56 protein-coding genes, 1 tRNA gene, 1 pseudogene and 1 riboswitch (1 of these 59 cut by a window edge) are annotated in these 55,556 nt (G+C 70.6%); of the genes and pseudogenes, 24 read left to right on the top strand and 34 right to left on the bottom strand.

Translation table 11 applies throughout. From position 1 onward, the window contains the following. Window positions 1-91, top strand: the 3' portion of a protein-coding gene (locus tag AB0I04_RS10745) for a rhomboid family intramembrane serine protease (protein WP_360881957.1). The gene continues 797 nt to the left of window position 1, outside the view; 91 of the gene's 888 nt are visible here — the last part of the coding sequence; its start codon lies beyond the left edge, outside the window; the stop codon is at window positions 89-91. Window positions 92-258: 167 nt separating this feature from the next. On the opposite strand, the gene AB0I04_RS10740 is transcribed toward AB0I04_RS10745, so the two are convergent. Then, window positions 259-516, bottom strand: coding sequence for a cell division protein CrgA (locus AB0I04_RS10740; RefSeq protein WP_360881955.1), 258 nt, complete (start codon window positions 514-516; stop codon window positions 259-261). Between the two features lie 80 nt (window positions 517-596). On the opposite strand from AB0I04_RS10740, the gene AB0I04_RS10735 reads away from it, so the two are divergent. From AB0I04_RS10735 to AB0I04_RS10725, 3 genes are read left to right on the top strand one after another with little or no spacing between them, the layout of a single operon-like run. Next, window positions 597-1,418 carry a DUF881 domain-containing protein gene (locus AB0I04_RS10735; protein WP_360881953.1) on the top strand — a complete coding sequence of 274 codons (822 nt, stop codon included), beginning with the start codon at window positions 597-599 and terminating at the stop codon, window positions 1,416-1,418. Continuing rightward, window positions 1,399-2,052, top strand: coding sequence for a class E sortase (locus tag AB0I04_RS10730; protein WP_360881951.1), 654 nt, complete (start codon window positions 1,399-1,401; stop codon window positions 2,050-2,052). Before AB0I04_RS10735 ends, AB0I04_RS10730 begins: the two co-directional genes overlap by 20 nt. A 1-nt stretch (window position 2,053) precedes the next feature. Continuing rightward, on the top strand, window positions 2,054-2,260 hold the full coding sequence (locus tag AB0I04_RS10725) for a hypothetical protein (protein ID WP_360881949.1): 207 nt from the start codon (window positions 2,054-2,056) through the stop codon (window positions 2,258-2,260). A 297-nt stretch (window positions 2,261-2,557) separates the two neighbouring features. Here AB0I04_RS10725 and pknB read toward each other — a convergent pair whose 3' ends face one another. Genes pknB through AB0I04_RS10690 form a run of 7 tightly spaced genes read right to left on the bottom strand, consistent with a single transcriptional unit; the run spans window position 2,558 to window position 11,588 of the window. Then, a complete protein-coding gene (gene pknB / locus AB0I04_RS10720) occupies window positions 2,558-4,342 on the bottom strand; it encodes a Stk1 family PASTA domain-containing Ser/Thr kinase (protein ID WP_360881947.1) in 1,785 nt (594 codons plus the stop codon). Window positions 4,343-4,384: 42 nt separating this feature from the next. Beyond that, entirely contained in the window at window positions 4,385-5,857 is a 1,473-nt protein-coding gene (locus AB0I04_RS10715; RefSeq protein WP_360881945.1) for a serine/threonine-protein kinase, read from the bottom strand. 2 nt (window positions 5,858-5,859) lie between these two features. Further along, window positions 5,860-7,302, bottom strand: a complete 1,443-nt coding sequence (locus tag AB0I04_RS10710; RefSeq protein ID WP_360881943.1) for a penicillin-binding protein 2 — start codon at window positions 7,300-7,302, stop codon at window positions 5,860-5,862. Beyond that, window positions 7,299-8,795 (bottom strand): FtsW/RodA/SpoVE family cell cycle protein, encoded by a 1,497-nt coding sequence (locus AB0I04_RS10705; protein ID WP_360881941.1) that lies wholly within the window; start codon window positions 8,793-8,795, stop codon window positions 7,299-7,301. Before AB0I04_RS10705 ends, AB0I04_RS10710 begins: the two co-directional genes overlap by 4 nt. Continuing rightward, complete coding sequence (locus AB0I04_RS10700) at window positions 8,795-10,354, bottom strand: PP2C family serine/threonine-protein phosphatase (RefSeq protein WP_360881939.1); 1,560 nt, start codon at window positions 10,352-10,354, stop codon at window positions 8,795-8,797. Before AB0I04_RS10700 ends, AB0I04_RS10705 begins: the two co-directional genes overlap by 1 nt. Then, window positions 10,351-10,836 (bottom strand): FHA domain-containing protein, encoded by a 486-nt coding sequence (locus AB0I04_RS10695; protein WP_360881937.1) that lies wholly within the window; start codon window positions 10,834-10,836, stop codon window positions 10,351-10,353. The genes AB0I04_RS10700 and AB0I04_RS10695 overlap by 4 nt, the downstream gene beginning before the upstream one ends. Before the next feature lie 11 nt (window positions 10,837-10,847). Beyond that, window positions 10,848-11,588, bottom strand: a complete 741-nt coding sequence (locus AB0I04_RS10690; protein ID WP_360882403.1) for a DUF3662 and FHA domain-containing protein — start codon at window positions 11,586-11,588, stop codon at window positions 10,848-10,850. Window positions 11,589-11,694: 106 nt separating this feature from the next. Between AB0I04_RS10690 and AB0I04_RS10685 the strand changes: the two genes are divergently transcribed. Then, window positions 11,695-11,777 (top strand) — tRNA-Leu (locus AB0I04_RS10685). Between the two features lie 379 nt (window positions 11,778-12,156). Further along, window positions 12,157-12,363, top strand: coding sequence for a hypothetical protein (locus AB0I04_RS10680; protein WP_360881935.1), 207 nt, complete (start codon window positions 12,157-12,159; stop codon window positions 12,361-12,363). A gap of 3 nt (window positions 12,364-12,366) precedes the next feature. On the opposite strand, the gene AB0I04_RS10675 is transcribed toward AB0I04_RS10680, so the two are convergent. The 6 genes and pseudogenes from AB0I04_RS10675 to AB0I04_RS10650 form a co-directional block, all read right to left on the bottom strand. Beyond that, complete coding sequence (locus AB0I04_RS10675; RefSeq protein ID WP_360881933.1) at window positions 12,367-13,548, bottom strand: FAD-dependent monooxygenase; 1,182 nt, start codon at window positions 13,546-13,548, stop codon at window positions 12,367-12,369. Between the two features lie 35 nt (window positions 13,549-13,583). Next, entirely contained in the window at window positions 13,584-16,454 is a 2,871-nt protein-coding gene (locus AB0I04_RS10670) for a BTAD domain-containing putative transcriptional regulator (RefSeq protein WP_360881931.1), read from the bottom strand. 70 nt (window positions 16,455-16,524) lie between these two features. After that, window positions 16,525-17,292, bottom strand: coding sequence for an SDR family oxidoreductase (locus AB0I04_RS10665; RefSeq protein WP_360881929.1), 768 nt, complete (start codon window positions 17,290-17,292; stop codon window positions 16,525-16,527). Between the two features lie 80 nt (window positions 17,293-17,372). Beyond that, the gene (locus tag AB0I04_RS10660) at window positions 17,373-18,170 is read right to left on the bottom strand and encodes an alpha/beta hydrolase (RefSeq protein ID WP_360881927.1); all 798 of its coding nucleotides are present in this window, start codon (window positions 18,168-18,170) and stop codon (window positions 17,373-17,375) included. Window positions 18,171-18,218: 48 nt separating this feature from the next. Further along, complete coding sequence (trxA, locus tag AB0I04_RS10655) at window positions 18,219-18,533, bottom strand: thioredoxin (protein WP_360881925.1); 315 nt, start codon at window positions 18,531-18,533, stop codon at window positions 18,219-18,221. 196 nt (window positions 18,534-18,729) lie between these two features. Further along, window positions 18,730-18,909 (bottom strand): annotated as a pseudogene (locus AB0I04_RS10650) (MerR family transcriptional regulator); the annotation flags it as partial. A gap of 235 nt (window positions 18,910-19,144) precedes the next feature. On the opposite strand from AB0I04_RS10650, the gene AB0I04_RS10645 reads away from it, so the two are divergent. Continuing rightward, on the top strand, window positions 19,145-19,900 hold the full coding sequence (locus tag AB0I04_RS10645; RefSeq protein WP_360882401.1) for a sulfite exporter TauE/SafE family protein: 756 nt from the start codon (window positions 19,145-19,147) through the stop codon (window positions 19,898-19,900). Between the two features lie 93 nt (window positions 19,901-19,993). Here AB0I04_RS10645 and AB0I04_RS10640 read toward each other — a convergent pair whose 3' ends face one another. From AB0I04_RS10640 to AB0I04_RS10625, 4 genes are all read right to left on the bottom strand, one after another. Continuing rightward, window positions 19,994-20,995 (bottom strand): CU044_5270 family protein, encoded by a 1,002-nt coding sequence (locus AB0I04_RS10640; protein ID WP_360881923.1) that lies wholly within the window; start codon window positions 20,993-20,995, stop codon window positions 19,994-19,996. Then, window positions 20,992-21,582 carry an RNA polymerase sigma factor gene (locus AB0I04_RS10635; RefSeq protein ID WP_360881921.1) on the bottom strand — a complete coding sequence of 197 codons (591 nt, stop codon included), beginning with the start codon at window positions 21,580-21,582 and terminating at the stop codon, window positions 20,992-20,994. Before AB0I04_RS10635 ends, AB0I04_RS10640 begins: the two co-directional genes overlap by 4 nt. 102 nt (window positions 21,583-21,684) lie before the next feature. Next, window positions 21,685-22,785 (bottom strand): alpha/beta fold hydrolase, encoded by a 1,101-nt coding sequence (locus AB0I04_RS10630; protein ID WP_360881919.1) that lies wholly within the window; start codon window positions 22,783-22,785, stop codon window positions 21,685-21,687. Between the two features lie 152 nt (window positions 22,786-22,937). Continuing rightward, window positions 22,938-23,918: a CapA family protein gene (locus AB0I04_RS10625; RefSeq protein ID WP_360881917.1), complete on the bottom strand. Its 981-nt coding sequence runs from the start codon at window positions 23,916-23,918 to the stop codon at window positions 22,938-22,940. A gap of 189 nt (window positions 23,919-24,107) precedes the next feature. Here AB0I04_RS10625 and AB0I04_RS10620 point away from each other — a divergent pair, with 189 nt between their 5' ends. After that, a complete protein-coding gene (locus AB0I04_RS10620; RefSeq protein WP_360881915.1) occupies window positions 24,108-24,968 on the top strand; it encodes a DNA-formamidopyrimidine glycosylase family protein in 861 nt (286 codons plus the stop codon). 269 nt (window positions 24,969-25,237) lie between these two features. On the opposite strand, the gene AB0I04_RS10615 is transcribed toward AB0I04_RS10620, so the two are convergent. Continuing rightward, window positions 25,238-25,729 (bottom strand): SSI family serine proteinase inhibitor, encoded by a 492-nt coding sequence (locus AB0I04_RS10615; protein WP_360881913.1) that lies wholly within the window; start codon window positions 25,727-25,729, stop codon window positions 25,238-25,240. A 42-nt stretch (window positions 25,730-25,771) separates the two neighbouring features. Between AB0I04_RS10615 and AB0I04_RS10610 the strand changes: the two genes are divergently transcribed. The 4 genes from AB0I04_RS10610 (at window position 25,772) to AB0I04_RS10595 (ending at window position 30,328) form a co-directional block, all read left to right on the top strand. Further along, entirely contained in the window at window positions 25,772-26,110 is a 339-nt protein-coding gene (locus AB0I04_RS10610) for a rhodanese-like domain-containing protein (protein ID WP_360881911.1), read from the top strand. 24 nt (window positions 26,111-26,134) lie between these two features. Next, window positions 26,135-26,251: riboswitch (TPP riboswitch) on the top strand. Further along, window positions 26,242-27,570 carry a cytosine permease gene (locus AB0I04_RS10605; RefSeq protein WP_360881909.1) on the top strand — a complete coding sequence of 443 codons (1,329 nt, stop codon included), beginning with the start codon at window positions 26,242-26,244 and terminating at the stop codon, window positions 27,568-27,570. It overlaps the preceding riboswitch by 10 nt. 253 nt (window positions 27,571-27,823) lie before the next feature. Then, entirely contained in the window at window positions 27,824-29,689 is a 1,866-nt protein-coding gene (locus AB0I04_RS10600) for a PAS domain S-box protein (RefSeq protein ID WP_360881907.1), read from the top strand. Between the two features lie 171 nt (window positions 29,690-29,860). Next, window positions 29,861-30,328 carry an ATP-binding protein gene (locus AB0I04_RS10595; protein ID WP_360881905.1) on the top strand — a complete coding sequence of 156 codons (468 nt, stop codon included), beginning with the start codon at window positions 29,861-29,863 and terminating at the stop codon, window positions 30,326-30,328. On the opposite strand, the gene AB0I04_RS10590 is transcribed toward AB0I04_RS10595, so the two are convergent. Continuing rightward, a complete protein-coding gene (locus AB0I04_RS10590) occupies window positions 30,325-30,831 on the bottom strand; it encodes a hypothetical protein (protein ID WP_360882399.1) in 507 nt (168 codons plus the stop codon). The two genes, AB0I04_RS10595 and AB0I04_RS10590, sit on opposite strands and share 4 nt — an antisense overlap. 361 nt (window positions 30,832-31,192) lie before the next feature. Between AB0I04_RS10590 and AB0I04_RS10585 the strand changes: the two genes are divergently transcribed. Then, window positions 31,193-31,621: a MarR family transcriptional regulator gene (locus tag AB0I04_RS10585; protein WP_360881903.1), complete on the top strand. Its 429-nt coding sequence runs from the start codon at window positions 31,193-31,195 to the stop codon at window positions 31,619-31,621. 65 nt (window positions 31,622-31,686) lie between these two features. On the opposite strand, the gene AB0I04_RS10580 is transcribed toward AB0I04_RS10585, so the two are convergent. From AB0I04_RS10580 to AB0I04_RS10550, 7 genes are all read right to left on the bottom strand, one after another. Next, a complete protein-coding gene (locus AB0I04_RS10580; protein WP_360881901.1) occupies window positions 31,687-32,880 on the bottom strand; it encodes an arginine deiminase in 1,194 nt (397 codons plus the stop codon). 181 nt (window positions 32,881-33,061) lie between these two features. Beyond that, window positions 33,062-34,060, bottom strand: a complete 999-nt coding sequence (locus AB0I04_RS10575) for a CU044_5270 family protein (RefSeq protein WP_360881899.1) — start codon at window positions 34,058-34,060, stop codon at window positions 33,062-33,064. Continuing rightward, window positions 34,057-34,686: an RNA polymerase sigma factor gene (locus AB0I04_RS10570; protein WP_360881897.1), complete on the bottom strand. Its 630-nt coding sequence runs from the start codon at window positions 34,684-34,686 to the stop codon at window positions 34,057-34,059. The genes AB0I04_RS10575 and AB0I04_RS10570 overlap by 4 nt, the downstream gene beginning before the upstream one ends. A 70-nt stretch (window positions 34,687-34,756) precedes the next feature. Next, a complete protein-coding gene (locus AB0I04_RS10565; RefSeq protein ID WP_360881895.1) occupies window positions 34,757-35,509 on the bottom strand; it encodes a helix-hairpin-helix domain-containing protein in 753 nt (250 codons plus the stop codon). A gap of 75 nt (window positions 35,510-35,584) precedes the next feature. After that, window positions 35,585-37,117, bottom strand: a complete 1,533-nt coding sequence (locus tag AB0I04_RS10560; protein ID WP_360881893.1) for a long-chain-fatty-acid--CoA ligase — start codon at window positions 37,115-37,117, stop codon at window positions 35,585-35,587. Between the two features lie 42 nt (window positions 37,118-37,159). Beyond that, a complete protein-coding gene (locus tag AB0I04_RS10555; protein WP_360881891.1) occupies window positions 37,160-37,330 on the bottom strand; it encodes a hypothetical protein in 171 nt (56 codons plus the stop codon). A 344-nt stretch (window positions 37,331-37,674) separates the two neighbouring features. Next, window positions 37,675-37,980 (bottom strand): hypothetical protein, encoded by a 306-nt coding sequence (locus AB0I04_RS10550; RefSeq protein WP_360881889.1) that lies wholly within the window; start codon window positions 37,978-37,980, stop codon window positions 37,675-37,677. A gap of 19 nt (window positions 37,981-37,999) precedes the next feature. Between AB0I04_RS10550 and AB0I04_RS10545 the strand changes: the two genes are divergently transcribed. After that, on the top strand, window positions 38,000-38,230 hold the full coding sequence (locus AB0I04_RS10545; RefSeq protein ID WP_360881887.1) for a hypothetical protein: 231 nt from the start codon (window positions 38,000-38,002) through the stop codon (window positions 38,228-38,230). Window positions 38,231-38,295: 65 nt separating this feature from the next. Here AB0I04_RS10545 and AB0I04_RS10540 read toward each other — a convergent pair whose 3' ends face one another. Beyond that, window positions 38,296-38,556 carry a hypothetical protein gene (locus AB0I04_RS10540; protein WP_360881885.1) on the bottom strand — a complete coding sequence of 87 codons (261 nt, stop codon included), beginning with the start codon at window positions 38,554-38,556 and terminating at the stop codon, window positions 38,296-38,298. A gap of 358 nt (window positions 38,557-38,914) precedes the next feature. On the opposite strand from AB0I04_RS10540, the gene AB0I04_RS10535 reads away from it, so the two are divergent. The 3 genes from AB0I04_RS10535 to AB0I04_RS10525 are packed head-to-tail and all read left to right on the top strand — an operon-like array spanning window position 38,915 to window position 41,686. Next, entirely contained in the window at window positions 38,915-39,250 is a 336-nt protein-coding gene (locus tag AB0I04_RS10535) for an STAS domain-containing protein (protein ID WP_360881883.1), read from the top strand. Window positions 39,251-39,270: 20 nt separating this feature from the next. Continuing rightward, on the top strand, window positions 39,271-39,999 hold the full coding sequence (locus tag AB0I04_RS10530; protein WP_360881881.1) for a glycosyltransferase: 729 nt from the start codon (window positions 39,271-39,273) through the stop codon (window positions 39,997-39,999). A gap of 16 nt (window positions 40,000-40,015) precedes the next feature. Next, complete coding sequence (locus AB0I04_RS10525) at window positions 40,016-41,686, top strand: hypothetical protein (RefSeq protein WP_360881879.1); 1,671 nt, start codon at window positions 40,016-40,018, stop codon at window positions 41,684-41,686. Here the strand turns inward: AB0I04_RS10525 and AB0I04_RS10520 are convergent. Further along, entirely contained in the window at window positions 41,571-43,763 is a 2,193-nt protein-coding gene (locus AB0I04_RS10520) for a hypothetical protein (RefSeq protein WP_360881877.1), read from the bottom strand. The genes AB0I04_RS10525 and AB0I04_RS10520 overlap by 116 nt on opposite strands. A 217-nt stretch (window positions 43,764-43,980) precedes the next feature. On the opposite strand from AB0I04_RS10520, the gene AB0I04_RS10515 reads away from it, so the two are divergent. The 3 genes from AB0I04_RS10515 to pheA all read left to right on the top strand — a co-directional run bounded on the left by AB0I04_RS10515 (window position 43,981) and on the right by pheA (window position 46,744). Next, window positions 43,981-45,231: a glycosyltransferase 87 family protein gene (locus AB0I04_RS10515; protein ID WP_360881875.1), complete on the top strand. Its 1,251-nt coding sequence runs from the start codon at window positions 43,981-43,983 to the stop codon at window positions 45,229-45,231. Beyond that, window positions 45,228-45,683 carry a DUF4446 family protein gene (locus tag AB0I04_RS10510; RefSeq protein WP_360881873.1) on the top strand — a complete coding sequence of 152 codons (456 nt, stop codon included), beginning with the start codon at window positions 45,228-45,230 and terminating at the stop codon, window positions 45,681-45,683. The genes AB0I04_RS10515 and AB0I04_RS10510 overlap by 4 nt, the downstream gene beginning before the upstream one ends. Window positions 45,684-45,769: 86 nt before the next feature. Beyond that, window positions 45,770-46,744: a prephenate dehydratase gene (pheA, locus tag AB0I04_RS10505; RefSeq protein WP_360881871.1), complete on the top strand. Its 975-nt coding sequence runs from the start codon at window positions 45,770-45,772 to the stop codon at window positions 46,742-46,744. Between the two features lie 347 nt (window positions 46,745-47,091). Here pheA and AB0I04_RS10500 read toward each other — a convergent pair whose 3' ends face one another. Beyond that, window positions 47,092-47,928, bottom strand: coding sequence for an inositol monophosphatase family protein (locus tag AB0I04_RS10500; RefSeq protein ID WP_360881869.1), 837 nt, complete (start codon window positions 47,926-47,928; stop codon window positions 47,092-47,094). Here AB0I04_RS10500 and AB0I04_RS10495 point away from each other — a divergent pair. The 3 genes from AB0I04_RS10495 to AB0I04_RS10485 are packed head-to-tail and all read left to right on the top strand — an operon-like array spanning window position 47,927 to window position 50,155. After that, window positions 47,927-48,088, top strand: a complete 162-nt coding sequence (locus tag AB0I04_RS10495; protein ID WP_360881867.1) for a hypothetical protein — start codon at window positions 47,927-47,929, stop codon at window positions 48,086-48,088. The genes AB0I04_RS10500 and AB0I04_RS10495 overlap by 2 nt on opposite strands. A 10-nt stretch (window positions 48,089-48,098) precedes the next feature. Further along, the gene (serS, locus tag AB0I04_RS10490; protein ID WP_360881865.1) at window positions 48,099-49,361 is read left to right on the top strand and encodes a serine--tRNA ligase; all 1,263 of its coding nucleotides are present in this window, start codon (window positions 48,099-48,101) and stop codon (window positions 49,359-49,361) included. After that, window positions 49,358-50,155, top strand: a complete 798-nt coding sequence (locus AB0I04_RS10485; RefSeq protein WP_360881863.1) for an HAD family hydrolase — start codon at window positions 49,358-49,360, stop codon at window positions 50,153-50,155. Before serS ends, AB0I04_RS10485 begins: the two co-directional genes overlap by 4 nt. An 89-nt stretch (window positions 50,156-50,244) precedes the next feature. Here AB0I04_RS10485 and AB0I04_RS10480 read toward each other — a convergent pair whose 3' ends face one another. The 4 genes from AB0I04_RS10480 to AB0I04_RS10465 form a co-directional block, all read right to left on the bottom strand. After that, the gene (locus AB0I04_RS10480; protein ID WP_360881861.1) at window positions 50,245-50,952 is read right to left on the bottom strand and encodes a hypothetical protein; all 708 of its coding nucleotides are present in this window, start codon (window positions 50,950-50,952) and stop codon (window positions 50,245-50,247) included. After that, a complete protein-coding gene (locus AB0I04_RS10475) occupies window positions 50,949-51,575 on the bottom strand; it encodes an RNA polymerase sigma factor (RefSeq protein ID WP_360881859.1) in 627 nt (208 codons plus the stop codon). Before AB0I04_RS10475 ends, AB0I04_RS10480 begins: the two co-directional genes overlap by 4 nt. Window positions 51,576-51,698: 123 nt before the next feature. Then, window positions 51,699-52,229 carry a bacterial proteasome activator family protein gene (locus tag AB0I04_RS10470; RefSeq protein ID WP_360881857.1) on the bottom strand — a complete coding sequence of 177 codons (531 nt, stop codon included), beginning with the start codon at window positions 52,227-52,229 and terminating at the stop codon, window positions 51,699-51,701. Window positions 52,230-52,242: 13 nt separating this feature from the next. Beyond that, window positions 52,243-53,202, bottom strand: a complete 960-nt coding sequence (locus AB0I04_RS10465; protein ID WP_360881855.1) for an NAD(P)H-quinone oxidoreductase — start codon at window positions 53,200-53,202, stop codon at window positions 52,243-52,245. Window positions 53,203-53,389: 187 nt separating this feature from the next. Between AB0I04_RS10465 and AB0I04_RS10460 the strand changes: the two genes are divergently transcribed. Continuing rightward, a complete protein-coding gene (locus AB0I04_RS10460; protein WP_360881853.1) occupies window positions 53,390-55,312 on the top strand; it encodes an AAA family ATPase in 1,923 nt (640 codons plus the stop codon). Window positions 55,313-55,556: the final 244 nt, after the last annotated feature.

Here is a 55,556-nt window from a genome sequence, read left to right as displayed (position 1 = left end):
GCAGAAGGTCGTGCAGGTCGCCGCGTCGGCGGTCGTCGCGGCGCTGCTCGTGATCCTCACCGTGGTGCAGACCGCCGCGCTCACGTCGTGAAGCCTCTCCCGCGCGGGTCAAGGGATCCGCGCGGGAGAGGACACGACGCATGGAGCGACGAGGCTCGGCACGGTCCGCCCGTGACGAGCGGAGGAGACGAGCTGGGGATCATCGCTGTGGATAACCCACAGGGCGATCCACAGCCTGTGGATAACCGTGTGGGGAAGTCAACGCCAGCGCGTCGACAGCACCACGCCGATCACGATCACGCCGAACCCGATCAGCAGGTTCCAGTTGCTCAGCGACGTGATCACCGGCACCGTCGCGCTGACACTCGCGGTGATGTAGTAGACCGCGATCCAGGCGAGGCCGAGCAGCCAGCAGCCCACCATCGTCGGCACCAGCCACCGGGGGCTGACCGAGACCTTCTGCGAGCGCTGCGGCGGGGTGTAGACGGCCTTCTTGCGGACCTTCGACTTGGGCACGGTGGGTCTCTCCTCGGGGCGGAACGCGGCCGCACGCCGGGTCCGCGCATGGGTCAATTTGTCAGTTAGCGTAGTCGCTGGTGAGCAGCGTACGACCTTATTGGGGGCGGTGGGGTGTCGCGATGCGGCCAAAACCCGGCAGCGGCGGGATGAACGGCTCCGGCCGGGCGTGGCGGTACGCCATCCCCGCGCTGACGATCTTCGCCGGCATCCTGTTCACGGCCAGCGCGAGCACCGCGCACGGAACGGACCTGCGCGGCGGCAGCCGCACGAAGATCACCGAGCTCATCGCCCAGGAACAGCGGCAGTACCAGGGCTCCCAGGTGCGCTATGGCCATCTGCGGCGGCAGGTGGAGGGCCTCATACGGGCGGCCGGGCAGCGGGACGCCCGCGTGAAGGCGGCCCAGGAGGACGCCGACCGCCTCGCGGCCCGTACGGGCTTCGCACCGCTCACCGGACGCGGCGTCCGCGTCACCCTCGACGACGCGCCCGCCGGCCGGCGGATCCCCGGCGACCCCGGCCCCGACGACCTCGTGGTACACCAGCAGGACGTCCAGGCCGTCGTCAACGCCCTGTGGACCGGGGGTGCCACGGGCGTGCAAATAATGGATCAACGATTGATCTCGACCAGCGCCGTCCGTTGCGTCGGCAATACCCTCATCCTCCAGGGCGTCGTCTACTCGCCGCCGTTCCGGATCACCGCCACGGGCGACCCGGGCCGGCTACGGGCGGCGCTCGACACCTCGCCGGCCATCCAGGTCTACCGACAGTACGTCGCCGAATATGGACTCGGGTACACCGTGACGCCCCTCAAGAAGACCACGCTGCCCGCCTACACGGGCAACGTGCAGCCCAAGTACGCCACCGCCCTGGAGCCCGACGGTGCGAACACTCATCCGTAGCCTCGGCGAGCTGTGCATCACGGCCGGGGCCGTGCTGCTGCTGTTCGTCGCGTACGAGCTCTGGGGGACGGGCGCCTACACGCAGGCCCAGCAGCGCAAGCTGGACAGCGAGCTCAACCGCACCTGGGCGGCGCCGCCGCCCAAGGCCCGGGGCGGTGCCGTGACGGCCGAGCGCGTGCGTCTCGGCCACGGCCTCGCCCTGATCCGGATCCCCCGGCTCGGCAAGGACTTCCACTATGTGATCATCGAGGGCGTCTCCGTCGCTGACCTGCGCAAGGGCCCCGGGCACTACCCGGGCACGGCGATGCCGGGGCAGATCGGCAACTTCGTCGTCTCCGGGCACCGGACGACCTACCTGGCGCCCTTCAACCGCATCGACGAGCTGCGCCCTGGCGACAAGATCCTCATCGACACCCGGGCCCGCCAGTACATCTACCAGGTGACCGGCATGACGGTGGTGTCGCCCAATGACATCAACGTCGCGGCCCCGGTGCCGGAGCATCCTTCCAAGGACCCGACCGACCGGCTGATCACACTCACCACCTGCCATCCGAAGTACTCCGCCGCACACCGGCTCATCGTGTTCGGGCGGATGGTCGGCTCCATCCCACGGGTGAACGGAGCGAGTTCTTAAGATGTACGGATGGCTGTGGCGGCACCTGCCCGGTGGCCCGCTGACGCGGGTCTACACCGCCGTGGTGGCCGTGCTCGTGGTCGGCGCCCTGCTCTGGTACGTCGTCTTCCCGTGGTTCGAACCGAAGATTCAGTTCGATCACGGGACGGTCGATGACGGCGGCACCTCGACTACGGCACCCCCGACTCCGGGGGCAAAACACCGGTAAAAAGAATATTGGGAGACCCTGTAACGCCATGGGCGGTAAGACGGATCTTCCGAGTGAGGGCTTCCGCCGTTGCCCCCGAGCGGCGGAAGCCCTCCCTCATGTCCACCCCCTGGCCGGGGTGCTGCGGCACTGTCCGTGGAAGAGCGCCTTACGGCGTCCCTGAAGCCGCCTCACGGCGCCCGAAGCGGCGCAGGACACCTCCGAGAGCACGCGCCCGTGCCATGCGGCCTTACGGCCGGAAAACGAACGGCGTCCCCGCCCCTGGAGGGACGAGGACGCCGTTCAGCCGATACTCCGTCAGAAGTTCGGGAAGCCGCCGCCTCCCGTGTCGCTCGGGTTCGGGCTGGGCGGAGGTTGTTGTTGCTGCTGCTTGGCGACGATCAACGTGACCGTGCTGCTGCGGTTCGCCGTGTCGCCCTCGTTCGGGTTCTGCTGGAGGACTGTGCCCGGGGTCTGCCCTTCCTGCGCGGGGACGAGCTGGACGCGGACCTTGAAACCGTTGCTCTTCAGATCCGCCTTGGCGTCCTCGACCGGCTTCCCGACCTCGTTCGGCACCACGGTCTTGCCGGGCCCGTCGGAGATGGTCAGGATGACCTCGGTGTCCTTGGCGACCTTCGAGCCGGACGCCGGATCCGAACTGATCACGTTGCCCTTGGGAACGGTCGAGCTGTTCTGCTTCTGCGTGTCGCCGACCTTGAGGCCGACGCCCTCCAGGGCGCTCTTGGCCTCGTCCTGGCTCTTGCCCTTGAGCGGCGGCACCGTCACCTTGGGCTTGCCGGTCGAGACGACCAAGGTGACCTCGGTGGTCGTCAGCTTGGCCTTGTCGATCTTGGTGTTCTCGTTCGGCGTGACGCTGATGACCTTGCCGCTGTCGACCTGATCGCTCGACTTCTTCTTGGTCTTGATGTTGCCGTCGACGATGCCGATGCCCTCGAGCTGCTGCTTGGCGGCGTCCTGGTCGTTGCCGACGATGCCGGAGGGGATGGCGACCGTCGTGGCTTCCTTCGCGCCGCCCCCGTTGCTGAACATGAAGTACAGCGCCGTCACCGCGCCCGCGGCGAGCAGGCCGACGACCAGCCAGAGCGCGACCTTCTTGCCGCGACCCTCCGGTCTCTCCGGCTCGCCGTAGTTCACCGGGGGCAGGTCGTAGCCCATCGTCGTCGGCCGGGCCGCCTGGGTCGGCGGGCCGCCCTGCATGACCTGGGTGCCACCGTTCAGCGCCATGGTCGGGGCCGAGACCGGCATGCCCTGCAGGGCGCGCTGGATGTCGGCGCGCATCTCGGCCGCGCTCTGGTAGCGGTAGTTCGGGTCCTTCGTGAGCGCCTTCATGACGATCGCGTCGGCCCAGTGGGGGATGGACGGGTCGTAGTGCGACGGCGGCGACGCCTCTTCCCGTACGTGCTGGTACGCGATGGCCACCGGCGAGTCGCCCTGGAACGGCGGCCGCCCGGTGAGCAACTCGAACAGCACACAGCCGGTGGAGTAGAGGTCGCTGCGGGCGTCGACCCGCTCACCTCGCGCCTGCTCCGGCGAGAGGTACTGCGCCGTGCCGATGACCTGCGCCGTCGCCGTCATCGTGGCGGCGGAGTCGGCCATCGCGCGGGCGATGCCGAAGTCCATGACCTTGACCTCGCCGCCGGCGGTCAGCATCACGTTGGCCGGCTTGATGTCACGGTGCACGATCCCGCCGCGGTGGCTGTAGTCCAGCGCGCGCAGGATGCCGTCCGCCATCTCCATGGCCCGCTCGGGCGCCAGCTTCTGCTCGTCGCGCAGGACGTCGCGGAGCGTGCGGCCCTCGACGAACTCCATGACGATGTACGGGACGGGATTGCCGTCCATGACGTCTTCGCCCGTGTCGTACACGGCGATGACCGATGGATGATTGAGTGATGCGGCGGACTGCGCCTCTCGGCGGAACCGCGCCTGGAACGTCGGATCCCGGGCCAGGTCGGCCCGAAGCGTCTTGATCGCTACAATTCGATCAAGACGGAGATCTCGAGCTCGGTAGACCTCGGCCATGCCACCACGCCCGATGACACCATCGAGCTCGTAGCGACCACCGAGTAGCCGAGGCTGAGTCATGTCTCGCACTTTCCCTCGTCGTCTACACCATGCTCTCCGAACCTAGCCGCCTGGAGAACTGTCGCCAGGCGACGGTGTCGGAGACGCAGACGGCTCCGCCGTCCGCGTGGTAGGCGTCGGTTTCGGGGTTCTCCTCGTTCTGGTCGGTTTCGGGGCGGCCGCCGAGCTCTTGGTCGAACTCGGCGTCGGGCTGGGGGTCGTCCGTTCGAAGGTCGAACCCGAGGGTACGGGGCGATCCGTCGGCTCGCCAAGGTGGGGCCCCCGGATGTGCCTGGTCGGCGCGGTGCGACCGACCTGCTGAACCCGGTTGCCGTCCACGAGCTTAGTGTGACCAGGGCCCTTCCACAGGGCACCGACGGTGAACACGCCGACGCCGATGAGGACGGCCGCCGTGGCCCCGGTGAGCACCATGGGGAGGAGGAGCCCGCGTCGGTGCTTGGGAGCCCTCCGGGATCCTCCGGTTCGCGCGGCACCGATCCGTTCGGTCGCCGAGCCGACCGCGTCGGGCGAGGCCTGCGGCCGGTACACCGGGCTCTCTGCCGTCCAGGACGCCTCCGGCGACCACGGCTGGGACGCGGGACCCTCCCCCGACCACGGCCGGGAGGCCGGCCCATCCGCCGACCAGCGGTCGGCGACCGGGCTCTGGACCGTCCATCCGTGCGCGGCGGCGGTCTCCTCGGCCGAGGCGTCGTCGCCGATGCCGAGCGAGTGGCGGATGGCGTAGGCACCCTCGGCCACCTCGCGCGCCGAGCGCGGACGGTCTTCGGGGTGCTTGGCCAGCAGCGCGCCGACCAGGCCGCGGACGGCCCGCGCCATCGATTCGGGCAGCGGCGGAGGCTCCTCGCGTACGTGCTTGAGCGCGAGCGCGACCGGCGTGTCGGCGACGAACGGCGGCCGCCCGGACAGGCATTCGAACGCCACGACGCCGAGGGAGTACAGGTCGGCGGCCGGAGTCACCCGCTTGCCCGTCGCCTGCTCCGGCGAGACGTACTGGGCGGTGCCCATGACCATGCCGGTCTGGGTCATCGACGAGTCGCCGCCGCCACGCGCGATGCCGAAGTCGGTGATCTTCACGGTGCCGTCGGCGGTCACCATCAGGTTGCCGGGTTTGATGTCCCGGTGGATGATGCCCGCCGAGTGGGCGACCTGAAGGGCCTGCGCGGCCTGCCCGATGACGTCCAGCGTCGTGTCGACCGACAGCCGCCCGTCGCGGGCGAGGATGCGCGAGAGCGTCTCGCCCGGGACGAGCTCCATCACGAGGTAGGCGAGGTCGTCCTGCTCGCCGTAGTCGTACACCTGCGCGATGCCACCGTGCTGCAGCCCCGCGGCGAACCGCGCCTCCGCGCGAAAGCGGCCCCGGAAGGTCTCGTCGTCGAGGTACTGCTGTTTGAGCAGCTTGACCGCCACCGGCCGGCCGAGGAGCCGGTCGGTGGCCTTCCAGACCTCGCCCATCCCACCGACGGCCAGACGCTCGTCCAGCACGTATCGGTTGCTCAGGACGTCCGGGGCAGTCATCGTCAGCGCACCGCCTGGACCATTTTCAGGGCGATCGGTGCCGAGAACTTCGCGCCGGTCGACCCACTCGGACCCTCGGTGACCACGGCGAAGGCGATCTTGGGGTTGTCCTTCGGGGCGAACCCGACGAACCAGTCCTCGTTGATCCCGCCGATGCCGGTCTCGGCCGTTCCGGTCTTGCCGGCGATGTCCTGACCGCCGACATCGTTCGCCGCCGTACCGCGCTCGACGACCGCCCGCATCATCTGCTGGAGCTGCTGGGCGGTGTCGGAGCTGATCGGCTGCCCGAGCTGTTTCGGCTCGGCGGTCACCAGCTCGGACTGGTCCTGAGCGACGACCCGCTTGACGAGGTACGGCTTCATCATCTTGCCGTCGTTGGCCACCGTCTGCGCGACCATCGCCATCTGCAGCGGCGAGGCGGTGACGACCTCCTGGCCGATGCCGCTGCGGGCCAGTTGGTCGCCGTCGATCTGCTTGGTCGGGTAGACGCTGGTGGCGCTGGAGACCTCTTTCTCGATCTGGGTGGGCGTGTTGAAGCCGAACTTGGCCGCCATCGCGCCGAGCCGCTGCTGCCCCAGCTGGCCCGCGAGCCGGGCGAACGTCGAGTTGCAGGACGCCGCGAACGAGTCGATGAGCGCCGGAGAGCCGGTGCACTTGGCCTCGTCGCCGTCGGAGTTGTGCAGGGTCTTGCCCGTCACGGGCAGGTGGAACTCATTGGCGTCGAACGGCGAGTCCTTGGTGCCCAGCCCGCCCTCGATGGCCGCGGCCGAGTCGATGATCTTGAAGGAGGAGCCCGGCGCGAACGTCTCGCGCGTCGCGTAGTTCAACATCGGGTCGGGCTTCTTCTTCAGCGCGGCGAAGGCCTTGGTCGCCTTGTCCCCGTCGTGGACGGCGACGTCGTTCGTGTCGTAGGACGGGAAGGAGGCCATCGCCAGGATCGCGCCCGTCTTGACGTCGAGGGCGACCGCCGCGCCGCGCCGGATCGTCTGGTTCTTGACGCCGCTGTAGGCGGCCTGCTGCGCGTCCGGGTCGATCGTCGTCTGGACGGTCGCACCGGCGGCCTTCTTACCGACGAGGGCGTCGAACCAGTTGTGCAGGGCCAGCCGCTTGTCGGTGCCGTCCAGCAGGGGGTTCTCCGCGCCCTCCAGGCCCGTACGGCTGAACACGCTGACGTAGCCGGTGATCGGGGAGTACAGCGTGCCCTGGTTGTAGTGCCGCTGGTAGTTCTTCCCGTCCTTGTCCGTCTTGGTGGAGTAGGCGAGCGTGACCTTCCCGGCCATGATCGGGCCGCGGTTGTACTGCCACTGCTGCGCGAACTGGCGGGAGTTCAGCGAGGAGGTCCTCAGCTTGTCCGCCTGCGACCCCTGGATGTAGTTCACGTTAATGATCAGAATGACCATCAACAGCAGGCCGGCCACCGCGACCTTACGGAGCGGCTTGTTCACCTCGTGCTCACCACCTGGGTCATTCCCTCGTCCTGTATCGGCTGCGGCGCGGGTCTCCGCGCCGTGTCGCTGATGCGGATCAGAATGGCGATCAGAATCCAGTTGGCGAGCAGCGACGACCCTCCCTGGGCGAGGAACGGTGTGGTCAGACCGGTCAGCGGGATCAGCTTGGTGACACCGCCGACGATGACGAAGACCTGGAGCGCGAAGACGAACGACACACCGCCGGCGAACAGCTTCGCGAAGTTGTCCTTCGTCGCCAGCGCCGCCTTCATGCCCCGCTGCACGATCAGCCCGTACACCAGGAGGATGACCATGACGCCGGTCAGGCCGAGCTCCTCGCCGAAGGAGGTGAAGATGAAGTCGCTGTAGGACAGCGGGGTCCGCCACGGCTCGCCCTGCCCGAGGCCCGTGCCGAGCACGCCGCCCTGTCCCATCGAGAACAGGCCGAACATCAGCTGGCTGCTGTCCGCGACGTACTGACCGCCCTTGGCGGCGCAGACGTCGGCGTGCGTCTGGTTGATGATCTTTCCGCCGATCCGGCAGCCGCCGTCGAAGTACGCCTGCGGATCGAGCCAGGTGTCGATTCGCTGCGCGACGTGCGGTATCTCCGGCGCGACCAGACAGGCGAGGGCCAGGAGCAATACGCCGATCATGACCCACATGAAGCGCTCGGTCGCGACGTACAGCATGCTGACGAACAGCCCGAAGAACAGGATGGCCGTGCCGAAGTCGTTCTCCAGCGCCAGGACGCCGAGGCAGATCACGAAGATGACGAGGATCGGGCCGAGGTCACGGGCTCGGGGCAGGTTCACCGGACCGAGCTTCTTGCCCACGATCGACAGCGACTGACGCTTGTTGACCAGGTATCCGGCGAAGAACGCCACCAGCGCGAGCTTGGAGAACTCACTCGGCTGGATCGAGATACCGCCGATGCGGATCCAGATCTTCGCGCCCAGCGCGCCACTGATCGATGAGGGCAGGAAGCCCGGGAGGGCGAGGAAGAACAGGCCGACGGCGCCGATCGTGTACATGTACCGCTGAAGGATCTTGATCTCCTTCAGCACCAGTAGCGTCACGGCGAAGAAGACCATGCCGAGTGCGGTCCACATCAACTGGTTGGTCGTCGAAGGCCCGAAGTAGGTGATGTGCTTGCCTGCGGCGATGGCCTTCTTCTGGTCGGCGCTGGTCTTGAGGTCCAGCCGGTAGATCATGGCCAGCCCGAGGCCGTTGAGGAACACGGCCATCGGAAGCAGCAGCGGATCGGCGTGCGGCGCGAAGCGGATGACGACGAAATAGGCACCCGCGGCGAGGATCGCGAGGCCTATCCCGTACCCGTACATGCCGGCGGGCAGACTGCCGTCTCGGGCGAGACCCACCTGGGCGAAGCCCGCGATGGTGATCACCATCGCGAAGATGAGCATCGCCAGTTGGGCGCTCCGCCGCGGGCGGGTCGCGATCTGAACGTCGGGTTCGGCGGCTACAGAAGTCATCAGTGCTTATTGCTCGGCTTAGGACAGTCGGATCCGGCAGAGGAGCTCGTCTTGCACCTGTCGGCTTGGTCCTTCAGATCGGTGACCTTGGCGCGGGCCTGATCGATGTTGTCGACGGGGATGCCCTTGTGGACGCTGTCCTTGGCCGCCTTGGGGAGCTGGCTCGTGTGCAGCGACGGATCGGGCGTATCGATGACCTTCTCGTCGCAGCCCTTCGTCTTCTGGCCCTTGCCCTTCCAGATCGTCACGACGCCCTGCGGGTTGTCGGACACGACCAGGTGGCAGACCTGCTGCCGCAGGCTGGCGATGGTGTTGCGGGCCTTCGTCAGGCTGTCGAGATTGTCGATCGTGTGACTCACGGAGTTGCGGGCGTCCGCGGTGAGGTCCTCGACCTTCAGCGTGGGGCTCGGGCGCTCCTCCAGGTGGGACAGCTTCAAGCCCAGGATGTCCTGGTTGATCCCCTGGTAGATGACGACCTGACCGTCGTCCGCCGCGACGTAGTACTGCCCCTGGATCGTGTCCCACGCGACGTACGACCCGCCCGCGGCCAGCAGGACCACGGCCCCGGCCGCGGCGACCAGCCACGGCCAGCGGCGCCGACGCCGCCCCACCGCCATCTGCGGCAGCGTGTCCTCCGGCTGATGACCGATCGCCGGCATGTCCGCCACGGTCACGGGCGCGGGCTGCTGCTGCGGGTCCCGCAGCTGGGCGGCCCGCTGCGCCGGGGTCTCCCCGGCCATCGCGCCGGGCGGCGGCATGTCCGCCTCGCCCCGAGTACGGCCGGCGTTCTGCGCGGCACCCGCCGTGATCGGCACCGACGGCGGGCCCTGCTGCTGCTCCAGCTCCACGACGTCCGCCACCACGCACGTGATGTTGTCCGGGCCGCCACCGCGGTTCGCCAGGTCGATGAGCTGGCGAACGGCCTGGTCCGGCTCCGGCACCGTGCTCAGCGCGTGGTGGACCGTCTCCGCGCTCACCACCGTGCTCAGACCATCGGAGCACAGGAGGTAGCGGTCGCCGATCTGCGCCTCGCGCAGCGAGATGTCCGGATCGACCTCGCCCCGGCCGTCGAGCGCCCGCAGCAACAGGGAACGCTGCGGGTGTGAAGCGGCCTCGTCCAGGGTGATCCGGCCCTCGTCGACGAGCGACTGCACGAGGGTGTGGTCATGGGTGATCTGGAACAGCTCGCCGTTCCGCAGGAGGTACGCGCGGGAGTCGCCGATATGGACGAGGGCGACCTGCGGGCCGTTCCAGAGCATCGCGGTCAGAGTGCAGCCCATCCCCTGCAGGGACGGATCGTCCTCGACGATGCTGTGCAACGTCTCGTTGGCGCGATGCACCGCCTGCTCGAGTACGCCGACCAGCTCATGCGGAGGGACGTCGTGATCGAGCGGCTTCAGGGTCTCGATGGCCGCGGCGCTGGCGATCTCGCCGCCGACATGGCCGCCCATGCCGTCGGCCACCGCGAGCAACCGGGGCCCGGCGTACGCCGAGTCCTCGTTGCCCTCGCGGAGCATGCCGACGTCCGACCGGGCGGCGAAACGAATTCCGATGGTCATTTGCGCAGCTCTATGACGGTCTTCCCGATGCGGATCGGTACGCCAACGGGGACGGGTTCCGGCCTGCTCACCTTGGCGCGCCCGAGGAAGGTGCCGTTCGTCGAACCGAGATCCTCCACGAACCACTGACCGTTCTGCGAGAAGAGCCGGGCATGCCGTCCCGAAGAGTAGTCGTCTCCGAGAGGCAGCGTGACGTCATTGGCACGACCCATTGTTATCTCCGTGCCGACGAGATCCATCGTCGTGCCGGCCCGGGCACCTTCGGTGATCACCAGCTTGGTCGGGTCCGCCCGCCTGGCACGCGGCGGCGCCGCCGACCGAGGCGGCCGGGCGGGCTGAGCGGCCTGCCGAGGCCGCGCCGCCTTCGCAGCGGCCTTCGAACCCCACAGGTCGGCACGGATGACGCCCGCGGCCGCGATGACGAACAGCCACAACACGGCTAGGAACGCCACCTTCATGAGCGTCAGGGTGATTTGGTTCATCGGAGTCGGAGCTACTCCCTATCGCGGCGGAACACCAGGGTTGTACGGCCCAGCGTCACACGTGCGCCATCGTGCAACGTCACGCGACGGATCGGCTGGCCGTTCACGAAAGTGCCGTTTGTCGACCCTAGATCAACCGCAACCACCTCCGGGCCCTCGACTCTGATCTCGGCATGGTGCCGGGAAACGCCCGGATCGACAAGCCGAAGATCACAATCGGTGCCCCGGCCGAGCAGCGTCACCGGGGTCGTCAGATCGTACGTGTGACTCGGCTGACCCTCCGTGCTCACCAGCAACCGCGGCCGGCCACCCGCGAACCCGCGCGGCGGCGGCGGCATGTCACTCATCGGCTGGCGGATCTCACCGCCCTCGACCGTCGAACCACGGATGACGCCCGAACGGATCCGGAACATCCCCGTCCGCAGGTCATCGGCGTTCTCGAACCGCACCCGCACCGGCCCGACGAAGGAGTAACCCTGCTCCTTCGCGTGCTCCCGCGCGAGATTGGCCAGCTCCTGGCTCAGGCTGTCGGCGTACACCTCCAACCGCTCACCGTCGGGGTGTGAGATCTCGACGACGAAGTCGTTCGGCACCAGCGTGCGACCCTGCGCCACGATCGCGGCGCGTTCGTCCATCTCGCGCTGAATGGCGCTGGCGACCTCGACGGGCTGGAGCTCCGACTTGAAAGCCCGCGCGAAAGCACCCTCGACCATGCCCTCGAGCCGACGCTCGAAGCGCTGTAGGACACCCACGTGCACCTCCCCTCTCCACTGCTAGACGATCGTATCTGTGCGTAGGTTCGTCCCGAGCAACCGATTCGGACCACGGAACGAATGGTGCTAACCTTTGGACGCGCCCGGGCGGGTGGCGGAACGGCAGACGCGCACGGTTCAGGTCCGTGTGTCCGAAAGGACGTGAGGGTTCAAATCCCTCCTCGCCCACTCGGTGTCGGGGTCAGTATGGTCGGAAGCGGAGCTTCCTTCCCCACTGACCCCTTCGTCATTCTGTCCGGGGGGACGACCCCCCGGGCCCCCCGAGGTGGGGGGCTTCGCCCCCCACGCCCCCTTTCGGGCTGGCGTTCGGCGCTCTGGTGGCTGTTGTCCTCGGCTTCTCTTTTTTGGGGCTTCGCCCCTTGCCCCCTCTTGGGCTTCGGTTGGTCCTTCGCTTCGTTTTAAAGATCTACGGGTGTGTGGGTTTGTTGTGGGTGGGGCTTCACCTTGGGTCGAAGACTTCAGGGCTGCAGGAGTTTGCTGAGGAGGGTGCGGAGTTGGTCACGCTCGGTGGGGGTCAGGCCGTGGAAGGTGTTCTCTAGGAACTTCGGTGCTCGCCGCCCGCGCCCGCGGCCTCGGCACCGTCTGGACCACCGCCCAAGGCCCCCTCGAACGCGAGCTTGCCAAGGCACTCGGCGTGCCGTACGACGAGGTCATGCTCGCCGCCTTCATCCCGCTCGCCTACACCATCGGAACCGACTTCAAGCCCGCTCGTCGCGTCCCGCGCGAGGAGGTTCTGCACTGGAACCGCTGGTAGGCATCATCGGTAATCCCGAAGGGTGATGTTCTCGGCGGCCTTACGGGCGATCTTGGAGGCCATGTTCTTGCCGGGCAGGTAGGGCATGACCTTGTAGTAGCGGTTGAGGAACGCGGCCAGGGCGCGGCTGCTCGGGACCATGAGCTTGGCGACGCCGTCGCCCATCTTCTGGCAGCCCTTCGCGTACTCCCGCATCTCCTGCTCGTAGCGTGCGAACGCCACCCGGTGGTCGCCGTGGGCGGCGGCCAGTTCGCCGGCGAGGACGTACGCGCCGACGAGGGCGAGGCCCGAGCCCATGCCCGACAAGGAGGACGGGCAGTACGCGGCGTCGCCGACCAGGGCGATCCGGCCGCGCGACCAGGAGTCCATGTGGACCTGGCCGACCGAGTCGAAGTAGAAGTCGGGTGCGTACTGCATCTCGCGGAGTAGCCGGTCGCTCTCCCAGCCGTTGCCGGTGAACTGTTCGGTGAGAACGGCCTGCTGTCGTGCCACGTCGCGGCGGTCGAGGTCCAGATCCGGTGAGCCGAAGTAGAACGCGGCCTTGGCCTCGGTGTTGTGGCGGGCGCTGTACAGCGCGACGAGCCGGTTGCCGGTGCGGTAGGCGTGTCCGGTGTGGTCGAGGTCGAGGAAGTTGGACGTGGTGAAGATTGCGCAGTAGACGCCCAGGTGCTTTACGAACTGCTCTTCCGGGCCGAAGGTCAGGCGGCGGGTGTTCGAGTGCAGGCCGTCGGCGCCGATGACCAGGTCGAACCTGCGCGGGGCGCTGCGCTCGAAGGTGACGTGCACGCCGTGGGCGTCCTCGGTGAGCGAGCCGATGGAGTCGCCGAAGATGTACTCGGTGTGCTGCCTGGTTGCGTCGTACAGGATGCGGGACAGGTCGCCGCGGAGGATCTCGATGTCGCCGGCGAACAGGTCGGCGGGCATCTTGGCCACCGCCCGGCCCTTGTCGTTGACGTACGACATGTAACCCATGCCGGTTCGGGCGCGTTCGAGGTCGGCGAGGATGCCCATGCGGCGCAGGACCGTCAGGTGCGCCTCGCCTCGGAAGTCGACCGCGTAGCCGCCGTCGCGGAGGGCCGGAGCACGCTCCACGATCGTGGGGGTGAAGCCGTGACGGTGGAGCCAGTAGGCGAGCGCGGGGCCGGCGACGGAGGCGCCGGAGATCAGGACGTTGAGGTTCTTCATGCCGGTGAGCTTCGCTGGGAGCGCTCACCGGCGGCTCACCCCGCGCTCACCGTCTCGACGACGGTCTCGGGGAGTCCCATCGCGCGGAGGGACTCCGGGGTGGCCGTCCCCATCACGGCCGCCGCGGACTCGGCGGCCTCCCGGTAGCGTGCCCGTGCCTCTGTGTGGTCGCCGCGCGCCTCGGCGACGCGGCCGAGGCCGGCGAGTGTACGCACCCGGTTGCCGGCGCTCTTGATCCAGTGCGGGTCGAGCCGCTCCAGCGCCTCGTCGTACCGTCGGCTCGCCTCGGCCGGGTCCCCCGCCGACAGCGCGATGTCGCCGAGCCCGCGCAGTGCCGCCGCCAGGCAGGTGGCGCTGCCTGCGCGGCGGGCGAGACCGGCGGCCTTCTCGTAGTCGGCGCGCGCCGCCGCCGCGTCGTGCGCGAGGAGGTGGTCACCCCGGTTGACCAGGAGGTCGGCGCTGTCCTCCAGGGCACCGAGCCGCTCGGTGAGGGCCAGCGCCTCGTCGGTCAACGCGAGGGCCGTCGCCCGGTCCCCGCGCGTGCCCGCCAGGCCGGCGAGCGAGTCGAGGGCCAGCGCGGTTCCCCACCGGTCGCCGAGCGAGCGGAACCCCTCGACGGCCGAGGCGAAGACGCGCTCGGCCGAGGTGGTGTCGCCCTCCCCGAGCGGCCCGAAGCCCGAGACGTACCGCGCGGCCGCCCGCACCCACGGGTCGGGGCGTTCGCACTGGGAGGCCACCAGCGCGAACGCGCCGTGGGCGTCCCCGTCGCCGGCGTTCCGCATCATCCACATGAGCAGGACGACCGGGTAGCGGCCCGGCTCGGTGCCGGACCACGCGGCGGTGAGGGCCTTCGCGGCCGGGACGCGGTGCCGCTGCCAGACCGGCCGCCCGCTCGCCGCCGACAGGACGCACATCACGTACTCCTCGCCGCGACCGGCGGGCTCGTCGCCGATCACGTCGAGCAACGCCGTCGCCTGGGCCGCGATCGAAGCGGACGCGCCGCGGATCCACAGGTAGTGGGAGGCCGCGGCGATCAGGTCGAGGGCCGTCTCCACGTCCTGGGCCTCGACCGCCCAGCGCACTGCCGCCAGGAGGTCCCCGTGCTCAGCCGCGAGGACGGGCAGCCACTCCAGCTGTTCAGCCCGGCGCAGATGCGGATCGGCGGTCCGCACCAGCTCCAGGAGATGCCGGGCGTGCGCACACCGTACCGGCTCGCCTTCCCGCGACGCGTCGAGCCGTTCGGCGGCGTAGGCGCGGATCGTCTCCAGCATCCGGTAGCGGCCGCCCGTGAACTCCAGGAGCGACTTGTCGAGCAGCGACTCCAGTGTGTCGGGGTCGGTGTCGCAGACGCGTACGGCGGACTCGGCAGTCGCGCCTCCGGCGAAGACGGCGAACCTGCGCGCGGCCCGTTGCTCGGGCTCGGGGAGCAGGTCCCAGCTCCACGCGACCACCGCGCGCAGCGTCCGATGCCGGTCGTCGACTCCGCGGCTGCCGCGCGCCGTGACACCGAGCCGGTCGTCCAGCCGTGCCGCGAGGTCGCCGACGTGCAGCGTCCGCAGGCGCGCCGCCGCGAGCTCGATCGCCAGCGGCAGGTCGTCGAGGGCCGCGCAGATCCGCCGTACGAGCTCGGGGTCGGCGGTGAAACCGCGCTGGACGGCCTGGGCGCGGTCGGTGAAGAGGCGTACGGCGGCCTGGGCGTCGAGCGGCCGCACCTGCATGAGGTGCTCGCCGATGACGCCGAGCGGTTCGCGGCTCGTGGCGAGGACGCGCAGGCGCGGGCAGGTCGCGAGCAGCCGCGCCGCGAGCGCGGCGGCGTCGTCGACGACGTGCTCGCAGTTGTCCAGGACGAGCAGGAGCACGCGGTCCGACAGGGCGGTGATCAGCCGGTCCAGCGGCGTCTGCGCGCCGCTTCCCAGGTGGAGCCCGTTCTCACGCAGGCCGAGCGCGCCCAGCAGCGCCTGCGGCAGCCCCGCGCCGTCGCGCAGCGACGCCAGCTCGACGAAGCAGACCTCGTCGGTCACGGCACCGGCGACCTGGACGGACAGCCGGGTCTTGCCGACGCCGCCGGGGCCGATCAGCGTGACCAGCCGGGCCACGCGCAGTAGGTCGGCGACCTCGGCCACCTCGTCGTCGCGGCCGACGAAGGCCGTCAGCGGGACGGGCGGCGCGGCCGGCGACGGCGACGGGTCGGCGCTCAGCAGCTCCCGGTGCAGCGCGGTCAGTTCGGCCGAGGGGTCGGCGCCCAGATCGTCCGCCAGACGCCGTCTCGTCGCCTCGAACACGACGAGGGCCTCGGCCTGCCCGCCCTCGGCGGCCAGCGCCCGCATCAGCAGCGCCGCCGGCCGTTCCCGGAGCGGGTGGCGGCCGACCAGTTCGCGCAACTCGGGGACGCGGTTCTCGCCGAGCCGCAGCTCGGCCTCGATCCGGCCCTCGAGCGCTCCGAGCCGCTGCTCCTCCAGCCGTACGGCGGCGGCCTGCGCCGTCTCGCCCTCGGCGATGTCGGCCAGCGCGGGGCCCCGCCACAGCTCCAGCGCGTCGCGGAGCAGCGTGACCGCGCGTTCCGCGTCGCCGTCGCGCAGCGCCGCCCGGCCGTCCTGAGCGAGCCGCTCGAAACGGCAGGCGTCCACGTCGTCCGGTGGCACCACGATCCGGTAACCCGCCCCGGCCCGCTCGATCGCGGCCTCGGAGCCCAGGGCCGTACGGAGCCGGGACACCTGGGACTGCAGCGCGTGTGCCGACAGTGCCCCGTCCGGGTCGATCTCGTCGCCCAGCCGGTCGGCCGACACGACCTCACCGGGGCGTACGAGCAGCAGGGTCAGCAGCGCGCGGCGGGCCGGCCCGCCCAGCGGAACCTCGGCTCCGTCATCGCGCCACGCCCGGGTCTCGCCGAGGATTCCGAACCGCATGCCGGTGATTATCCACCGGTGCCCGTAATGCCGGGATGGCCGCTGAGGGCGGGCCGGTCGGGTTCGCTCATCAGGGGGCGATCGGGCCGAGGTAGGTCCCGCCCGAGACGTCGATGGTCTGGCCCGTCACCCACCGCCCCTGCGGGCCCGCCAGGAACCCGACGACGTCGGCGACGTCCTCCGGCTCCCCGAGCCGCCCGAGCGCCGTGATCGCCTCGAGTCCGGCGACCATCTCGGGGATCGAGGTGTAGCCCGCGGTCATGTCGGTCCGCACCGCGCCGGGCGCGACCGTGTTCACGGTGATGCCGCGCCGGCCGAGCTCGTTGGCCAGCGATGGCGCCATCGACTCCAGGGCAGCCTTGCTGATCGTGTAGCCGATCTGCGTGGAGACCGCGAACCGGCTGGCCGTCGAGCCCATGTTGATGACGCGGCCGCCGTCGTTCAGCAGCGGCAGCGCGCGCTGGACCACGAAGAACGGAGTGGTGACGTTGATCGTGAGCACTCGGTCGAGTTCTTCGGGGGTGATCTGCGCGATCGGGCTGACCGAGCTGATGCCCGCGTTGTTGACGAGGATGTCCAGCCCACGTCCCGCCAGCCCCGCGGTCAGGCCCTCGAACAGCCGGTCCACGGCGCCGTCGTCGCCGAACCGCGCCCGGACGGTGAACGCCCGGCCGCCCGCCTCCTCGATCCGAGCCACGGTCTCCTTGGCCGCCGCGTCGTTGCCGCCGTAGTGGACGGCGACCAGCGCGCCCTCGGCCGCCAGCCGCAGCGCGACCGCCCGGCCGATCCCCCGCGAGCCACCCGTCACCAGCGCCGTCTTGCCGGTCAGTATCCCCATCGCCCTGCTCCTCACTCAGCGGCCGGTCCTCGGTGGATCCGGCGATGGGGCAACAGTGGCGGGGACCCCTCACCGCCCGCTCACCGCGCGCTCACCGCGTCGAGCCAGTCGCCGAACAGCGCGTGGACCGTGCCGGGACGGTCCAGGTGGACGTTGTGGCCGGCGCCGTCGAGGACGGCGTACGTCATGCGCGGATAGTGCTCCAGGAGAGCCTGCTGGTCCCGCCAGCCGACCAGGTGGTCCTGACGCCCCGTCACCAGGAGATGAGGGCCGTCGTGGGTGGTGAAGCGGGTCTCCGGCGTGACGGACAGCATGAGAGCCGTGGCGAGGTCTTCGGCGTCGCCGCGGTGATGGGCGCGGAGGCCGGGCAGCACGTGGTCGCGGAAGGCGACCCACCCCTCGGTGGTCTGCCAGAGGGCGACGTCGGCGAAGGTGGCGCGGTCGTCCGGGTCGAGTGACGCCAGCAGCTCGTCGTCGCGGGCGAGGACCTGCCGTAGGGGAAGGTCGCGCCGCCCGGCGGGCCGGATGGCCGGTGCGAGCAGGCACATGCCGATCACCTGCTCGCCGAGCTCGGCGACGACGTGGCGGGCCAGCTGCCCGCCGAAGGAGATGCCGGCGATCGCGAACGGCTCCGAGCCGACGGCCTCGCCGATGAAGGTCATCAGCTCCGCCGCCACGGCGTCGGCCGTGGCCGGGCCCCGCAGGCGGGGCGACCGGCCGTGGGCGGGCAGGTCGACGTACAACCGGCGCCAGCCCGCCCGGCCGGTGAACGCCGCCTCGAGGGGGAGCAGAAGCCGGTGGTCGATCGTGAACCCGTGCACCATCAGGATCGGGGTGCCATCGCCGAACCCGACGTGGTGGAGCGTCTCAGCCGTCATGGCGGCACTGTGCAAGGTTCACATCAGTGTGAGGGTCAACCGCTCACCTCAGAGGTGGCCGGCCAGGTCGGCGAGGAGGCGGCGCTTGGAACGGGCGCCCATGATCTGCTGGACCACCTGGCCGTCTCGGTAGAGGTTCAGCGTGGGGAAGCCCATGACGCCGTACCGCTCCACGATCTCCGGGTTCTCGTCACCGTTGATCTTGGCGATCCGGAGGCGGTCGCCGTACTCCGTCTCGATCTGCTCCAGGATCGGAGCGATCATCTTGCACGGAGGGCACCAATCCGCCCAGAAGTCGACCAGTATCGGCGTCTCGCCGCGGAGTACGTGCTCGTCGAAGTTCTCGCTGGTCAGCGTGATCATCTGTTCCCTCCGGGAAAAGGGCGCAGCCCGGGCAGGCCCGCGCCAGTTGGTCGGCCACGTCGATCCGCCGCGTGATCAGGCCGCGGATCTCGGCGTCGATCTCGGCGAGCTTGCGCCGGTAGACGGCGACCGACTCCGGGCAGGCGGAACCCGTCGACTGGCCCGACCGCAGGCAGTCCACGAACGGCCGGGCGTCCTCCAGCGTGAAACCCGCCGTCAGCAGCGAGCGGATCTCCACCACCAGGCGGAGGTCCGACTCGTCGTACTCCCGGTAGCCGTTCGCGGCACGGCGCGCGGGGAGCAGCCCCTGCTGCTCGTAGTAGCGGAGCGCCCGCGTGCTCACCCCGGCCCGCTCGGCCAGCTCACCGATCCGCACCGGTTCCTCCCTGATCCGTGGCCGTCAGCGACGGTAACCCTTCACACCGGCGTCAAGGTCAAGCCGCCCGGTGCCCGGATCGTACGCGGGTGGCCGCCCGTATCGACATATGAGACAACTGTCTTGTATAGCAAGATGGGGTCTAGAGTCGAGAGCCATGAGATCCCCCGTTCGCCGGGCGCTTGTGGGCGTCGGCTTGGTCGTCCTCGTCGCGGGATGCGGCGCCGTGTTCATGATGTCCAGCCGCCCCTGGGCGATGGTGGCGGTGCTCGCGGCGGGGATAGCGGCCGGCACCATCAACGCGATCGTCGGATCGGGATCATTGATCACCTTCCCGACGCTGCTCGCTGTGGGCCTGCCCCCCATCACCGCGAACGTCTCGAACAACATCGGCCTCGTCCCTGGCGGGGTCACCGGAGTCCTGGGATACCGCGCCGAGCTCGAGGGGCAGCGCGGCCGCCTCGCCCGGCTGGCTCCTGCCTCGGTGCTGGGTTCGCTGCTCGGCGGGTTGCTGCTGCTGAACCTGCCCGAACAGGCGTTCACCACCGTCGTCACCGTGCTGATCGGGCTGTCCTGCGTCATGGTCCTCATCCAGCCCAGGCTCAGCCGATGGCTGTCCGACCGGCCCCGGCGCGCGCACGGCGGACCATGGCTCCTGCTGGGCGTGTTCGCCGCCGGTGTCTACGGGGGTTACTTCGGTGCGGCTCAAGGCGTGCTGCTGGTCGGCCTGCTCGGCATCTTCCTCGACGAGCACCTGCAACGGGTCAACGCGGCCAAGAACGCCCTCACCCTGCTGGTGAACGCCACGGCGGCCGTGCTGTACATCCTGGTCGCCAAGGTCGACTGGCGGGCCGTGGCGCTCGTGGCGCTGGGGTCGATGGTCGGCGGCTACCTCGGCGCGCGTCTGGGACGCCGGCTCCCGGCGCCGATCCTGCGCGGCGTGATCGTCTGCGTGGGCGTGGTGGCGATCGTCAAACTCGTCTCCGGTTGACCGCGCACCGATGCCCTGTGCGGGCGAGGCGTCCGCCTCGCCCGCACAGGGCATCGGTGATCACTGCTTCAGGCCGTAGGCGTGGATGACAGGTCAGGGGCGCTGGCCCGGCCGGTCGACGATCGTCGGGGTGGCGTGCGTCTCGAGGTTGAGGATGGCACCCTTCTTGATCGTCGACCTGCCGTCCAGGGCCGTGGACGCGTGGTCCTTGACGGCGATGTCGCGCTCGCCGAGATAGGCGTACGTCTTGGGATCGATGAGGATCTCCACGAACAGGTAGCCCTCCTCGACGCGTCCCACCGCGATGGCCGGGCGTCCCTCCAGGTCGACGGTGTTCTTCCGCAGCGTGACACCGGAGATGCGGGCGATCGCCCGGTAGACCGCCGCCACGACCTTGGGCGGTGCAACGCCGTTCCGCAGGATGGCGCAGTACTGGCCGTAGAGCGCGGCTGCCCGCTCCTCCGCGTTTTTCGGTTTCATGCCGCCGATGAACTCGTGGGAGGCGACCCAGGCGTCGAGGGCCGCCGGGTCGGTCGGCAGGGCGGCGAGCAGCGGATAGTTGTGCTTCCAGAGCTGATTGCCGTTCTCGATCCGGAGCTTCCCGTCGCCGTACTGGCCCTCCTGCGTCCGGGCGATCTGTGTGCCGTCGGCACGCCACCACGTGCGCTCGACGAACTTCACGAGCGGCGTCTTCGGGGTGTTCACGCGGGTTCCGATCGCGGGAAAGCGCTGGTGGGACTCCACGTAGATCCATTGGTCCGGGCGGGGCGCGAACGGCCGGGAATCCGCGGCGCTGGCCGCGCGCTTCAGCACGTCCTCGGCATTGGCGACCGGGCCGGCGGGGATGATGGGGATCACCGGGCGCGGATGGCCGTGACCATCGGTGCCGCCGACGTTCTGCGCGATCGTGACACCGGCGGCGATCGCGACCGCGAGGGCGCCGACGACGCCCGCACGGGGCAGCCGGAACGGCCGGCGCGACGGCGTCGTCGCCGGGACACCCTGGGCGGCGGCGAGGAGGCGGCGACGCCCTTCGATCACCGCTGTGGAGGCGGGCGGCGGGACCTCGGCGCACATGCGCTCGAGCTCGTTCATGGGTGAACTCCTTCTCCGACGATCCGAGGGTCGGTGCCGCCGAGCGCGTCGCGGGTCTTCTTACGGGCCCGGTTGAGCCGGGAGTGGACGGTGCCCTTGGCGATGCCGAGGGCGGAGGCGATCTCGTCGGCGGACAGGCCGCCGGCAGCGGTGAGCAGCAGGACGTCGCGCTGTCCGCGTGGCAGCCTGGCGAGCGCCGCCGCGAGTTCGCGGCGTATGCCCTGCGCGCTGACGCGCTCGGTGACGCGCTCGCTCGGGGACTCGATCGCCGGGTCGACGCCGGTCTTGGCGATGAGCCGCCAGAAGCGGTCCTCCGCCCGGTGGTGCCGTCCGACCAGGTGGGTGGCGATGCCGTAGAGCCAGGGCCGGGCGTTCGAGAACGCCAGGTCGTAGCGGGCCCGCTGCCGGAAGGCGATCAGGAACGTCTCGGCCATCAGATCGTCGGCCTCGTCGCGGCCGAGCCGCCGGGCGAGGTACCGGTGGATCGTCGTGTGATGCCGGTCGTACAGGGCCGCGAACCGCTCCGGTTCGCGCAGCGAGGCCTCGATCACCTCGGCGTCCGTCTCGGCGCCCGCCTCGGCTCTCACGGGCTTCTCGTCTCGGTCATGCGACCCTCTCGGGTGGGGGATGTCACCTGTTGTTGCCGCGGCCGGTGACGCCGCTTCCCCGAGCGTCGCGTACGGGACGGATCAGCTCCTCCGGCGGCCCTTCTCCCGGCGTGCGGCGCGCCCTCCGAGCAGGGGCTTGCGCTCAGGACGGAGGCGCGGGGCCGGGTCCTGGCCGTTGACGACGGTGGGCTCGGCGGGCGGTTCGAGGCCAGTGGCGCGCCGGAGGAGAGCCCACAGGTGCCGGTTGACGTCGGCGGCGCGTTCGAGGGTCAGCAGGTGCCCGGCGCCGGGGATCACCGCGAGCTCGGCGCCGGGGATCTCGGCGGCGAGGGCCTCGGCGTGCCGTACGGGCGTGATCAGGTCCCGGTCGCCGACCATGACGAGCACGGGCACGCGCCCGAGCGCGGGCAGCGCGGCCCGTTTGTCGTACGCGATGAGCTCCTTGTAGAAGTCGGCGATCACCTCGATGGGGACGGAGCTCATCAGCCGGGTGGTGACCTCGGCGACCTCCTTCGACACGCGGGCGCCGAACAGGTACGACCGGGTCAGCACGAAGGACATCCCGCCGAGCGGCAGCCGGGCCGCGTCCACGAGCCGGGCCTGGTGGCGGAGCGTGGTCAGCGCGACGGGGACCATGCGGTGCAGGACGCGGGCCGTGCGCTCCGGCAGCCCGATCGTCACGGAGGACAGGTCGCCGGAGGAGGTCGCGGCGAGGAGCACGCCGACGATCCGCTCGCCGAACAGCTCCGGATGCGCCTCGGCGAGCCCGAGGATCGCCATGCCGCCCATCGAGTGGCCGACCAGGACGACCGGCCCCTCCCGCGCGGCCGCCTCGAGCACCGAGTACAGATCGCGGCCCAGCTGGTCGATGGTGGCGTTCGGCGGATCCCCCCAGCCGGATCGGCCGTGCCCGCGGAGGTCCCAGAGCACGGCGCGGGCCCGGCCGGCCAGCGCGTCCCGCTGGACGTGCCAGCTGGTGGAGTTGAGCAGGAACCCGTGGCAGAAGACGACGGTCACCCTGGCGTCGGCGGCCTCCTGTACCTCGACGTGCAGCCGGACGCCGTCATCCGCGGTGATCGTCGGCGTCCGGAGATCCGGCTGCCCCGCGTTCGGCCCCGCCCCGTCGGGAGATCCGTCTGGCCACCAGGTGCCCAGCACCTTGGTGATTTCCGTGAACGACATGGCCACCTCCGCCCGTTGCCGCTCCCAGTTGTTTACGGTGGCCCCTAACTCCAGTTTGGGTCATGGTGGAGGCATCGTCAAAGAGCGGGGCCGGATCGACGCAGCTCACGGCGTTGACGGAGGCGCCGTCCGGTACCAGGGCTGCTCTCCGGTCATCCGTCCGGTACGGGGGCTGCCACGGCGAGTCGTCCGTCCTCCTCCTCGGTGACGGTGGTGCCGAACGCGGCGCAGGCGGCGGCGAACCGCTTGTGGATCCAGGCGTGGTCGGCGCCGGTGGCGAGACGGGTACGGACGTACTCGAGCGTCAGCGGGACGGCGGTGAGCCCGGCGATCCGACGCCCCTCCAGTTTCACGTGGAACATGAGACCCAGATCGTTTCGCAATACCGGGTCCACGGCGTAGTCGTCGATGAGGTCGCCGAGGTCGTACAGGACGCGGCCGCCCACGCCGTGGAAGACATGCGCGGAGTGCCCGGCGACCAGCGTCGCCCCGGCGTCGACCAGCGCCCGCGCCGCCGCCCGTATGTACCGGAGGGGCTCGGTGGTCATGTTCGGGCCCCAGTGCGCCAGGACGAGCACGAGGACCCCGTCGGCGGACAGCGCGCGGATCCGGTCGGTGAGCCAGGCCGGGACCCCGTGGCGCAGGTCGGCGTACGCGACCCCGGGCCGGTCGGCGCAGGCGGCGAAGTCGGGCGGATGGTCGGTGACGCCGAGGACGGCCACACGCGCGTCCCCGAGGTCGAAGAGGGCGGGTTCGCGCGCCCGCGGCAGGTCGGGCCCCGCACCGACGGCCCGGATGCCTGCGTGGGCCAGGTGCGCGAGCGTGTCCGTCAGAGCCTCGTGGCCGTAGTCCAGCGCGTGGTTGTTGGCCAGCGTCACACCGTCGATCCCCAGGTCGGTGAGGGTGTCGACGGCTCGCGGCGGGGCGCGGAAGTGGAACGGTTTACCGGGGGCCGGCCAGGGCCGGCCGCGCGCGGACACGCAGCACTCGAGATTGATCAGCGACAGGTCGGCGGAACGGAACATCCGCCGCACCTCGTCGGCGAACAGCCCGTACGGCCCGGACACGGCGATTCGCTCCGCGACCCCGCGTCCCAGCATCGTGTCGCCGCCCAGGGCGACGGTGATGGCCACGCCGGACTCCCCCCATCAGGATCGCCGTGCGGGCTGCGCCCGGCCAAGGGCCGAAGGTCCCGCCCGACGGTCGAGGCACAGTTCTCCCGGGCGGCCTGGCCGCGATGTTTCGGGTGGCCCGGCGGCGATGTTTCCGGTGGCCTGGCGGCGATCGTCCACAGCCTGTGGACGGAGCCGTACCCTGGGACCATGCCGGAGCTGCCGGAGGTGGAGTCCCTCGCCGCCTTCCTGCGCGAGCACGCCGTCGGGCGGGCGATCGCGCGGATCGACGTGGCCGCCATCTCGTCGCTGAAGACGTACGATCCGCCGATCACCGCGCTGAACGGCCTGACCGTCACCGGGGTCGCACGCCACGGAAAGTTCATCGACCTGGACGTCGACGGCCTGCACCTGGTCATCCACCTGGCCCGCGCGGGCTGGCTGCGCTGGAAGGACGCGTTGCCGCCGGCGCCGCCCCGGCCGGGCAAGGGCCCGCTGGCCCTCCGGGTGCACCTCGACGACGGATCCGGGTTCGACCTGACCGAGGCGGGCACCCAGAAGAGGCTCGCGGTCTACGTCGTGCGCGGCGCCGCGGAGGTCCCGGGTGTCGCCTCGCTCGGCCCCGACCCGCTCACCGACGGCTTCACCGTGGACACGCTGAAGGGCATCCTCGAAGGCCGGCGCACCCAGATCAAGGGACTGCTGCGCGACCAGAGCGTGATCGCCGGCATCGGCAACGCCTACTCCGACGAGGTCCTGCACGTGGCGCGGATGTCGCCGTTCAAGCTGGCGGCGAGCTTCACGGACGAGGACGTCGCGACGCTGTACGACGCGATCGTCCGCACGCTCGGCGATGCCGTCGAGCGCTCCCGCGGCCTGGCGGCCAAGGACCTCAAGGGCGAGAAGAAGGAGGGCCTGCGGGTGCACGGCCGGGCAGGTCAGAAGTGCCCGGTGTGCGGCGACACGATCAGAGAGGTGTCGTTCGCGGACTCCGCCCTGCAGTACTGCCCGACCTGCCAGACGGGCGGCAAGCCCTTGGCCGACCGCCGGATGTCCCGCCTGCTCAAGTAGGCCGCGCGCGGCGAGCGGCGACTCCATCCGGGTGGGGACACCCTCCTGGTCGCCGCCGCCGAAGGTGACGCGCGGCCGGTCCTCGGCGACGCGAGCGACGCATTCGGGCGTGCACAGCGCCATGGCACGGTCGCCGTGGACCGCGTTCGGCGGATGGCCACCGGCCTGGTGGGCCGCTGCCGTCAGCGGGTGGTCACCCCTCCTGGCGGGCCGCCGTCGACCGTGTCAGCGGACGGCCGCGGCCCTGCCGGAGCGTCGGAGGCCCGTGCTCAGCGGACCGGCGGGTGCGGGCCGAACAGCAGGCCCAGGGTGCCCCACCGCTTGATCTCGCAGCCGTTCTTGCGGCTGAACGTCGAGTCGACCTTCTTGCCGTTCCAGGTGCCCGTGACCGTGGCGGTCTCGGGGCCGCCGTAGATCTGGGTGCACATCACGTTCTTGGGCGTCGGCGCGAACGGGTCCTTGCCCGCCGCGCCCGCCGTGGCGAGCGCCGCGCACGCCTCCTTGGCCTTGGCCAGGTCGCCGCCGACGGGGTCGCAGGTGAGCGTCCGCGTCTTGGCCTGCGACGTCTGCGACTCGCGCACGGTGATGGTCAGCCGGGTCTTTCCCGCCTGGCCCGGCGCCGATGATCCAGGGGTGGACGGCCCGCTCGGCTTGACCGTCGCGTTGTCCTGCCCGCTGCCGCAACCGCCCAGCAACAGGGCGGCGGCGATGCCGGGGATGGCGACGGCCGCTGGTCCCAGTCTGGTTAGAGATTGCCTCATGACGATTCGACGCCGGGCGCCGGCTCGTGGTTCCGTGGACTTGTGAATGCTTTCAGGGACCAGGTTCCCGCAGTTGAGGTCGCCAAGGTTCCGGACGACGCATACCTCCTGGACGTGCGCGAACTGGACGAGTGGAAGGCCGGGCACGCGCCTCGTGCGATCCACATCCCCCTCAGCCAGCTCGGCGCCCGCGCGTCCGAGGTGCCCACCGGCGAGGACGTCTTCGTCATCTGCCGGTCGGGGGCGCGATCGGCGTCGGTGGTCGCGGCTTTCAACAACGCCGGCTGGAAGACCGCGAACGTCTCGGGCGGCATGCACGCCTGGGTCGCGGCGGGCCGTCCGATGGTCAGTGAATCGGGCAGCGAGCCATACGTCGCCTGACGAGGTACATTAACGGCGGAAAAGTTCAGACCTCGCGGGAGCTCGGGCGACGACCGGGCTGAGAGGGCGGCTACGCACGTGCCGCCGACCGCTCGAACCTGACCGGGTAATGCCGGCGTAGGGAGTGTGCCTTGAGCACTGCCGTCGACGAACGTCCCCTCGACAACGAGGCCCCGTACACCCTCGACCAGCCCGCTCCCAAGGTCCTCAGTTTCTGGGACCAGAGTGCCTTCTGGGCCAACCTGGGCGTGAGCCTCCTCGCCTTCTCCGGCGCCTACTCGGTGCTCGCGCCGGACGCCCAGGGCAACCCTCGGCTCCCCATCGTCGCGGGGATCGTCGCCATGGTCGTCGGCACCGTGATCGGCGGGATCATGCTCGGCCTGGCGGCCGTGTCCGGCACCCGTGCCGGCGTCCCGGCGATGATGCTGCTGCGCGGCCTGTTCGGCACGCGCCTCTCGTACGTCCCCACCCTGATGAACATCCTGCAGATGATCGGCTGGGGCACCTTCGAGCTGGTCACGATCGCGGGCGCGGCCAAGGAACTCGTCGGCGGCGGCCCGCACTGGGCGTACGTCATCGTCGCGGGCGTGGTCACGACCGTGCTGACCATCTGGCCGCTCGGCTCGGTCCGGGTCCTGCGCCGGTACGTCACGGCGGCGGTCGTCCTGGCCCTCGCCTACTTCTATGTGCAGCTCGTCCGCCAGCCTCTGCCGAACCTCACCCATGGGTCGTGGAGCCACTTCTGGATCGGCGCGGACGCCGCGCTGGCCGTCTCCATCTCCTGGGTGCCCATGGCGGCCGACTACACGCGGCACTCCCGCTCCGAGCGGGCGTCGTTCGGCGCCGCGAGCGTGGCGTACGGGCTGACGCAGGTCGTCGCGTACGTCCTGGGCCTGCTGGCGCTCGCCCTGGTCGCCGGCGACTCGTCCAAGGTGTTCGGCCCGTTCCAGCACGTCGCCCTCGGCACGCTGTTCTTCGCGGTGTTCGTCCTGCGCGAGGTCGACCAGTCGTTCGCGAACGTCTACTCGACCGCGGTCTCGATCCAGAACCTCGTGCCCCGCGTGGACCGGCGGCTGCTCACCATCGCGCTGGGTGCCCTGACGACGCTGCTCGCCCTCGTCCTGAACATGAACAACTACTCGGGCTTCCTCACGCTGATCGGGTCGGTGTTCGTGCCGATGCTCGGCGTGCTGGCCGTGGACTTCTTCTGCTTCACCGGGCGGCGCGGCTGGGACGTCTCCGACCGGGCGCCCGCCCGCTGGGGGATGGTCGTCGCGTGGGCGGCGGGCATCGCGACGTACCAGCTCATCAACCCCGGTCAGGTCGGATGGTGGTCGCGGATGTGGACGCACGCGCAGAGCGCGCTGCACTTCACTCCGGCGGACTGGATGAGCGCCTCGCTCCTGTCCTTCGCCGTCGCGGCGGCGGTCACCGGCGCGATCGGTCTCATTCGCCGATGACCAGGGAGGTCGGTCGGGGTGGCCGGGAGGTCGGTCGGGGCGAGCTGGTCGTGGCTAGCTGGTCGGGGGGAAGACGGCAAATCGCACGTCACGGCGTCGTCGCGCCCGTCATGATGGGGGTACGGAGTGGCGGGAGGCGATCACGATGGCGCAGTGTGATCACGACTGGGTGCAGACGGCGCCCAACCAGAAACGATGCCGCAAGTGTGGATTGGTGCTGACCTTCGCATAGGGACGCGGTGCGGGTGGCACTATGGGCCGCGTGAGCTCGTCTGACGCGATGATGCGTGCGGCTGTGGACTCCTCCGCCGACGCGATGATCGCGTTGGGGGCCGACCTGACCGTCCGGCTGTGGAACCCTGCCGCCGAGCGGATGTTCGGCTGGACGGCGGATGAGGTGCTGGGCCGGCCGATGCGCATCGTCCCCGAGGAGCACACCGCGGAGCACCGCGCCGTGCTCGAACGCGTCCGCGAGGGCGGTCACATCTCGTTCCTCACCCGGCGACTGCACCGCGACGGCCGGCTGATCGACACCCGGGCGGTCGCCAGCGCCATGCGCGGCGAGGACGGTGAGTTCCTCGGCTGGGTCGGCCTCTACCGCCCGGTGCGGGAGGACGAGGCCGTTCAGCACCAGACCGCCGAGCGCATCCGTCTCGTGCGGCGGCTCAACGACGTGGTGGCCGACCTCAACACCGAGCTGGAGCTTCCCGCGGTCCTCGACCGCGTCACGTCGGGTCTTATCGAGCTCACCGGCGCGGACGCGGCCGGCTTCGTCGTCATCGAGCAGGCCACCAACACCCTGCGGCTGGTCAGCATGACCGGGCTGCCCCGGCGGCTGCGCGGGGCGACCGCCGACCTCCGCTCCAGCCTCGTCGGCGAGCTGCTGCGCTCCGGCCGCACCGTCATGCTGGCCACGGCCGACACGCGCAGCCTCAGCGACCTGATCTGGTCCGAGCTCGACGGCCTGCACACGATCGCCGTGGGCATCTCGAACGTTCAGGGCAGCCCGTACGGCGCGTTGTACGCCCTGTTCTCCCGGCGCAAGGCGGGCCACATCGAGCTGGAGCTCCTCGAGCTGTTCGCCGGGCACGCCGGTGTCGTCCTCGGCAACGCCATGAACTACGCCGAGGTGGTCCGGCAGCGCAGGCACGAGCGGGCGGTGATCGAGGCCAGCGCGGACGGCATCGCGGTGCTCGACCGCGACGGCGTCGTCCAGCGGTGGAATCCCGCGGCGCACGCGATCACCGGCCTCGCCTCCGAGGACGTCATCGGCCGGCCGCTGCCGTTCGCGCTGCCCGCTCCGGGCGGCGAGTCGACGATCCAGCTGGAGTCCGGCACCTGGTTGAACGTCCTGCACACCGAGATCGAGGGCCACGACGAGGTGGTCGTCGACTTCCGCGACGTCACCGAGGCCAAGTCCCTCGAAGCGGCCAAGGACCTCTTCCTGTCCATGACCAGCCACGAGCTGCGCACGCCGATCACGGTCGTGCAGGGATTCGCCAAGACGCTGGTCGACCGGTGGGAGAAGCTCGACGAGGCCGACCGGCGGCGCGCGGTCGCGACGATCGCCGACCGCGCGGACGCCCTCGGCCGTCTCGTCGACAACCTGCTGTACTCCCGCGCGGTGCCGGACGGGCTGAGCGTCACGAGCGAGCCGTTCGACCTGGGGCGGCTGCTGCGCGGCGCGGCGTACGGCTTCCGCGGCGTGTCCGAGCGTCACCTGGTCGAGCTGGAGATCGCCGAGGACCTGCCGCCGGCTCTCGGCGACTCCATGGCGACGGACATCATCGTCGGTCAGCTGCTGGAGAACGCCGTGAAGTACTCACCGGAGGGCGGCGTGATCACGGTCCGTGCGGGCGTCGACGGCGACGCCATCGTGGTGATGGTGGAGGACGACGGGATCGGGATCGCCGCCGGCGACCGCGAGCGCGTCTTCGAGCGTTTCGTCCAGGGCGAGGCGGGGGACCGCCGTCGTTTCGGGGGCCTTGGACTCGGGCTGTACATCGTGCGCCGGCTGGCCCGCGCGCAGCAGGGCGACGTCTCCGCGCACCCGCGCGCGGACGGGCTGGGAGGCACCTGCATGCGGTTTACCCTCCCCCGTTTTGGTGACTCTGTGTGACAGTTCATACTGGTGCATACCGCGCAAATGGGCTGATCTTCGCAGCGTGGCGGAGGTCACAGTTACACGTGGTGTTGGTAACAGATTCCTGTGGCGCGGTTTCCGCGTTTTTTAAGCGGGCATTTCGGTTGTAACCGGGGTGACCACGTAACGGGGAGTATCCGGGAGCCAGTGCCCGGGGAGGTGAGGGTGTCGAGCGTCGTGTTCCTGCCACATGCGCCGTCCAGCGTCTCGGACGTGCGAAAGCGCCTGTGCGCCGACCTGCTCGCGTCCGGTGTGTACGAAGAGGTCGCGGACGACGCGGCCGTCATCATCAGCGAGCTCATCAGTAACGCGCTGCGTCACGCACGCCCTCTGCCGTCCGGGGACATCCGGGTGTCCTGGAGCCATGACGGCGACCTCATCCAACTGGCCGTCAGCGACGGCGGCTCGATGACCGAGCCGCGCCGGACGCGTGCCGCCCTGTCCTCACTCGGTGGCCGTGGGCTCGGCATCGTCGAGACGCTCTCGGAAGGCTGGGGTGTCTCCCATGAGGACGACGGCACCACCGTCTGGGCCAGCCTCCGTGCCACCCAGCCGACCAACGGCCACCACCTGCCCGGGATCCACCCGATGAAGATCGCCTTCGACCATTCCTAAAGACTGAGCATGAGTTGCGCGTGCTCGGCCGGACGCTCCGAACGGTGTTGAGCGTCCTGGTCGCCCGCTTTCGCTCCGTGTCCGGGCGGCACGGATCGTGTCCGTGGTCCCGGGATACAGGGGCGGGGTTCCTCACGCCTCGGGACTGCCGGTGCGGCCTGGGCGGTCCGATGCCCCTGCTCATCGCTCTGGTGAGCAGGGGGCGGTGTCGTCCGTCGCCGGATCGGGTGTCCCAGGGCGCGTCGTCCGATCGCCACCGCCGCCGCATCGTGGCGGGTGGCTTTTCTGTTCTTGCTGGTGAGGGGTTTTTGCCAGTGCTGGGTTCCCCACTTGCTGGTATAGGCGGGGTCCACGGCGACGATGGCGATGCCGAATTCGGCCGCCATCGACACCAGCCGGTTCCGTAGCTTGGCCACGGGCATGCCGGAGATCAGATTCCGAAACCGCTTACGGCGCCCGTGTTTTTCGCGGGTCGTGTCGGCTGTGAAGTCCAGGTCTTCGATCGCGATCGCGAGCCGGTGCCGCCCGGCCCAATGCAGCAGGCGGATGACGGCGTGGCGGACCTGGGCGTCACGATGCCGGGTAGTGCCGGACAGGTTAGCGGCACCCTGACCACAACGTCAACTTACGGTAATCATTCAGATTCGATGTGTTAGTAGGAGTGTTGTCATCGCGTGCGGCCGCCCTTCTGAGTGGTTCGCGCGCGATGACGATGGCCCCTTTCCCAGAGGAATTCGGGAGGAGTGCCGTTCGCCTTACCCTCTCGTTCACCATGTAACTTGACGTTCAAGGCGATTCGCTGGTCGAGAGGGTTGGATGTCGAGAGAACCTAGAGATGATCTTCGGCGGGCCGTCGGCGAGGAGATGCAGGAGATGCAGGCGGCCGTCGAGGCCTACGACGAGGCGGCCGCACGGGTCCTCGGCGTCAACCGGACGGACCTGCGCTGCCTCGAACTCCTCATGCGGCAAGGCGCGCTGACCCCCGGCCGCATCGGACCCGCGCTCGGCCTGACCACCGGCAGCGTCACGGCGATGCTCGACCGGCTGGAGCGCCTCGGCTACGCGACCCGGTCGCCCGACCCCGGCGACCGGCGCAAGGTCCTCGTCACGATCACCGATACCGCCCGCGAGAAGGCATGGCGGCTGTACGGTCCGTTCGCCACTGAGGGCGACGCCCTCATGCGGGAGTACGGCGATGCCGACCTCGAAGTCCTGGCCGGCTTCCTGCGCCGCTCCCGCGAGCTCTACGAACGGCAGCTGAAGCGCACCCTCGAGGAACACGCCGGGAAGTAGCGCCGGGCGCTACTGCGGGTCCGTTACCCCGGGTCCGTTACCCCGGGTCCGTTACGCCGGGTCCGTTACACCGGGTCGCGGAGGATCGGGCAGGACATGCAGCGTGGGCCGCCCCGGCCGCTGCCCAGCTCGCTGCCCTGGATCCGGATGACCTCGATGCCCGCAGCCTCCAGGCGCGCGTTGGTCTCGACGTTGCGCTCGTACGCGACCGCCAGGCGCGGTCCGATCGCGAGGGTGTTGTTGCCGTCGTCCCACTGCTCGCGTTCGGCGGTCACGGGGTCGAGACCGGTGTCGATCACCCGGAGCCGGTCGATGCCCATCGCCTCGGCCGCTGCCTCCAGGAACGGCCGGGCCCGCGAGACGCGCAGGTCGTCGTCGTCCTTGGTCACCGTGTAAGCGACGAGGGAGTAGGCCACGGCCGGGTACATCACGACCTTGTCGACGTCGACCATCGTGCAGATGGTGTCGAGGTGCATCGTCGCGCGTTCCTGCGCGATCGGTACCGCCAGGACCGTGTGCGCGAGATCGGCGTCGAACGCGCGGCGGGCGATCCGCTCCACACCGGCCGGGGTCGTACGCTCGCCGGTGCCGATCGCGAGCACGCCGGGGGCGAGCAGGAGGACGTCGCCGCCCTCGATGTGCTCCAGCCCCGGGGCGTACAGCTGCTTCGTACCCTCGAACCGCGGGTGGTACCGGTAGATCACCCGGGTGAGGGCGGTCTCGCGGCTGCGCGCCCGCATCGCGAGGCTCGTCACCGCGACCTGGTCGCCGACCCACACGCTCGAGTCGCGGGTGAACAGGACGTTCGGCAGCGGGTCGATGACGAAGTCGTGCCGGTCCATGAGCCGGTACACCAGGCCCCGTCCGGTCTTCAGCTCCTCATGGGCGAGCCCGGCCACGAGCACCTGGGTGAGGTCCTCGGTGGTCAGCTCCGCCAGGTGGCTCTCCAGGAGGATGCGGAGCTGGTCGCCGAGTCGCTGGTCGCGGAGGACGTCGGCGATCGCTTCGTCGCGCGCGTGCTGGTACTCCAGCGTCTCCTGGAGCAGCTCGGTGAGGTAGAGGACCTCGACGTCGTGGTCGCGCAGGGCCTGCGCGAAGGCGTCGTGCTCCTGCTGGGCGCGGCCGACCCAGGGGATGCCGTCGAAGAGCAGTTGATCGTTGTTGCGGGGGGTGAGTCGCTTGAGCTCTGGGCCCGGTCGGTGCAGAAGGACCGTGCGGAGGCGACCGACCTCGCTGTCGACGCGATGCGCATGAGTCACATGAGGAGCTTAACCGGATATTCCGCCTCTGACCTTTTCAGATTTGCTTGAACCGGCCAAAGTCTCCACAACGGGACAGTCGTCGCAACTGCGGCGGCTGGGGCGGTGCAGGAGCCGACGCGAGACAGCGAGGCCCAGGGCGATGCCCGGGCCTCGCGTGTCGGCCGTCTACCGGGACGGTCTACCGGGGCGCCTCATTGGTCCATTCGGCCGCTTCGACCCTGTCCGTACCACTCGCGTTGTGATCGGCATCGCCGAAGTCGGAGCTGAGCAGCCGCGAGGTCTTCGGATCGACGACCATTCTCGCCCAGCCATCACGGAAGGAAACCCGCAGGCCCACCCCGCCCTTCACCGGACCGAGGTTCTTGACCTCCGGGAGCTTGGCGAGTGCCCGGAAGGCTGCCGCGCGGACCGCAGGGGGAGCCGGCGTCATCTCGAGGAGACCGGTCACCCCTCCGATGACGACCTCGTCCTCGGACACCTTTCCCTTCCCCGTGCCGACGGCCCGCATCAGATAGCTATGCCGCTTGATGTAGGTCTTCAGGGCGGTCGGGTCGGCCGGCAGCCGCTGGATCTGCTGGAAGCTCAGCCTGTCGCCCCCCACGGAGAAGCCGTCGTTCCACCACCCCTTGTGGGGGCCTCCGTTCTCCTTGACCGGACTGGTCGGCGAGCCGTCCCTGACCCAGGACCGGCCGTCGCGCCGGGTCCACGTCTCGAGCACCGACTCTCCCGTGTCGGGGTGGCTCTTGGAGGTCTTGGTGTAAACCGTCTTGACGTGCCAGTAGGTGCCGGAGCCGGCCGGAGCGCGCTCCGCGGTGGTCGCCGCCGCGAGCAGGATCTGGCGACCGGACAGCGCCACGACCGGATGGGAGGACGCGACACCCTCGTGGTTGGCGGATGGGCTGGACTTCCCGGAGCCTCCGCTGCCGATCACCACCGCGGCGGCGGTCACGCCGGCGACGGCGGTCAGCGCCGCTCCGAGGATGACAGGGCGGCGCTTCGGCGAACGACGGCGCGGGGCCTGCTCGGCCGAGCTGAGGTCCTGGTGGATCTGGCTCATCACGAACTCCTGGATTCGTCGGTGACGGCCGCTCGGCAGGTCCCGTTCCGCCGGTGGCGGCAGCAACCGGGCCAGTTCCTCGCGATCGTCGCGGCCGGGCTGAGTCGGGGTGGTGTTCATCGGGCTTTCTCCTGAGCGGACCGGACCGCGATCTCGCGGTCACCTTCTCCCTGTCCGTGGCCGGTGTGCGGTTCCCGATCTCCGTCGGGCGGCCGAAGCCTTCCGGCGGCGACGAGTTTGTGCAGCTTCTTGCGGGCCCTCGACAGCCGGGAACGTACGGTGCCGACCGGGATGCCGAGCGCCTCGGCCGCCTCGCCGTAGTCGAGGCCGGACCACACGCAGAGCGCCAGCACCTCCCGCTCGGGCTTCCGCAGCGCCGCCAGAGCCGTACGAACGAGGTCGAGACGTTCCCTGTCGTCGATGCGGCTCGTGACCTCTTCGGCGAAGTCCGGAACCGCGTCCTGCCCGGGAAGACGTGCCAGTGCGCCCTCGTACCGCCGGGCAGCGCGGCGTACGTTCCGCGCGACGTTGGTGGCGATGCCGAGGAGCCAGGGGCGCAGTGACCCGCCGTCGGCGTCGACCCGGTCGCGGAACCGCCAGGCGTCGAGGAAGGTCAGCGAGACGACCTCCTCCGCCGTCGACCAGGTCCCCGTCAGGCGGAAGGCGTGGTTGTAGACCGAGCGAACGTGTTCGTCGAACAGCTCTCGGAACGCGTCCGGGTCCCCGGCCCGTACCCGGGCGCGCATATTCATCTCCACGGCACAGGACTGTCCGGCCGGCCCTGCCCGGTTCCCATGACCTGGATCACATGCCGGATCAGGGCAGGAAGACGGCGTACTCCGCGATCTCGGGCAGGAGGTCGGGGTGCAGGTCGGCGGTTGCCGCGAGCTCCTCCGCCGAAGAGAAGCCGCCGACGTGGTCGCGGACGGTCGCGATGTGCTCGGCGAGCTCCGGCGTCACCCCGGAGAACATCGTGAGGACCTGCGCGGGCACGTGGTTGACGTCGACGAGCCCGCCGTCGTCGTACTGGCGGGGCAGGTCGGGACGGCCGATCCGCAGCTCCCGGGCGAGGACGATGTCGGCGGCGGCCTGCTCGCGGGCCTTGTATCGCAGCTCACGCCGGAGGTTGGCGGCCGCGACGGCCTGGGCGTTGAGGTTGGCGGGCGGAGGCCCGACCGGGCCGACCGGGGCCATCGGGGGGCCCGGGGGCCCGATCGGCGGCATCGGACGGCCGTTGAACAGCAGGACGCCGTACGGGTCGACCGCGATGACCAGGCGCTTCTCGGTCCCGGTGATGGCGAGGATCACCCAGACGGGCAGCCACAGGCCGCACAGCAGCAGCGTGATGAGCAGGTGCAGGACGTGGTTCACCTGGCCGCCGCTGACCAGCACCGCCTGGGTGTCGGACTGCGCCTGGACGCGCCAGCCGAACGAGGCCTGCCGCATGACCGCGTTGCCCAGGATCGCGCGAAGCTGCTCAGGCGGTAGGGGTGCCCCTCCCGGCTGCCCCGGGAAGCCCGGCGACTGGCCGGGCGGGAACGGTGGCGGACCGGGCGGGAACGGATTCATGATCTCCCCTGCGTGCGCGGCTCGGGCGGCGGCTGCTCTGGTGGATCCGGCTCCCTCCGCTCGGCTCGGGCTGTGTCAACGAACCGCGCGGCTCTCATGCTCCCAGTACGGCTTGCGAAGCTCGCGCTTGAGCACCTTGCCGGTCGGGTTGCGGGGGATGGCGTCCGGCCACTCGACGGAGGTCGGGCACTTGAAGTGGGCCAGCCTGCTCCGGCAGAAGTCGATCAGCTCGCGCTCGCCGACCTCGCCGTCGCGGACGACGAAGGCCTTCGGCGTCTCACCCCACTTGTCGTCCGGCACGCCGATGACCGCGCAGTCGGCCACAGCGGGGTGGCTCATCAGGACGTTCTCGACCTCGGCGGGGTAGATGTTCTCCCCGCCCGAGATGATCATGTCCTTCACGCGGTCGTGGATGTAGAGGTAGCCGTCCTCGTCGAGGTAGCCGGCGTCGCCGGTGCGCAGCCAGCCGCCGGGGAGCATGACGTCCCTGGTGGCCTCGTCCAGGGACCAGTAGCCCTTCATGTTCTGCGCGGTCCGGCAGACGATCTCGCCGACCCGTCCGGGCGGCAGCGGCTCGCCGGTCGCCGGGTCGACGATCTTCAGCTCGGTGCCGGGGTTGGCGATGCCCGCGCTGCGCAGCCGCGGACTGTCGGGCACGTGGTCGGCCGGGGGCAGGTGGGTGACGGCACCGGTCGTCTCCGTCATGCCGTACACCTGCATGAAGCCGCATGACGGCAGCATCTCCAGCGCGCCGCGCAGCACGTCCTCGCTGATCGGCGAGGCCCCGTAGATGATGAGACGGAGGCTGGACAGGTCCGCCTCCCGGACCTGCGGCAGCTGCTGCATGAACAGCAGGAGCACCGGGACGAGGAACACGTGGGTGACCTCGTGCGCCTCGATGGCACGCGCGATCCCGACCGGATCGGGCTCCCGCACGATCACGGCGGGGATGCCGGCGTAGATCCCGATGACCGCGAGGGCGCACCCGGCGATGTGATAGATCGGCATCGCGACCATCAGCACGCTGTCCGGGCGGATGTCCCAGAGCTCCTCGCTCATCCGCAGCCCGGTCAGGAAGTTCTCGTGGGTCAGCATGACCCCTTTGGGCCGGCCGGTGGTGCCCGAGGAGTACAGCTGGACGAACACCTCGCCGGACTCGTCGCGGGGCCCGGCGTCCCGGTCGGTCCACGCGTCGTAGTCCGTGTAGCCGTGACCGGTCCCGCCGACGACGATCAGGTGCTCGGTGTGGCGCAGGCGGCCGGCGATGGCGTCCAGCACCGGAACGAATTCCGGCCCGACGACGAGCACCGGAGCCCGCGCGTTGTCGACGATGTAGGCGATCTCATCGGCGGACAGCCGGTAATTGATGGGAACCTGCACGGCTCCGGCCCGCGCCGCGCCGAACAGGAGCTCGGCGTAGGCCAGTGAGTTCTTGTCGAGCACGGCGACCCGGTCGCCAGGGCGAACGCCGGACGCCCGGAGGGCCTCCGCGACCTGATCCGCACGCCGATCGAATTCCCGGTACGTGACGCGGGCGCCTTCGTAGCTGAAGGCGGTGTCGTCCGGGCGTTCGCTTGCCCGGTCGCGAAGGATGCCCGTGAGGCTCATGGCCGAATCATCCGTGCCATCCATACAGCGGCACAAGACCCGCTATCTGCTCTTCGCCATTTTGCTGATCACGGTGACGATCACAGCGCCGATGACCGCGAGAACGCCGAGCCAGAGCAAGAACTTCAATGCGGAGATGAGCATTCCGAGGACCGTGAACAACAGCCAGATCGCCAGCAGTATCCCGATGATGGTGAGAATCGCACGCCCCATGAGGTGAGCGTACGCGGTTGGGACGCGGAGACAGTGCATTTCAGGCCGATCCCGGTCATGATCGCCGCCGCGCCGCGCGTCGCCGGCTGTCGGTGCCAGCTGTGGACAACCGGTGGACAACCCGTGGACAAAATCGTGACGTGTGCCGGTGGCTCCGGAAGTCATGACCTTTAACAGCTGGTCAGAGCCTGTTTTCAAAGACTGTGAGTGCTGTGGATGCCGGAACCCACAGCCTGTGGATAACTCGTACCGAAGGGCCGCCTCCTGTCCGGAGGTGGCGGCCCGACGCGTTCAGCGAGCCCGTGCGCCGGGGATCGCGGGCCCGGCGGGTGCCCGCGGATCGGTCATCCGCAGGACTTGCCCCACGCCTTCACGAGCGCGGCCGGCACCTTGCCGCAGGGGGAGCCTCCGGTGTCGCCCTCGTAACTCCAGTCGGTTCCGTTCGGGCTCTTCCAGACGAACGGGCCGTCCTGCTTGGTCGCCGGGTCGTTCTTGAGTGAGATCTCGCCGATGGCGTAATACGCGCCGCCGGCCTTTCCGTAGTGCGTTTCCGACGGGCCGACGACGTCGGACGTTTTCTCCTTCGGATGTTTCTTCATCGCATTCATCAGGTAGGCGTCGACCAGAGCCGAGCGGACCGACGACGTCATCGGAAGCGCGGTCGCTCCCTTGCCGGACGCCTGGCCCTTTCCGGTTCCGCCGGACTTCCCGGTGGATTTCCCGCTCGATTTCGAAGATGTTCCGGCTCCGGCGGAACTGGAAGCTCCCGGCGCGCTCGCGCTCGGCTGTGCGTCGGAGGAATCCTTCTTGGAACCGCATCCGGTGATGACCAGTGCGGACAGGCCGATGGCGGCGGTAAGCCCCATCGCCTTGGGCATCGTTTTCGTCATGCATCGGTAGATGCTTCAAGATCACGATTGGTTGGGGGCGAATAATAACGAAATGATCGCGGCCGGGGGAGCGCGTCAGGCCCCCGGCGGCCGGTCGACCATGTCCCGGACCGCGCGGAACGTCGGGCAGGGCCAGCGCCACATGCAGGCGCGACACCGGCGAAGCGGGTTGGCGACGTCGCTGGTGATGCCTCCGGAGTCCTGCGGCCGGTGCAGGTCGATGATGCGCAGGGTCATCTCGCAGAAGGCGATGACGTCGTCGCGAGCGGAGGCGAGGAAAACAATGTCCTCCCGGGCCAGCCGGGCCTTGACCGGAACGTACCCCTCGCGGTTCACCAGGCGCGATACATATTGCGTGATTGACCGCCATGAACTGGATTTTTCGGAACGATCGCGAATGGTCTCCAGCCGCTCGCGGACCCGGCGGCGCCCCGGGTCGCCGGGTCTCTCGCTCGTCATCTTCCCAGCTTCTCGCACCGGCGACGCGCCGGTGGGTGGATTCACGCACTTCGACGCCGAGAATTGAGAAGATCTCCCCGACGCAGCTTTGGCACCTGAATTGCCGGATATTTCGCTCGTAAGCCGCAGAAGTCGCCGGCTCGTCGGCAAAGCGCATCCCACCGACTGGCAACGGCCGTTCCCTAATCTCGTTCGGCTCTGGTTCGCCCGCTCCGAGAGCGCTAGTGTGCGGCTCGTGGAGCTAAAGGTCTCGACCGCGTCTCAGGGGGGTCACGCCGTCGTATCCGTCTACGGCGAGGTCGATCTCTATACGGCGCCAAGGTTGCAAGCCGAGCTGGCCTCGCTCGTTCGCGACGGAGCCGGCCGGGTCGTGGTGGACCTGAGCGGGGTCGAGTTCTGCGACTCGACGGGGATGAACGTCCTGCTCTCGGCCATGAAACGACTCCGTGAGCACGGGGGCTCGCTCGAGCTCGCGTCACCGCGTCCGGCCGTACGCCGGATCCTTCAGGTCACGGGCCTCGACACGGTGTTCTCCGTGCACGATGCCCTACCGGCCCTCGAAGGCACCTGACCGCCACTACCATCGCCTTCATGCAGGCGGACACGGCCGTCATCATCGCGGCCAAGGACGAGCAGGACCGGATCGCCTCGACGGTTGAGGCGGCGGCGTCGCTGCCCGGCGTCGACCTCGTGGTCGTGGTCGACGACGGGTCCACCGACGCCACCGGACGGCTGGCCGAGGGCGCGGGCGCGAAGGTCGTACGGCACTCGCGCAACCGCGGCAAGGGCGCCGCGATGGAGACGGGCGCCGCCGCGGTGCGCCTGCTCGACGGCGACGTCCCCCGGCACCTGCTGTTCCTCGACGCCGACCTGGGCGACACGGCGCGGCAGGCCGGGCCGCTGGTCGAGCCGGTCCGCGCCGGGTCCGCCGCCATGACCATCGCGGTCTTCAGCGATCGGGTGAAACTCGGCGGCCACGGCTTCGTCGTCCGGCTGTCCCGCGACGGCATCAAGCGCCTCACCGGCTGGAGCGCCACGCAGCCGCTGAACGGCCAGCGCTGTCTCACACGCCAGGCGTTCGAGGCGGCCCTGCCCCTCGCCCCCGGATTCGGGGTCGAGACCGGCCTCACGATCGACCTCCTGGGCAAGGGGTTCAAGGTGACCGAGGTCGAGGTCCCCCTCGCGCACCGCGCCACCGGCACCGACTGGCGAGCCCAGCTGCACCGGGCCCGGCAGTTCCGGGACGTCGGGCGCGCGCTCGCGGCACGGGAGCCCGCCGTGACCCGGCAGCTCGCCCGGCTGCGTCGTGCCACGCGCTGACCGATCGGGCCACGTCATGTCACGCGCTGACCGAGCAGGCTACGCCGGCCTGGCCGCCGCCGCGCTCGGCCTGGCCTGCTTCCTGACCGTGGCGCTGCTCGGCCCCTCGGTGATGGAGCCGGCCCTGCCCGGAGGTTCCGGACAGCCGCCCTACTCCCTAGGCGTCCGCCCCTCCCCGCACCTCGTCATCGTGCTGACCGCGATCGGCGCCGGGCTCTCCGCGCTGGGCGTCGGCCTGTGCCTGTACGCCTCCCGGCGCGGTTGGTGGATCTCGCCGCGGATCCTCTTGATCGCCGGGGGCGTCGCGGCGGTCGCGTTCATGTTCATGCCGCCCATCGGCTCGGCGGACCATCTCAACTACGCCGCGTACGGCCGCATGGCGGTCACCGGAAACGACCCGTACGCCACCACGGCGCGCGGCCTGCCGGCCGACCCGGTGATCGGCGCCGTGCAGGACTGGCGGGACGCGCCCACCCTGTACGGGCCGATCGCCACCGCGCAGCAGACGTTCGCGTCGTTGATCGGCGGGCGTTCGGTCCGGCTCACCGTCTTCGTGATGTCGGTGACGGAGGTCGTGGCCTTCCTGACCGTCGGCCTGCTGCTCGCCCACGCCACGCGTGGCGACCGGGAGCGGCGGCTGCGCGCCGCACTGCTGTGGTCGGCCAATCCGCTCATGCTGTACGCGCTGGTCGCCGGGGCGCACAACGACGTTCTCGCGCTGGCGTTCGCGGTCGCCGGGCTGGTCGTGTTCGCGCTGCCCGATCCACCGTGGTCGCATCAGACGGACGCCCGGTCCCTCGGCCGGTGCGTCGCGGCCGGCATCCTCATCGGCGCGGGTGCCGCCGTGAAGATCAATGTGGCGATCGTCGCCGGGGGACCGGCCTGGATCCTGCTCCGCGACTGGTGGGAGGCCCGCCGGGCGACCGGAGCCGGGCGGGCACCGGCCCGGAGCGGTGCCGGAGCGGCGGCCGTACGGCTGGTGGCGCTCCCCCTCACGGCGGCCGTGGTCACCGGCCTGGCGTACCTCATGGCCGGACCGCACTCGTTCGACCAGCTCGGCCGTGCGTCCCGGGCGGTGGCGCTGGCCACGCCCTGGCACCTGTTCGCCGGGTCGGGGGGCGGGCTCCTGCTGACACTGCCCCGCTCGACGGTCCAGCGCGGCGCGGTCGTCCTGACCGTCGTGCTGGCGGTCCTGCTGCTGCGCGCCGCGCCCCGGCCGGGCGTCCGCGACGTCGGCGGGGTGACGGACACGACCGGGGAGGACGCGCTCCGGGTCAGCGCCGCGCTGGCGATCGCCTGGCTGTTCGCCGCCCCGTACGCCCTGCCCTGGTACGACGGCCTCGGCTGGGCGATGCTCGCGCTGGTGTCCACCCCCGTGGCCGCGCCCGACGGCCGGCCTGTCTCCACCCCCGTGGCTGCGCCCCACCGCCCCCTGGCCTGGTCGCGGATCGACGGGCTGCTCCTGGCCCGGACGACCGTGCTGGTCCTCGCCTACCTGCCGGCCCGGGATCCGCGGCTCGCCGGGCTCCCGCACGCCCTCGACTGGCTGGTCACCGGCGTGCGCTCGCGCGTCACGCCTGCCGTGCTGACGGCTCTTCTGATGGCTCTGGTCGTGGTGGCCGTTCGGGCTCGCCGAGCTCCAGCGCCCGTACGCTCGCCGCGAGCGCCAGCGGGACCGCGACCGTGAACGCCATGGCCGGGATCGCCGCCCCGGAGTCGTTCACGAGCATGCCGACCACGGCGGTGACCAGTACGGCGAAGAACGTGGCCCGCAGCGCGGGAGCGCGCTCGTAGGCCATCTGCAGCGCGGCGGCGCGCCAGGCCAGCGGCCGCAGCAGCGCGAAGAACAAGAACCCGATGCCGGCCACAATGATCACCGTCAGCTGCCAGTGGCTGAGCGTGCCGATCATGCCGCGGAACTTCCGGAACAGCAGCGTGCCCGCGTCGCCGCTCACCAGGTTGTTCCAGAACTCACCGATGTGGGTGGGGTTCGCCCGGAGCGAGTCGAGGAAGGAGACGCCCAGGACGAGGACGGCCCCGGCCGCCAGCACCGCGATCACCCTCGTGGGCCGGATCCGGCGGCCGGTCAGCATGAACGCGAACGCCGCGAAACCGGGGATCGTCGCGATGATGCCGCCGAAGTCCGCGCCCCACATCGGCGCGCCGTCGACGACCAGCGCCGCCAGCCCCGCGGCGACGACCAGGGCGACGGGCAGGAGGCGGCGGTCGCCGCGGCCGGCGATCAGCCGCCCTGCCAGCGCCCCGGTCGCGATGATCACTCCGGTGATCCACAGGGCCCAGGTCGTGTTGCCGAAGCCGTAGAACCGGCCGGCGACGACCGGGGTGTAGCCGAGCACGCTGCAGTTCTGCAGGTGGTTTCCGGTCACCACGTCGAGGGTCAGGAACAGCGCCGTCGCGCCGGCCACGACCGTGCCCGGGCCGGTCACGGACCGGCGCCACGGCCCGGCGAGCGCGACGGCCGTGATCACGGCGACGCCGAGAAGGATGAGCAGGGTCAGCGTCAGCCCCGGCTGCCCGCTCCTCCACCACGGGTAGACGTTCGCCAGGAACGACGCCACCGGCAGCGCCCCGGCGGCCAGTGCCAGCGCCTTCGTCGACGCCAGCAGTCCGTGTCCCTTACGGCGCAGCGCGACGGTCGCGAAGGCGTACAGCCCGATCTGCACCGCGATGAGGACGAGGTAGAAGGGGAAGACGAACCGGTCGTACACCCGCGCGTGGGTGTCCCGGTCCGTCAGCGCGCGGACGACGCGGCCCACGGACGCCGACTTGCGCCCGCCGAGTCGCCACGGCGAGCCGATCGCGTCCGTCGACTGCTTGGCGCCGATGGTGTGCAGGACCGTGGACGTCACGTCGGTGAGCGTGACCAGGCCGCTCGTTCGCGTGGAGTTCGCCGTGAGGTAGCGCGGGCCGTACCCGGGGCCGGTGGCCATGGCGACGTGCAGGCGGCCGGTGCTGGTGTTGTCGGACAGCCCGGCCAGCAGCACGGTCGTGCCGGCGGGCGTAGCCCGAAGAATCTTGCCGACCTGGGCGTCGGCGGCCGAGACCGCCGTCGCGCGTCCCTTCTCGGTGACGTGGACCTGGTGGCCGTTCACGTCCACGCCGGCGTTGATGTAGGCGCGGACGACGTCGTCGACGTCGACCACCGTGAGCGCGCAGCGCGACCAGGCGTCCGCCGGCGTCTTGTCCACCGAGGGGGTGTACCCGTCCACCCGGCCCGTGCCGTCCGCCGCGCCGACCGCCGCGCCCGGACCGATCGCCATCGTGCAGCCCCCGGCGCGGTGTACCGCGTCGCCCAGCAGGCCCAGCTTCGAGCCGTACTTGTTGTGCGCGTTGTCCTGGCGCAACCCGGCGAAGCCCGGCACCGCCGTCCCGCTCGGCGCGGGCGGCAGACCACAGCCGCCGTGGCGCAGCTGCGACCGCTGGCCCGCCGACACGGTCAGCCAGCCGTCGATCGGGCAGGTGTGCCCGGCCACGGTCTTGACCGACAGCGAGCCGACGGCGGCCTGGCCGGTGAGGTTCCAGAGGTTGGGCGCGCCGGTCCGTCGGATGTCGCCCCAGCGCAGGCCCGGCACACCGATCAGCAGCACCCGGCCCTGGATCTTGGCGGGCGGTGCGGCCGTCTCCGTGACCGACGCTGCGGCCGCGGTCTCCGGCAGCAGGCCCAGCAACGCGGCCGCGAACCCCACCAGCACGGCGATCGCCGCGCTCCTGCGGTGACGTTCCGCCATCCGTGGCCGTGCCACGATCACCTCCGGTATCTGGGGGACCTCCCCAGGCTGGGGACCTCCCCAGGCTAGTGCCGCGTCCGAGTTGCTCGCGGATGTACGCGAATTTGCGGATCTTGCTGGCCGGTTGCGGGCAGTGAGAGTCGGACGTCGCGGGCTCTCCGCGCGGTTCCCCGTATTACCGGCGTCCGGCGGAGTGGCCGTGCCGGTGCCGGACTTGGGACAGGATGGACCCATGGCTGAGCGAAGGACGAAACGCGAGATCGCGATGGTCGTCGCGGGTATCGCGATCGTCGCGGCCGCGGTGGGGCCGCTCGCCCTGCACTGGCTGACCAACCCGCCCGACCAGCGCATGGTCGACCTGGACGTCTACCGGTCCGGCGGGCAGGCGGTGCTGCGCGGCGCCCCGGTCTACGACTTCCTGACCCAGCCGCCGCAGCTACTCCCGTTCACCTACCCGCCCTTCGCCGTGTTGGTGGCGGTGCCGCTCGCCCTCCTGCCGTGGGCCGTCGTCCAGTGGCTGTGGGTCGGGCTCGTCCTGCTAGCCGTGACCATCACCGTGCGGTACGCCTTCCGCGCCCTGCTCGACAGGGTCGGCCTGTGGGCTCCGGTGCTCACGGGCGTCCTCGTCGCACTGTGCGCCTACCCCATGCCGCTGCGAGACCAGATCCGCTTCGGGCAGGTCGACGTCTTCCTCGTGGCGATGTGCGTGGCCGACTGCGCCGCGCCGCGGTCTCGCTGGCCACGGGGCCTGCTCATCGGGCTCGCCACGGCGGTCAAGCTCATCCCGGGCGTCTTCATCATCTACTTCCTGATCACCGGCCGCCGCCGGGAGGCGGGCACGGCGATCGCCGGCGCGGTCGCCGCGACGCTCGGCACGTTCCTCCTCCTGCCGGTGGACTCGGCCGACTACTGGTTCGGCGCCCTCTTCGACAGCGAACGCCTCGGATCCAACACCGCGACCACGAACCAGTCGATCCGCGGCATGCTGCTGCGGCTCTACCTGCCCGGCCCGGTCACGGCCCTCATCTGGCTCGCGTTCGTGGGGGTGATCGCGTACTTCGGCTTCCGCGCCGCGCGCCGTACCACGCTGGCGGGCGACGAGATCGGGGGTGTCGCGATCACTGGGCTGATCGCGGTGGCCGTCTCGCCGGTCTCCTGGATTCATCATCTCGCCTGGCTGGTCGTCATCTTCGGGGCCATCGTGGGCGCCGGCCGCGACCCGCGAAGGCTCGCGCTGGCGGCCGGGGTCTGGCTGTTCTACGTGCTCACGATCCCGTGGTGGGGGATCACTATGCTCGCTCACCACCTCGCACCGCGGCCGATTGGGCGAATGGTTCAAGATGCGTACGGTCTCGGGGCCCTGGGACTCCTTCTCCTCTTCTGCCGCCGGCGGCCCGCGCGGAAGGTACCGGTAAGAGAATCTCCGCGTGATCGCGTGGATACGTCGCGTGAGAACTCCCCGGTGGGTACGCTCGGACCGTGATCCTTATCACGATCGCCCTGGCCGCTGTCGGCATCGGCGGGCTCGGCCTCTATGCCGGGCTCAGCGCCCGGCGCCGCGCCGCGAAGGCCGTCGAGGAGTGCACCGAGATGATGCGCCGCCGCCTGCAGGTCAGCGCCGGTGCCACCGACGACCGCGCCATCCGCGACGTCGCCATCGTCCACTATGACGCGCTCCGCGAGGAGTCCGGCGGCCTGTCGTTCTCGCTCGCCCTGCTCAACTCCGCCGGCGACGGAGTCGTGCTCACCTCCATCAACGGGCGCACCGAGACCCGCACCTATGCCAAGATCGTCCAGAGTGGCCGCAGCCTCCAGTTGCTCTCTCCAGAAGAGGACCAGGTCGTACGCGCGGCCAGGCTCGGTCAGGGGCCGCAGATCCGGCTCGACGACGGGCGCGACATCGGCGTGAACAGCCGATCCTCCACGTCCACCTGACCCGAACCCGCGGTCACTTCCAGCGGCCGACCGGCCGTAACCTGGGATGACGCCGGACCGAAGCAGCAGCGGCATGAGGGGACTCCGTGACCGACGACAGCCCGCGAGACGGGGCGGCACCGGCCGACCGCCCGGAGCGGTTCGCCTATTTCGGCCCCGAGGGCACCTTCACCGAGGCCGCCCTTCTCACCCTTCCCGCGGCGCGGGCGGGCACCCGCGAGCCGTTCTCGACCGTTCCGATGGCGCTCGACGCGGTCCGCCGCGGCGACGCGGACGCCGCGATGGTCCCTCTGGAGAACTCCGTCGAGGGCCCGGTGACCACGACCGTCGACGAACTCGCCGACGGCGACGTGCTCCTCATCACCGACGAGGTGCTCATCCCCGTCGAGTTCTCGCTGCTGGTCCGCCCCGGCACGGCGATGGAGGACATCAAGAGCATCTGCACCCACCCGCACGCGCACGCGCAGTGCCGGCGGTGGCTCGCCCGTACGCTCCCGCACGCCCAGGTGACGACCGGCACGTCCACGGCCGGCGCCGCCATGGCGGTCGCCGACGCCACCTCGGGCTTCGACGCCGCGATCGCCGCCCCCATCGCCGGCGAGCGGTACGGCCTGACGGCCGCCGCGGGCAACATCGCCGACCGCCCCGGCGCCGTGACCCGGTTCGTCCTCGTACGGCCGCCCGGCCCGCCCGTCCAGCCCACGGGCTTCGACCGCACGTCGCTGATGGCCTACCTCACCGACGACCACGCGGGCGCGCTGCTGGAGTTCCTGACGGAGTTCGCGGTCCGCGGCGTCAACCTGACCCTGATCCAGTCCCGGCCGACCGGCGACGGTTTCGGCCGCTACCGCTTCTGGATCGACTGCGAGGGCCACGTCGCGGACGCCCGGGTGGGCGAGGCGCTGATGGGCCTGCGCCGCATCTGCCCCGGCATCCGCTTCCTCGGCAGCTACCCGCGAGCCGACCAGGGCCGCACCGAGATCCGCCGCGGCACCCACGACGACGACTTCGCCGAGGCGTCCGCCTGGCTGCACGCCATCCGCTCCGGCCACGACCTGTGACGAACGGGCGGTGACCCCGGGGTCCCCAGTGGAGTCACCGCCCGTTCGATCCGGCTCCTGGCCTCCCGGCGCTCGGGCGACGTGGTCGCCGACACCACCACTGGCAGAAAGCGCCATCGCCCGCAACGCGGCGCGCCAGGTGCCGTCCGGGGCGGTCTGCAGGTCCTGCTCGTGACGGACGGCGGCGACCCCCAGTACGCCACCGCCGTCCGATCCGGCCCGTCGCCGTCGAACGGCAGGAAGGTGCCGGACTGTGCGGCGAGCGGCGCCGATCACGCCTTCGTGATCATTCCTGGTCGGTGAGTGAGCGGCAATGCGTTTCAACCAGGGCTGAAAACATGCCCCTATCAGGGGCGAGGCGGGCTCGCATCGCCGAGATCCACACTCGAAGGGGCGGAGAGCCGGGCCAGTACGGTGTCGTGCAGGTGACCGTTCGTGACGACGGCGCAGTTCCGGTCGACGCGCGGCTCGCCCGCCAGGTCACTGAACCGGCCGCCCGCCTCCTCGACGATCACCTGGATGGGTGCGTTGTCCCAGATCTTGCCCCGGGGGTTCAGGCTGACGTCGCAGCGGCCCTCGGCGACGAGCATCTGACCCCAGAAGCAGGCCGACGCGAACTCATACCGTGTCGCCTCCGACAGCCCGACGATGCCGCGCACCAGGCCGCGCCGCTCCCAGTGGTCCAGAGCGGCGTACGAGAGGTGCGCGTCCGCCAGATCGTCGACCGCCGACACGCCCATCCGCCGCGCCGTACGGCCGTCACCCGAACCGTCCGGCCACGGTGGGCCGCTGGTGTAGGCGCCGTGGCCGCGGGACGCCCACCAGCGGCGGCCCATCGCGGGGGACGACACCACGCCAACGGTGATCCGGCCCTGTTCCTCCAACGCGATCAGGGTCGCGAACACCTCGATCCCCCGCGTGTAGTTGTCCGTGTGGTCGACCGGATCGAGGATCCACCGGCGCCCCTCGCCCGGCGTCTCCTCGAACTCCTCGCCGACGACGCCTTCGCCCGGCCGGTGCTCGGCGATCAGCGACCGCAGCGCCCGTTCGGTCGCGAGGTCCGCCTCCGTCACCGCCGACCGATCCGGCTTGGTCCGTACATCGAGGTCGGCGCTCCGGAACCGGCTCATCGTGATCGCATCCGCCCGGTCCGCCAGGAACAGCGCGAAGGAGAGGTCGTCCATGCCCGTGACTCTCCCATCCGCGTCGCACCTGCCGGTGAACGGACGGCGCATCGCCGTCGACATCGCCTCACCGCCCGCGCCGTTCTCGCGCGTGGCCGCCTTCGGCATCGGCGCCTGGATGATCGGTTATTGGGTCGGTCAGGGGTGGGCCGGGCGGTAGCCTCGTGTCTGTGATTGACCTGCGAGCCCTTCGAAACGATCCCGACCGGCTGCGCGCGAGCCAGCGCGCCCGGGGCGAGGACGAGGCCGTCGTCGACCGGCTGCTCGACCTGGACGAGCGGCGCCGCTCCGCGCTGAGCGGCTTCGAGTCCCTACGGGCGGAGCAGAAGAGTTTCGGCAAGTCGGTGTCGAAGGCGCAGGGCGAGGAGCGCCAGAAGCTGCTCGACCGGGCCAAGGAGCTCGCCCAGCAGGTCAAGGAGGCCGACGCCGAGGCGCAGCGGCTCGAGCAGGAGCTGCAGGAGCTCCTGCGCACCGTGCCGAACATCGTGGAGGAGGGCGCGCCCGCCGGCGGCGAGGAGGACTACGTCGTCCTGGAGACGGTCGGCACCCCGCCCGCGTTCGACTTCGAGCCGAAGGATCACCTGGAGCTGGGCGAGCGGCTCGGCGCGATCGACATGGAGCGCGGCGCGAAGGTCTCGGGCGCCCGGTTCTACTTCCTGACGGGCGTGGGCGCGCAGCTGCAGATGGCGCTGCTCAACCTCGCGATGGAGCAGGCGATCGAGGCCGGGTTCGTGCCGATGATCCCGCCGGTCCTGGTCAAGCCGGAGTCGATGGAGGGCACCGGGTTCCTCGGCGCGCACGCGTCGGAGATCTACCACCTGCCCGAGGACGATCTGTACCTCGTGGGCACCTCCGAGGTGCCGCTGGCCGCCTACCACCGCGACGAGATCCTCGCCGGCGACCTGCCCCGGCGCTACGTCGGCTGGTCGTCCTGCTTCCGGCGGGAGGCCGGGTCGTACGGCAAGGACACCCGCGGCATCATCCGGGTGCACCAGTTCGACAAGGTGGAGATGTTCTCCTACTGCGATCCGGAGGATTCGCATGAGGAGCACCTGCGCCTGCTGGACTGGGAGAAGCAGATGCTCGCCAAGGTCGAGCTGCCCTACCGGGTGATCGACGTGGCAGCGGGCGACCTGGGCGCGAGCGCGGCCCGCAAGTACGACTGCGAGGCCTGGGTGCCGACGCAGAGCCGCTACCGCGAGCTGACCTCGACCTCCAACTGCACGGAGTTCCAGGCGCGCCGGCTGTCCGTACGCTTCCGCGACGGCGACGGCCGGACCCGTCCGGTGGCGACGCTGAACGGCACGCTGGCCACGACCCGGTGGATCGTCGCGATCCTGGAGAACCACCAGCAGGCCGACGGTTCGGTACGTGTTCCGCAGGCGTTGCGGAAGTACCTCGGGCGTGAGGTGCTCGAGCCCGTGGCGCGATGACGCCTCCGCGGGCGGTCGCCACGGACCTGGACGGCACCGTCGTCCGCAGCGACTACACGGTGTCCGAGCGGACCGTGGCGGCGTTCGCCCGGGTGGAGCGGGCGGGCGCGATGCTCGTGCTCGTCACGGGTCGCCCGCCGCGCTGGATGGGGTCCGTCGCCGACGCGGTCGCGCACCGGGGGCTGGCGATCTGCGCGAACGGCGCGATCGTCTACGACATGCACACCGAGCAGGTCGTGGACACGCACCTGATCCCGGTGGACGCGCTCCGCACTACCGTCGGGGTGCTCGGCGAGGCGCTGCCGGGGGTCGGCTTCGCGGTCGAGCACGGTGACGGGCTGATCTACGCGGACGGGTTCGAGCTGTCGTTCTGGGACTCGCGGACGCCCCGGGTCCCCACGCCGATCGAGGAGCTGGTGTCCCGGCCGGCCGCCAAGCTCCTGGCCCGCCACCCCGAACTGCAGGCCGACGCGCTGCTGGCGGAGGTGAGGGCGCTGGTGGGCGAGGTCGTCCTGCCCACCCACTCCAACGGCGACCGGTTGATCGAGATCAGCGCGCTGGGGGTGTCCAAGGCCAGCACGCTCGCCGAGCTGTGCGCCCGGCACGGCATCGACGCCGCCGACGTGGTGGCGTTCGGCGACATGCCGAACGATCTGCCGATGCTGGCCTGGGCGGGCCGGTCGTACGCCGTGGCCAACGCCCACCCCGATGTGCTGGCCGCCGTCCACCACAAGGCCGCGGCCAACGACGAGGACGGCGTGGCCCGCGCGATCGAGGAGCTGTTCCCCGAGTGAGGGACGCGGCCGGCGCGCGACGACGTCGCCGGCCGCGGTCCAGGTACGAGACGGCCCTGGCTCCGCGCCTGAGGCCAGGGCCGGTTCGCTCAGGGGCGCTCGATCCCCACGAGGCGTACGGTGTCGTGCTCGGGCTCGAGGCCGTACGACGTGCACCGGTTGCGGGCGTCGTAGCCGGTCACGGTGACGTTCCAGCCTGGCAGCCGTAGTGCGGTGAGCCGCTCGCGAACGTACCGCTCCGCGTCCGGCTGCGACACGCAACGGGCGAGGCGCTCGTGCAGGTCGGTGTCGAGCCGCCGTACGGCCTCGAACCTCGCGCGTTCGGCCGGCGACGCCGTACGCGTCGGGGCGAGGCCCATCCTCTCGCACGTGCCCGCGGCGCCGGGGAAGACACCGACCGGTCCGGTCTTGAGGAGGCAGCTCACCAGCGGCGGCGCGGCGTGGACACCCTTCTTCACGTGGCCCTTGCGCCACTCTTTCGCGCACGCGTCGACGGGTGTCCTGCCGCCGACCCGCAGGATGGTGATGTCGCTCGTGTTCAGGTCGGCGCGGTCGTGGCATTCGACGTTCGTCGTGTCCGCCGCGCCGCCACCGTCCCAGAACTGCGTCGTCGCTGTGGCGATCCCGCCTCCGGCGATCACCGCACCCACGGTGATCCCGGTGATCCAGCGGGCCTTGCGGGAGAGGCGGCGGCGCCGCTCTTTCGGTGTGATCTCGGCCATGAGGTGCTCCCTGCGCTGAGCGTGCCGGGCCGGCGGCAGGTCACGCTCAGGAGGCACGCGCTCCCAGTCGTTCATGACGTTCCCTTCCTGGTCCGGGACGCAGTGGATGTGTCACCCCGTCTGTGGCCGTCGGACGCCGAGGGTTCCCGGGCTTCCATGGCCCGGAGCCGGGCCCGGGCACGGGAGAGCCGCGAGCGCACCGTCCCCACCGGGACGTCGAGGGTGGTCGCGGCGTCCTCGTACGACAGGCCGTCCCACAGGCACAGCTCGATCACGTCCCGGTCGGCGGTGGGCAGGCGCCGCAGCAGCTCGGTGACGCGTCGCATGGCGCGCTCGTCGTCGATGCGGTCGCCGACGTCGTCGGCGGGGTCGGGCTCGGGCAGAGCGGGCGGGACGCGGGCGAGCGCCGCCTGGTGTCGGCGCACCGAGCGGCGAGCGTTGCGCAGCACGTTGTTCGCGACGCCGAGGAACCAGGGCAGCGCCGTTTCCCGGGCGATGCGCACGTCGTCGCGGCGGCGCCAAGACTCGAGGAACACGACCGAGGTCAGGTCCTCGGCCATCGACCAGTCGCTCGTCCGGCGGAAGCAGTGGTTGTAGACGGCGCGCGCGTGCCGGTCGAAGAGCGTCCCGAACGCCTCGGGCTCGCTGTCGACCGCCCGCGCCCACAGCTCCGCGTCCGTGGGCAGATGATCAGTCACACCGGGTCCGTGTCCGCTCCGCGGCGCGGGTTCCCAGGACCGGATCGCTTGATAGGAGACGGCGCGGGTCCGGCGTCGTGCCGGACCCGCGCCGCGAGGTCCTGATCGGGTAGGGCCGGGGGCCTACAGGTAGGGGCCGGACGAGCGGCCGTGGCCCTCCTCGTCCTGCTGCGGGATGACGCCCGGAGGAAGGGCGCGCCGCATCTGCTCCAGCTGGGCGCGGGCGGCCATCTGCTGGGCGAACAGCGTGGTCTGGATGCCGTGGAAGAGCCCTTCGAGCCAGCCGACGAGCTGCGCCTGGGCGACGCGGAGCTCCGCCTCGCTGGGCGTGGTGCCGGTGTTCGTGAACGGCAGGGAGATGCGCTCCAGCTCCGCGATCAGCTCGGGCGCGAGGCCGTCCTCGAGCTCCTTGATCGAACGCTGGTGGATCTCGGCCAGGCGCGCCCGGCTGGCCTCGTCGAGGGGCGCCGCGCGCACCTCCTCGAGGAGCTGCCGGATCATGCTGCCGATACGCATGACCTTGGCGGGCTGCTCGACCATCTCGGTGATCGGCCGCTCCTCCGAGTCGTCCGTGCTCTCCCCGGCCATCATGGGCAAGCCGTTCGGGCCGACGACGACGACCTGCGGGTCTTCGCTGTTCAGTGGATTATTCATAGATTTCCCAGTCTCACACCGTTAGAACGATCTTGCCGACGTGCGTGCTGCCCTCCATCGTGCGGTGCGCCGCGGAGGCCTCCGCCATGGGAAGCGTACGGTCCAGGATGGGGTGGACGGCACCGGACTCGACCTGCGGCCATACGTGCTCGCGGACTGCGGCGACGATGTCGGCCTTCTCTTCCAACGGCCGGGCTCGTAGTGAGGTTGCGTGGACCGATGCCCGTTTCGTCAGGAGCTTGCCCAGATCGAGCTCTCCCACCCCGCCGCCCTGCAGCCCGATGACGACGAGCCGGCCGCCGGTGCCCAGGGCGTCGATGTTGCGGGGGAGGTACTTGGCGCCCATGTTGTCGAGGATCACATCGACCGGGCGGGCCGCCTCGACGAAGTCCTCCGTCCGGTAGTTGATGGCGACGTCCGCGCCCAACTCCCGGCACCGCTCCAGCTTCTCCTCGCTGCCGGCCGTGCACAGCACGCGCGCCCCGCGTGCCTTGGCGAGCTGGATCGCCATCGTCCCGATCCCGCCCGCGCCGCCGTGCACGAGGAACGACTCGCCCGGACGGAGCCGGGCGAGCATGAACACGTTGGCCCACACCGTGCAGGCGACCTCGGGGAGCGCGGCCGCCTCTACCAGGCTCACCCCGCGCGGGACCGGCAGCAACTGGCCCGCGGGCACCGCGACCCGCGTGGCGTATCCGCCTCCGCTGAGGAGTGCGCAGGCCTCGTCGCCGACCTTCCACCCGGTGACGCCGTCACCGACCGCCGCGACGCGCCCGGAGGCTTCGAGGCCCGGATACTCGGGCGCCCCTTCCGGAGGTGGATAAAATCCGAGCCGCTGCATGATATCGGCGCGGTTGACTCCGGCCGCAACGACGTCGAGCAGCACCTCGTCATGGCCGATGACGGGGTCGGCAACCTCACTCCACCGCAATACGTCGGGGTCGCCCGGTTTTTCGATGACGATGGCATGCATGGGCTTCACGGTAGCCGGGGATGCTCAAGCGACACGGTATTGGTCAAGGCCTGGGGTGGCTTAGGCTGCGGATGAACATATCGTGTTGATTCATCCACTGCGCGTCCGCGAGGGGGACCTGGTGGCCAAGAATGATCAGGATAAAACGGGCCGTTCTCTTGACGAACAGCTCGCGTCTCTTGATGCCATGAACAGCGAGCCCGGCGAGCCGAGAGAAGACGCGGCCGACGAGGCCGCACCGCCGCCCAATCCGTGGACGAGTACCCCTCCCGCGCCGACGTTTCCCGCGGTGCCGCCCGATGCGTCCGGGCCCGGCGAGGGACAGCCGCCGTACGACTTCGGGGCGCCCGGGTATCCTCCACCGCCGGAGTTCGGGGCGCCGCCGCAGTTCCCCGGCGCACCGGCCCGGGAGTACGGCCCGGCCTTCGGGTCCTTTCCTGCGCAGGGCTTCGGCCCTCAAGAGCCCCAGAACGCCGAGGCGGCGGAGCAGCGGGTCGACGCGCAGGGACCGCGGGACGGCCGTGAGGAGCCCGCGCAGCCGTACGACGCGGAGCCGGTCGATCCCGCCGCGCCGTACGACGTGCAGCAGCCGCCCCAACCGGCTCCGCCGCAGGACGAGCCGCGCGGCGACACGGACGTGGCCGACGCCGAGCAGACCCAGCTCGTCCAGCAGCAGCCGCCGGCCGCCGAGGCCACCCACATGGACGGCTTCGATATCTACGGGGACGGCGGCTACCCCGGTTACCCGCAGTACTCCGCTCCGCCGTTCAGCTCGCCGCCCTATGCCCCGCCTCCGCCCGGCTACCCGGCGCCCCAGACCGATCCGGGGCAGCCCTATCCCGGCATGGCCCCGGACTACGGGGCGCAGTACCCCGGACCTCCCGACTACGGTCGGCAGCCCGAGCCGCAGCAGTTCCCGCAGCACCATCCGCAGCAGCAGGATCCGCGCTACGCCGGCCGGCCGCCGATGGAGCAGCAGGGGCCGCCCTACTCCGCACCGCCGTTCTCCCAGCAGCCCGAGGCCGCGCCGTACGGCCGGCAGCCCGAGGCGCAGCACTACCCGCAGCAGCAGGAGCACTTCCCGCCTCAGCAGGAGCCGCCGGCGTACGCCCCGCAGCCCGAGGACGGCCCGCCGTTCGCGCCGCTGCCCGAGGCGTACGCCCAGCAGCAGGGCGGCGGGCAGACCTCCGACAGCCTCAGCGCCGACATGCTGTTGCGCGGCCGGCGGCAGGCGCCCGCCCACGGCTGGCGCCGCGCCCTCTACAAGGCGACCGGAGGTACGATCCACCCCGGCGAGTCCCCGACCGAGCTGCGCCGCCGCGAGCTACTGGCCCGCGCCCGCACCCCGGTGGCCGGCGGCCACCACCGCGTCGCGGTGATGAGCCTCAAGGGCGGCGTCGGCAAGACCACCACGACGGTCGGGCTGGGCGCGACGCTGGCGTCCATGCGCGGCGACCGGGTGATCGCGGTCGACGCCAACCCCGACCGGGGCACGCTGTCGGACAAGGTACGGCTGGAGACGGCGACGACCGTCCGCGACCTGCTGAACGAGCACCAGCAGATCCAGCGGTACGCCGACGTGCGGGCCTACACGTCGCAGGCGTCCTCCCGGCTCGAGGTGCTCGCCTCCGACCGGGATCCGGCGGTCTCCGAGGCGTTCAGCGAGGATGACTACCGCACGGTCGCCCACGTCCTGGAGCACTTCTACTCGATCTGCATCACCGACTGCGGCACCGGCCTGCTGCACTCGGCGATGGCGGGCGTGCTCGGCCTGGCCAACCAGCTCGTGCTGGTCAGCTCGCCGTCGGTGGACGGCGCCCGGTCGGCATCGGCCACGCTCGACTGGCTGGAGGCGCACCACTACGGCGAGCTGGTCCGCAACGGGGTCGTCGTGCTGTCGATGGTGCGGACCCGTAGCAGGAGCACGGTCGACCTCGACCGGCTGCAGGCCCACTTCGAGAGCCGTTGCCGCGCGGTCGTCCGCATCCCGTACGACCCGCACCTGGAGGAGGGCGCAGAGGTCGAGCTGGAGCAGCTGTCCGCCGCGACCCAGGACGCCTACCTCATGCTGGCGGCGATGGTCGCCGACGGTTTCGCCTGGCCGCGCTGAGTCCGTAGAACGCGAACGGCCGTCGCCCGTCATGGGCGGCGGCCGTTTCAGCTGGCGGAGGCTGCGCGGCGGGATTCGAACCTGGATGCTGCGAACCAACCGATTTTGGCGGAGGCTGCGCGGCGGGATTCGAACCTGGATGCTGCGGACCAACCGATTTTGGCGGAGGCTGCGCGGCGGGATTCGAACCTGGATGCTGCGGACCAACCGATTTTGGCGGAGGCTGCGCGGCGGGATTCGAACC

The organism is Actinoallomurus sp. NPDC050550 (genome assembly GCF_040655075.1).
GTDB lineage: Bacteria > Actinomycetota > Actinomycetes > Streptosporangiales > Streptosporangiaceae > Actinoallomurus.
This window is presented reverse-complemented; position numbering and strand designations above follow the sequence as displayed.

Bases quoted from the DNA above. Each gene is read 5' to 3' on its own strand.
- AB0I04_RS10725 (WP_360881949.1), top strand. From the start codon at position 2,054: ATGTACGGATGGCTGTGGCGGCACCTGCCCGGTGGCCCGCTGACGCGG.
- pknB (WP_360881947.1), bottom strand. From the start codon at position 4,342: ATGACTCAGCCTCGGCTACTCGGTGGTCGCTACGAGCTCGATGGTGTC.
- AB0I04_RS10715 (WP_360881945.1), bottom strand. From the start codon at position 5,857: ATGACTGCCCCGGACGTCCTGAGCAACCGATACGTGCTGGACGAGCGT.
- AB0I04_RS10705 (WP_360881941.1), bottom strand. From the start codon at position 8,795: ATGACTTCTGTAGCCGCCGAACCCGACGTTCAGATCGCGACCCGCCCG.
- AB0I04_RS10700 (WP_360881939.1), bottom strand. From the start codon at position 10,354: ATGACCATCGGAATTCGTTTCGCCGCCCGGTCGGACGTCGGCATGCTC.
- AB0I04_RS10695 (WP_360881937.1), bottom strand. From the start codon at position 10,836: ATGAACCAAATCACCCTGACGCTCATGAAGGTGGCGTTCCTAGCCGTG.
- AB0I04_RS10675 (WP_360881933.1), bottom strand. From the start codon at position 13,548: ATGAAGAACCTCAACGTCCTGATCTCCGGCGCCTCCGTCGCCGGCCCC.
- AB0I04_RS10670 (WP_360881931.1), bottom strand. From the start codon at position 16,454: ATGCGGTTCGGAATCCTCGGCGAGACCCGGGCGTGGCGCGATGACGGA.
- AB0I04_RS10665 (WP_360881929.1), bottom strand. From the start codon at position 17,292: ATGGGGATACTGACCGGCAAGACGGCGCTGGTGACGGGTGGCTCGCGG.
- AB0I04_RS10660 (WP_360881927.1), bottom strand. From the start codon at position 18,170: ATGACGGCTGAGACGCTCCACCACGTCGGGTTCGGCGATGGCACCCCG.
- trxA (WP_360881925.1), bottom strand. From the start codon at position 18,533: ATGATCACGCTGACCAGCGAGAACTTCGACGAGCACGTACTCCGCGGC.
- AB0I04_RS10645 (WP_360882401.1), top strand. From the start codon at position 19,145: ATGTCCAGCCGCCCCTGGGCGATGGTGGCGGTGCTCGCGGCGGGGATA.
- AB0I04_RS10640 (WP_360881923.1), bottom strand. From the start codon at position 20,995: ATGAACGAGCTCGAGCGCATGTGCGCCGAGGTCCCGCCGCCCGCCTCC.
- AB0I04_RS10630 (WP_360881919.1), bottom strand. From the start codon at position 22,785: ATGTCGTTCACGGAAATCACCAAGGTGCTGGGCACCTGGTGGCCAGAC.
- AB0I04_RS10620 (WP_360881915.1), top strand. From the start codon at position 24,108: ATGCCGGAGCTGCCGGAGGTGGAGTCCCTCGCCGCCTTCCTGCGCGAG.
- AB0I04_RS10615 (WP_360881913.1), bottom strand. From the start codon at position 25,729: ATGAGGCAATCTCTAACCAGACTGGGACCAGCGGCCGTCGCCATCCCC.
- AB0I04_RS10600 (WP_360881907.1), top strand. From the start codon at position 27,824: ATGGGCCGCGTGAGCTCGTCTGACGCGATGATGCGTGCGGCTGTGGAC.
- AB0I04_RS10585 (WP_360881903.1), top strand. From the start codon at position 31,193: ATGCAGGAGATGCAGGCGGCCGTCGAGGCCTACGACGAGGCGGCCGCA.
- AB0I04_RS10575 (WP_360881899.1), bottom strand. From the start codon at position 34,060: ATGAACACCACCCCGACTCAGCCCGGCCGCGACGATCGCGAGGAACTG.
- AB0I04_RS10570 (WP_360881897.1), bottom strand. From the start codon at position 34,686: ATGCGCGCCCGGGTACGGGCCGGGGACCCGGACGCGTTCCGAGAGCTG.
- AB0I04_RS10565 (WP_360881895.1), bottom strand. From the start codon at position 35,509: ATGAATCCGTTCCCGCCCGGTCCGCCACCGTTCCCGCCCGGCCAGTCG.
- AB0I04_RS10560 (WP_360881893.1), bottom strand. From the start codon at position 37,117: ATGAGCCTCACGGGCATCCTTCGCGACCGGGCAAGCGAACGCCCGGAC.
- AB0I04_RS10555 (WP_360881891.1), bottom strand. From the start codon at position 37,330: ATGGGGCGTGCGATTCTCACCATCATCGGGATACTGCTGGCGATCTGG.
- AB0I04_RS10550 (WP_360881889.1), bottom strand. From the start codon at position 37,980: ATGACGTCGTCGGTCCGCTCGGCTCTGGTCGACGCCTACCTGATGAAT.
- AB0I04_RS10530 (WP_360881881.1), top strand. From the start codon at position 39,271: ATGCAGGCGGACACGGCCGTCATCATCGCGGCCAAGGACGAGCAGGAC.
- AB0I04_RS10525 (WP_360881879.1), top strand. From the start codon at position 40,016: ATGTCACGCGCTGACCGAGCAGGCTACGCCGGCCTGGCCGCCGCCGCG.
- AB0I04_RS10515 (WP_360881875.1), top strand. From the start codon at position 43,981: ATGGCTGAGCGAAGGACGAAACGCGAGATCGCGATGGTCGTCGCGGGT.
- AB0I04_RS10495 (WP_360881867.1), top strand. From the start codon at position 47,927: ATGCCCGTGACTCTCCCATCCGCGTCGCACCTGCCGGTGAACGGACGG.
- AB0I04_RS10500 (WP_360881869.1), bottom strand. From the start codon at position 47,928: ATGGACGACCTCTCCTTCGCGCTGTTCCTGGCGGACCGGGCGGATGCG.
- AB0I04_RS10485 (WP_360881863.1), top strand. From the start codon at position 49,358: ATGACGCCTCCGCGGGCGGTCGCCACGGACCTGGACGGCACCGTCGTC.
- AB0I04_RS10480 (WP_360881861.1), bottom strand. From the start codon at position 50,952: ATGAACGACTGGGAGCGCGTGCCTCCTGAGCGTGACCTGCCGCCGGCC.
- AB0I04_RS10470 (WP_360881857.1), bottom strand. From the start codon at position 52,229: ATGAATAATCCACTGAACAGCGAAGACCCGCAGGTCGTCGTCGTCGGC.
- AB0I04_RS10465 (WP_360881855.1), bottom strand. From the start codon at position 53,202: ATGCATGCCATCGTCATCGAAAAACCGGGCGACCCCGACGTATTGCGG.
- AB0I04_RS10460 (WP_360881853.1), top strand. From the start codon at position 53,390: ATGAACAGCGAGCCCGGCGAGCCGAGAGAAGACGCGGCCGACGAGGCC.